The sequence below is a fragment of the Streptomyces sp. NPDC002742 genome (assembly GCF_042888885.1).
Taxonomy (GTDB): domain Bacteria; phylum Actinomycetota; class Actinomycetes; order Streptomycetales; family Streptomycetaceae; genus Streptomyces.
In genome coordinates this window covers 1-57,083 of record NZ_JBIAQF010000037.1, presented here as the reverse complement: position 1 = coordinate 57,083, position 57,083 = coordinate 1, and the positions used below count along the sequence as shown (strand labels likewise).

47 protein-coding genes (1 of these 47 running past the window's edge) are annotated in these 57,083 nt (G+C 71.8%); 22 read left to right on the top strand and 25 right to left on the bottom strand.

Annotation, left to right across the window (positions count from 1 at the left end):
* From cofD to ACFYW8_RS39850, 3 genes are all read left to right on the top strand, one after another.
* Nucleotides 1–962: the 3' portion of a 2-phospho-L-lactate transferase gene (cofD, locus tag ACFYW8_RS39860; protein ID WP_365880651.1), read on the top strand. The gene continues 22 nt to the left of window position 1, outside the view; only the last 962 of its 984 coding nucleotides appear in the window; the start codon falls outside the window, past its left edge; the stop codon is at nucleotides 960–962.
* 17 nt (nucleotides 963–979) lie between these two features.
* Nucleotides 980–2,338, top strand: a complete 1,359-nt coding sequence (locus tag ACFYW8_RS39855; protein ID WP_389090659.1) for a coenzyme F420-0:L-glutamate ligase — start codon at nucleotides 980–982, stop codon at nucleotides 2,336–2,338.
* Between the two features lie 427 nt (nucleotides 2,339–2,765).
* Nucleotides 2,766–3,815, top strand: a complete 1,050-nt coding sequence (locus ACFYW8_RS39850; RefSeq protein WP_389090580.1) for a DNA-3-methyladenine glycosylase family protein — start codon at nucleotides 2,766–2,768, stop codon at nucleotides 3,813–3,815.
* Between the two features lie 263 nt (nucleotides 3,816–4,078).
* Here ACFYW8_RS39850 and ACFYW8_RS39845 read toward each other — a convergent pair whose 3' ends face one another.
* Together ACFYW8_RS39845 and ACFYW8_RS39840 are read right to left on the bottom strand one after the other, a co-directional pair.
* The gene (locus ACFYW8_RS39845; protein ID WP_389090577.1) at nucleotides 4,079–5,161 is read right to left on the bottom strand and encodes a sugar phosphate nucleotidyltransferase; all 1,083 of its coding nucleotides are present in this window, start codon (nucleotides 5,159–5,161) and stop codon (nucleotides 4,079–4,081) included.
* A 187-nt stretch (nucleotides 5,162–5,348) separates the two neighbouring features.
* The gene (locus ACFYW8_RS39840; RefSeq protein WP_389090572.1) at nucleotides 5,349–6,746 is read right to left on the bottom strand and encodes a peptidoglycan recognition protein; all 1,398 of its coding nucleotides are present in this window, start codon (nucleotides 6,744–6,746) and stop codon (nucleotides 5,349–5,351) included.
* A 129-nt stretch (nucleotides 6,747–6,875) separates the two neighbouring features.
* Between ACFYW8_RS39840 and ACFYW8_RS39835 the strand changes: the two genes are divergently transcribed.
* From ACFYW8_RS39835 to ACFYW8_RS39820, 4 genes are all read left to right on the top strand, one after another.
* A complete protein-coding gene (locus ACFYW8_RS39835) occupies nucleotides 6,876–7,631 on the top strand; it encodes a TIGR03089 family protein (RefSeq protein ID WP_389090567.1) in 756 nt (251 codons plus the stop codon).
* A 216-nt stretch (nucleotides 7,632–7,847) separates the two neighbouring features.
* Complete coding sequence (locus tag ACFYW8_RS39830; protein WP_389090563.1) at nucleotides 7,848–9,143, top strand: LCP family protein; 1,296 nt, start codon at nucleotides 7,848–7,850, stop codon at nucleotides 9,141–9,143.
* Between the two features lie 246 nt (nucleotides 9,144–9,389).
* Complete coding sequence (locus ACFYW8_RS39825) at nucleotides 9,390–11,159, top strand: LCP family protein (RefSeq protein ID WP_389090558.1); 1,770 nt, start codon at nucleotides 9,390–9,392, stop codon at nucleotides 11,157–11,159.
* A 122-nt stretch (nucleotides 11,160–11,281) separates the two neighbouring features.
* Entirely contained in the window at nucleotides 11,282–13,030 is a 1,749-nt protein-coding gene (locus tag ACFYW8_RS39820) for an LCP family protein (RefSeq protein ID WP_389090554.1), read from the top strand.
* A 160-nt stretch (nucleotides 13,031–13,190) separates the two neighbouring features.
* Here ACFYW8_RS39820 and ACFYW8_RS39815 read toward each other — a convergent pair whose 3' ends face one another.
* Complete coding sequence (locus ACFYW8_RS39815; protein WP_365880635.1) at nucleotides 13,191–14,222, bottom strand: glycosyltransferase family 2 protein; 1,032 nt, start codon at nucleotides 14,220–14,222, stop codon at nucleotides 13,191–13,193.
* 318 nt (nucleotides 14,223–14,540) lie between these two features.
* On the opposite strand from ACFYW8_RS39815, the gene ACFYW8_RS39810 reads away from it, so the two are divergent.
* Nucleotides 14,541–15,905, top strand: coding sequence for an LCP family protein (locus ACFYW8_RS39810; RefSeq protein ID WP_389090549.1), 1,365 nt, complete (start codon nucleotides 14,541–14,543; stop codon nucleotides 15,903–15,905).
* 109 nt (nucleotides 15,906–16,014) lie between these two features.
* On the opposite strand, the gene ACFYW8_RS39805 is transcribed toward ACFYW8_RS39810, so the two are convergent.
* The gene (locus ACFYW8_RS39805) at nucleotides 16,015–16,563 is read right to left on the bottom strand and encodes an acyl-CoA thioesterase (RefSeq protein WP_389090545.1); all 549 of its coding nucleotides are present in this window, start codon (nucleotides 16,561–16,563) and stop codon (nucleotides 16,015–16,017) included.
* Nucleotides 16,564–16,682: 119 nt separating this feature from the next.
* Between ACFYW8_RS39805 and ACFYW8_RS39800 the strand changes: the two genes are divergently transcribed.
* On the top strand, nucleotides 16,683–18,017 hold the full coding sequence (locus ACFYW8_RS39800) for an LCP family protein (protein ID WP_389090542.1): 1,335 nt from the start codon (nucleotides 16,683–16,685) through the stop codon (nucleotides 18,015–18,017).
* 206 nt (nucleotides 18,018–18,223) lie between these two features.
* Here the strand turns inward: ACFYW8_RS39800 and ACFYW8_RS39795 are convergent, their stop codons facing one another.
* On the bottom strand, nucleotides 18,224–19,381 hold the full coding sequence (locus ACFYW8_RS39795) for an acyl-CoA dehydrogenase (protein WP_389090540.1): 1,158 nt from the start codon (nucleotides 19,379–19,381) through the stop codon (nucleotides 18,224–18,226).
* Nucleotides 19,382–19,571: 190 nt separating this feature from the next.
* Between ACFYW8_RS39795 and ACFYW8_RS39790 the strand changes: the two genes are divergently transcribed.
* A complete protein-coding gene (locus ACFYW8_RS39790) occupies nucleotides 19,572–20,915 on the top strand; it encodes a UDP-glucose/GDP-mannose dehydrogenase family protein (RefSeq protein ID WP_365880625.1) in 1,344 nt (447 codons plus the stop codon).
* 390 nt (nucleotides 20,916–21,305) lie between these two features.
* Here ACFYW8_RS39790 and ACFYW8_RS39785 read toward each other — a convergent pair whose 3' ends face one another.
* Nucleotides 21,306–21,848, bottom strand: coding sequence for a CGNR zinc finger domain-containing protein (locus ACFYW8_RS39785; RefSeq protein WP_389090536.1), 543 nt, complete (start codon nucleotides 21,846–21,848; stop codon nucleotides 21,306–21,308).
* A 111-nt stretch (nucleotides 21,849–21,959) separates the two neighbouring features.
* On the opposite strand from ACFYW8_RS39785, the gene ACFYW8_RS39780 reads away from it, so the two are divergent.
* On the top strand, nucleotides 21,960–22,319 hold the full coding sequence (locus tag ACFYW8_RS39780; RefSeq protein ID WP_365880621.1) for a VOC family protein: 360 nt from the start codon (nucleotides 21,960–21,962) through the stop codon (nucleotides 22,317–22,319).
* A gap of 259 nt (nucleotides 22,320–22,578) precedes the next feature.
* Here the strand turns inward: ACFYW8_RS39780 and ACFYW8_RS39775 are convergent, their stop codons facing one another.
* Genes ACFYW8_RS39775 through ACFYW8_RS39765 form a run of 3 tightly spaced genes read right to left on the bottom strand, consistent with a single transcriptional unit; the run spans nucleotide 22,579 to nucleotide 25,498 of the window.
* Entirely contained in the window at nucleotides 22,579–23,757 is a 1,179-nt protein-coding gene (locus ACFYW8_RS39775) for a dipeptidase (protein ID WP_389090655.1), read from the bottom strand.
* A gap of 59 nt (nucleotides 23,758–23,816) precedes the next feature.
* Nucleotides 23,817–24,341, bottom strand: coding sequence for a 5-(carboxyamino)imidazole ribonucleotide mutase (purE, locus tag ACFYW8_RS39770; protein ID WP_151471261.1), 525 nt, complete (start codon nucleotides 24,339–24,341; stop codon nucleotides 23,817–23,819).
* Nucleotides 24,338–25,498 (bottom strand): 5-(carboxyamino)imidazole ribonucleotide synthase, encoded by a 1,161-nt coding sequence (locus tag ACFYW8_RS39765; RefSeq protein WP_389090530.1) that lies wholly within the window; start codon nucleotides 25,496–25,498, stop codon nucleotides 24,338–24,340. Before ACFYW8_RS39765 ends, purE begins: the two co-directional genes overlap by 4 nt.
* A gap of 208 nt (nucleotides 25,499–25,706) precedes the next feature.
* Between ACFYW8_RS39765 and ACFYW8_RS39760 the strand changes: the two genes are divergently transcribed.
* Nucleotides 25,707–26,255 (top strand): GtrA family protein, encoded by a 549-nt coding sequence (locus ACFYW8_RS39760; protein WP_389090527.1) that lies wholly within the window; start codon nucleotides 25,707–25,709, stop codon nucleotides 26,253–26,255.
* Between the two features lie 36 nt (nucleotides 26,256–26,291).
* On the opposite strand, the gene ACFYW8_RS39755 is transcribed toward ACFYW8_RS39760, so the two are convergent.
* Nucleotides 26,292–27,575 (bottom strand): ATP-binding protein, encoded by a 1,284-nt coding sequence (locus ACFYW8_RS39755; protein ID WP_365880615.1) that lies wholly within the window; start codon nucleotides 27,573–27,575, stop codon nucleotides 26,292–26,294.
* 391 nt (nucleotides 27,576–27,966) lie between these two features.
* Nucleotides 27,967–28,644: a response regulator transcription factor gene (locus ACFYW8_RS39750; RefSeq protein ID WP_018566970.1), complete on the bottom strand. Its 678-nt coding sequence runs from the start codon at nucleotides 28,642–28,644 to the stop codon at nucleotides 27,967–27,969.
* A 526-nt stretch (nucleotides 28,645–29,170) separates the two neighbouring features.
* Between ACFYW8_RS39750 and ACFYW8_RS39745 the strand changes: the two genes are divergently transcribed.
* Nucleotides 29,171–30,667: an oligopeptide:H+ symporter gene (locus ACFYW8_RS39745; RefSeq protein ID WP_389090521.1), complete on the top strand. Its 1,497-nt coding sequence runs from the start codon at nucleotides 29,171–29,173 to the stop codon at nucleotides 30,665–30,667.
* A 142-nt stretch (nucleotides 30,668–30,809) separates the two neighbouring features.
* Here ACFYW8_RS39745 and ACFYW8_RS39740 read toward each other — a convergent pair whose 3' ends face one another.
* The 6 genes from ACFYW8_RS39740 to ACFYW8_RS39715 all read right to left on the bottom strand — a co-directional run bounded on the left by ACFYW8_RS39740 (nucleotide 30,810) and on the right by ACFYW8_RS39715 (nucleotide 36,677).
* Nucleotides 30,810–32,060, bottom strand: coding sequence for a hypothetical protein (locus ACFYW8_RS39740; protein WP_389090649.1), 1,251 nt, complete (start codon nucleotides 32,058–32,060; stop codon nucleotides 30,810–30,812).
* Nucleotides 32,061–32,122: 62 nt separating this feature from the next.
* Nucleotides 32,123–33,220 carry a hypothetical protein gene (locus ACFYW8_RS39735; protein ID WP_389090644.1) on the bottom strand — a complete coding sequence of 366 codons (1,098 nt, stop codon included), beginning with the start codon at nucleotides 33,218–33,220 and terminating at the stop codon, nucleotides 32,123–32,125.
* A 17-nt stretch (nucleotides 33,221–33,237) separates the two neighbouring features.
* Nucleotides 33,238–34,218 (bottom strand): hypothetical protein, encoded by a 981-nt coding sequence (locus tag ACFYW8_RS39730; protein WP_389090518.1) that lies wholly within the window; start codon nucleotides 34,216–34,218, stop codon nucleotides 33,238–33,240.
* Nucleotides 34,219–34,247: 29 nt separating this feature from the next.
* Entirely contained in the window at nucleotides 34,248–34,988 is a 741-nt protein-coding gene (locus ACFYW8_RS39725) for an LPXTG cell wall anchor domain-containing protein (RefSeq protein WP_389090515.1), read from the bottom strand.
* Between the two features lie 439 nt (nucleotides 34,989–35,427).
* Nucleotides 35,428–36,009 (bottom strand): ATP-binding protein, encoded by a 582-nt coding sequence (locus tag ACFYW8_RS39720; protein ID WP_389090512.1) that lies wholly within the window; start codon nucleotides 36,007–36,009, stop codon nucleotides 35,428–35,430.
* Between the two features lie 299 nt (nucleotides 36,010–36,308).
* Nucleotides 36,309–36,677, bottom strand: a complete 369-nt coding sequence (locus ACFYW8_RS39715; RefSeq protein ID WP_389090509.1) for an STAS domain-containing protein — start codon at nucleotides 36,675–36,677, stop codon at nucleotides 36,309–36,311.
* A 238-nt stretch (nucleotides 36,678–36,915) separates the two neighbouring features.
* Between ACFYW8_RS39715 and ACFYW8_RS39710 the strand changes: the two genes are divergently transcribed.
* Nucleotides 36,916–37,845: an RNA polymerase sigma factor SigF gene (locus ACFYW8_RS39710; protein WP_365880603.1), complete on the top strand. Its 930-nt coding sequence runs from the start codon at nucleotides 36,916–36,918 to the stop codon at nucleotides 37,843–37,845.
* Between the two features lie 439 nt (nucleotides 37,846–38,284).
* Nucleotides 38,285–39,865 carry a ricin-type beta-trefoil lectin domain protein gene (locus ACFYW8_RS39705; protein WP_389090505.1) on the top strand — a complete coding sequence of 527 codons (1,581 nt, stop codon included), beginning with the start codon at nucleotides 38,285–38,287 and terminating at the stop codon, nucleotides 39,863–39,865.
* Nucleotides 39,866–40,120: 255 nt separating this feature from the next.
* Here the strand turns inward: ACFYW8_RS39705 and hutI are convergent, their stop codons facing one another.
* The 4 genes from hutI to hutU form a co-directional block, all read right to left on the bottom strand.
* Complete coding sequence (hutI, locus tag ACFYW8_RS39700) at nucleotides 40,121–41,296, bottom strand: imidazolonepropionase (protein WP_389090501.1); 1,176 nt, start codon at nucleotides 41,294–41,296, stop codon at nucleotides 40,121–40,123.
* Nucleotides 41,297–41,367: 71 nt separating this feature from the next.
* The gene (locus ACFYW8_RS39695; protein ID WP_389090498.1) at nucleotides 41,368–42,726 is read right to left on the bottom strand and encodes a formimidoylglutamate deiminase; all 1,359 of its coding nucleotides are present in this window, start codon (nucleotides 42,724–42,726) and stop codon (nucleotides 41,368–41,370) included.
* Complete coding sequence (locus ACFYW8_RS39690) at nucleotides 42,723–43,946, bottom strand: allantoate amidohydrolase (protein ID WP_389090495.1); 1,224 nt, start codon at nucleotides 43,944–43,946, stop codon at nucleotides 42,723–42,725. Before ACFYW8_RS39690 ends, ACFYW8_RS39695 begins: the two co-directional genes overlap by 4 nt.
* On the bottom strand, nucleotides 43,943–45,616 hold the full coding sequence (gene hutU, locus ACFYW8_RS39685) for a urocanate hydratase (protein ID WP_389090492.1): 1,674 nt from the start codon (nucleotides 45,614–45,616) through the stop codon (nucleotides 43,943–43,945). Before hutU ends, ACFYW8_RS39690 begins: the two co-directional genes overlap by 4 nt.
* A gap of 374 nt (nucleotides 45,617–45,990) precedes the next feature.
* Here hutU and ACFYW8_RS39680 point away from each other — a divergent pair, with 374 nt between their 5' ends.
* The 5 genes from ACFYW8_RS39680 to ACFYW8_RS39660 all read left to right on the top strand — a co-directional run bounded on the left by ACFYW8_RS39680 (nucleotide 45,991) and on the right by ACFYW8_RS39660 (nucleotide 49,845).
* Nucleotides 45,991–47,394, top strand: coding sequence for a diaminopimelate decarboxylase (locus ACFYW8_RS39680; RefSeq protein ID WP_389090489.1), 1,404 nt, complete (start codon nucleotides 45,991–45,993; stop codon nucleotides 47,392–47,394).
* A gap of 262 nt (nucleotides 47,395–47,656) precedes the next feature.
* Nucleotides 47,657–48,064, top strand: a complete 408-nt coding sequence (locus ACFYW8_RS39675) for a hypothetical protein (protein WP_365880589.1) — start codon at nucleotides 47,657–47,659, stop codon at nucleotides 48,062–48,064.
* Nucleotides 48,061–48,873 carry a transcriptional regulator gene (locus ACFYW8_RS39670; protein WP_389090484.1) on the top strand — a complete coding sequence of 271 codons (813 nt, stop codon included), beginning with the start codon at nucleotides 48,061–48,063 and terminating at the stop codon, nucleotides 48,871–48,873. The genes ACFYW8_RS39675 and ACFYW8_RS39670 overlap by 4 nt, the downstream gene beginning before the upstream one ends.
* Before the next feature lie 64 nt (nucleotides 48,874–48,937).
* Nucleotides 48,938–49,456, top strand: a complete 519-nt coding sequence (locus ACFYW8_RS39665) for a roadblock/LC7 domain-containing protein (RefSeq protein WP_389090481.1) — start codon at nucleotides 48,938–48,940, stop codon at nucleotides 49,454–49,456.
* A gap of 14 nt (nucleotides 49,457–49,470) precedes the next feature.
* Entirely contained in the window at nucleotides 49,471–49,845 is a 375-nt protein-coding gene (locus tag ACFYW8_RS39660; protein WP_261704015.1) for a hypothetical protein, read from the top strand.
* Nucleotides 49,846–49,856: 11 nt separating this feature from the next.
* On the opposite strand, the gene ACFYW8_RS39655 is transcribed toward ACFYW8_RS39660, so the two are convergent.
* From ACFYW8_RS39655 to ACFYW8_RS39645, 3 genes are all read right to left on the bottom strand, one after another.
* The gene (locus ACFYW8_RS39655; protein WP_389090476.1) at nucleotides 49,857–50,426 is read right to left on the bottom strand and encodes a hypothetical protein; all 570 of its coding nucleotides are present in this window, start codon (nucleotides 50,424–50,426) and stop codon (nucleotides 49,857–49,859) included.
* Between the two features lie 138 nt (nucleotides 50,427–50,564).
* Nucleotides 50,565–51,434, bottom strand: coding sequence for a MurR/RpiR family transcriptional regulator (locus tag ACFYW8_RS39650; protein WP_389090639.1), 870 nt, complete (start codon nucleotides 51,432–51,434; stop codon nucleotides 50,565–50,567).
* A 107-nt stretch (nucleotides 51,435–51,541) separates the two neighbouring features.
* The gene (locus tag ACFYW8_RS39645; protein ID WP_389090473.1) at nucleotides 51,542–53,227 is read right to left on the bottom strand and encodes an aromatic amino acid ammonia-lyase; all 1,686 of its coding nucleotides are present in this window, start codon (nucleotides 53,225–53,227) and stop codon (nucleotides 51,542–51,544) included.
* Between the two features lie 145 nt (nucleotides 53,228–53,372).
* On the opposite strand from ACFYW8_RS39645, the gene ACFYW8_RS39640 reads away from it, so the two are divergent.
* A complete protein-coding gene (locus tag ACFYW8_RS39640; protein WP_365880581.1) occupies nucleotides 53,373–53,810 on the top strand; it encodes a hypothetical protein in 438 nt (145 codons plus the stop codon).
* A 600-nt stretch (nucleotides 53,811–54,410) separates the two neighbouring features.
* Here ACFYW8_RS39640 and ACFYW8_RS39635 read toward each other — a convergent pair.
* On the bottom strand, nucleotides 54,411–55,802 hold the full coding sequence (locus ACFYW8_RS39635; RefSeq protein WP_389090468.1) for a cystathionine beta-synthase: 1,392 nt from the start codon (nucleotides 55,800–55,802) through the stop codon (nucleotides 54,411–54,413).
* A gap of 144 nt (nucleotides 55,803–55,946) precedes the next feature.
* Between ACFYW8_RS39635 and ACFYW8_RS39630 the strand changes: the two genes are divergently transcribed.
* Nucleotides 55,947–56,981: an SGNH/GDSL hydrolase family protein gene (locus ACFYW8_RS39630; RefSeq protein WP_389090465.1), complete on the top strand. Its 1,035-nt coding sequence runs from the start codon at nucleotides 55,947–55,949 to the stop codon at nucleotides 56,979–56,981.
* Nucleotides 56,982–57,083: the final 102 nt, after the last annotated feature.

Genomic DNA, 57,083 nt, shown 5'->3' with positions numbered 1-57,083 from the left:
GCGGTATCGGTGGTGCCCGGTTCCTGCGTGGTCTCCAGCGGGCCGTTCCGGACGCGGACATCACGGTCATCGGCAACACCGGCGACGACATCCACCTCTTCGGGCTGAAGGTCTGCCCGGACCTCGACACGGTGATGTACACGCTCGGCGGCGGCATCAACGAGGAGCAGGGCTGGGGACGGGCCGACGAGACCTTCCATCTGAAGGAGGAGCTCGCGGCGTACGGGGTCGGACCCGAGTGGTTCGGGCTCGGCGACCGTGACTTCGCGACGCACATCGTGCGGACGCAGATGCTGGGCGCGGGCTATCCGCTCAGCGCCGTCACCGCGGCCCTGTGCGACCGGTGGAAGCCGGGCGTGCGTCTCATCCCCATGTCCGACGACCGCGTCGAGACCCATGTCGCCGTCACGCTGCCGGAGGGCGACCCCGCCGGGGCCGCCGGCGAGCGCAAGGCGATCCACTTCCAGGAGTACTGGGTGCGGCTGCGGGCCGCCGTGCCGGCCGAGGCGATCGTGCCGGTCGGCGCCGAGCAGGCGAAGCCCGCGCCCGGAGTGCTGGAGGCCATCGCCGAGGCGGACGTCATCCTCTTCCCGCCGTCCAACCCCGTCGTCTCCGTCGGCACGATCCTCGCCGTACCCGGCATCCGCGAGGCCATCGCCGAGGCGGGCGTGCCCGTCGTCGGTCTCTCCCCCATCGTCGGCGACGCGCCGGTGCGCGGCATGGCCGACAAGGTGCTGGCCGCGGTGGGCGTCGAATCCACCGCCGCCGCGGTGGCCGAGCACTACGGCTCCGGCCTCCTCGACGGGTGGCTCGTCGACACGGTGGACGCCTCCGCCGTGGAGCGTGTCGAGGCGGCCGGCATCCGCTGCCGGGCCGTACCGCTGATGATGTCCGACCTCGACGCGACGGCGCGGATGGCGCGTGAGGCGCTGACGCTGGCGGAGGAGGTGCGGACGTCGTGACCACCGTGGACGGGGCGATGCCCTCCGGCGGACGGCGCCCGGGACGGCACGCCGACGGGCGACACGCCGGGCGGCCCGCCGACGCGGGCTACCGGGTCTGGGCGCTGGGCGGACTTCCCGAGGTGCGCCAGGGGGACGACCTGGCGAAGCTCATCGCGGCCGCCGAGCCCGGACTCGTCGACGGGGACGTGCTCCTCGTCACCTCCAAGATCGTGTCGAAGGCCGAGGGCCGTACGGTCGAGGCCGCCGACCGCGAGGCCGCCATCGACGCCGAGACCGTCCGCGTCGTGGCACGGCGCGGCGCGCTGCGGATCGTCGAGAACCGGCAGGGCCTGGTGATGGCCGCCGCCGGGGTCGACGCCTCCAACACCCCTGCCGGGACAGTGCTGTTGCTGCCCGAGGACCCCGACGCCTCCGCGGCCGCGATCCGCGCGGGACTGCGGGACACCCTGGGGGTCGACGTCGGCGTCGTGATCACTGACACCTTCGGGCGGCCCTGGCGCACCGGACTCACCGATGTCGGCATCGGCGCCGCGGGCGTCCAGGTGCTCGACGACCTGCGCGGCGGCACCGACGCGCACGGCAATCCGCTCAGCGCGACCGTCGTCGCCACGGCCGACGAGCTCGCCGCCGCCGGTGACCTGGTCAAGGGCAAGGCCTCCGGGCTGCCCGTCGCCGTCGTGCGCGGGCTCGCGCACCTGGTGACCGAGGGGGACGGCGCGGGAGCACGGGCGATGGTGCGCGACGCGCGTGACGACATGTTCCGGCTGGGCACCTCGGAGGCGGTACGGGAGGCGGTGACCCAGCGGCGTACCGTACGGGCCTTCACGGACGAACCCGTCGACCCCGGTGCCGTACGCCGTGCGGTCGCCGCGGCGGTGACCGCGCCCGCGCCGCACCACACCACGCCCTGGCGGTTCGTGCTCCTTGAGTCCGAGGAGTCGCGGACCCGGCTGCTCGACGCCATGCGCGACGCGTGGATCGCGGATCTGCGGGGCGACGCGAAGAGCGAGGAATCCATCGCCAAGCGGGTCCGGCGCGGCGACGTGCTGCGCGGGGCGCCGTATCTCGTGGTGCCGTGTCTGGTCATGGACGGATCGCACACGTACGGCGACGCGCGACGGGACGGCGCCGAGCGCGAGATGTTCGTGGTCGCCACCGGGGCGGGCGTGCAGAACTTCCTGGTCGCGCTGGCCGGGGAGCGGCTGGGCTCCGCGTGGGTGTCGTCGACGATGTTCTGCCGTGACGTCGTGCGCGAGGTGCTGGAGCTTCCGGCGGGCTGGGACCCGATGGGGGCCGTGGCCGTCGGCCACGCGGCGGAGGAACCGAGGACCCGGCCGGAGCGGGACGCGTCCGACTTCGTCGAGGTCCGCTGATCGGTGTCCGCTGATCGGTCGGGGCCACTGGCTGGTTCGGCGAGGTGCCCCGACCGGCCGGGGACACCGTTCCAATCGGCCGGCGAAGCCCGCCGACCAGGGGGACACCGCTCCGACTTACTCGGCGAAGCCCGCCGAACAGCGGGACACCGCTCCGACCGGCTCGGCGAGGCGCGCTGACCGGCCGGAGAGTCGCTCCGGCTCGCTCGGCGAGGCGCGCTGAGCGAGCCGGAGGCACCCCTGGCTGGTTCGGCGGAGTGCCGTGACCGGCTGAGAGCGCCGCTCCGGCCGGCTCGGCAAGGTACGGATCGGCCGAGGACGCCGCTCCGACTGATCCGGGGCGGTTCGCCGGGGCGTCCGGCGCCTTTGCCTCGGGGTGAGCGCCTACTCTCGTAGGACGCCCCCGATTTTCTCTAGGACCTCATTCGTGTCTGGACGTTTCGCTCCCCGGCCGACGCGTGCGACCGTGCGCGGCGGGCATGTCGTGGTGCCCGGTGCTCCACCGGCCGGCGTGCCCGGCGGAGCACCGGGCGGCGTGCCCGGCGGAGTGCCCCGCCAGACCGCCGAGCCGGGACGCGCCCGTACATGGACGCCGGACGGGCCGCTCGACCTCGGGCTCGTGCTCGGGCCGCTGCGGCGCGGACCCGGCGATCCGACGTTCCGGACGACACCCGACGGCTCCGTGTGGCGGACCAGCCGCACGCCCGCCGGGCCCGGGACGGTGCGGGTCGCGCTGCGTGGCGGGGCGGTCCGGGGCGAGGCCTGGGGGCCGGGAGCCGGGTGGCTGCTCGACCGGCTCCCCGACCTGCTCGGCGCCGCGGACGATCCCGACGCCTTCGAGCCGCGGCACCGGCTCGTCGCGCTCGCCCGGCACCGGCGGCCCGGCCTGCGGCTGGTGCGGACCGGGCTCGTGATGGAGTCGCTGATCCCGTCCGTCCTGGAGCAGAAGGTCACCACCGACGAGGCGTACCGGGCGTGGCGGTTGCTCGTCCGGAAGTTCGGCGAGCCGGCGCCGGGCCCCGCGCCCGAGCGGATGTACGTCATGCCGGCACCCCGGACCTGGGCCTTGATCCCGTCCTGGGAGTGGCACCGGGCCGGGGTCGACGACAAGCGGGCCTCCACGATCCTGCGGGCCGTACGGGTCGCCGCGCGGCTGGAGGAGGCCGTCGGGCTCGATCCCGTACGGGCGCAGCAGCGGCTGGAGTCGGTGTCCGGGATCGGGCCGTGGACGTCCGCGGAAGTGGTGCAGCGCAGTCATGGCGCGGCGGATTCCGTGACCGTGGGGGATCTGCATCTGCCGGGGATCGTCGGGTACGCGCTGGCGGGGGACCGGGACGCGGACGACTCCGTCATGCTGGAGCTTCTGGAGCCCTATGCCGGGCAGCGGCACAGGGCCGCCCGGCTGATTCTGCTGGCCGGGCGTACGCCGCCGCGGCGTACGCCGAAGATGCCTCGCGGGGACATCGGGCGGCTCTAGGCGGACCGGCTTCCGCCGTCCCCGGCCGTCCGGCATCTACGGGGGCGTCCGTCGCCTCCCGAGGCTGAGCCCCCCGGCCAAGCGGATTCTCGCCCCCTCCGCCCCTACCCGTCCCGTACCCGGGGCTCCGCCCCAGACCCCGCTCCTCAAACGCCGGAGGGGCTGGATCTTGCCCCGGCCGAAAAGGGTCCGGAGGGGGCTGGAAGTGCGTCGGTGGGGCTGGAACCGTGTTTCAGCCCCACCGGGGTCAGTGCACAGGCCTTCTACTGGTCCGAAGAGAAGCGCACCGCGCCGCCCGGGATGCGGGCGTCGCACCAGACGCGGACTCCCTCGCGGAGTTCGTTGTCGGGGCCGATGACCGCGCCGTCGCCGACGACCGTGCCGGTGAGGACGGTGCGTTCGCCGATGCGGGCACCGACGCCGATGAAGGAGTCGGTGATGACGGCACCGGGCTCGACGACGGCGCCGGCCAGGACGGTGCTGCCGGTGATCCGGGCGCCCCCGCCGATGCGGGCGCCCTCTCCGACCACCGTGCCGCCGGTGAGTTTGGCGTCGGGGGCCACCGTGGCCGTGGGCAGGACCAGACGGTCGCCGCAGCGGCCGGGGACGGCCGGGGACGGGGCGCGGCCGAGCACCAGGTCGGCGGAGCCGCGGACGAAGGCCTGCGGGGTGCCCAGGTCCAGCCAGTAGGTGGAGTCCACCATTCCCTGGAGGTGGGCGCCGGTGGCCAGCAGCTCCGGGAAGGTCTCGCGCTCGACCGAGACCGGGCGGCCCTCGGGGATCGTGTCGATGACCGAACGGCGGAAGACGTACGCCCCCGCGTTGATCTGGTCGGTGACGATCTCCTCGGGGGTCTGCGGCTTCTCGAGGAAGGCCGTGACGCGCCCGGTGGCGTCCGTGGGGACCAGACCGAACGCGCGCGGGTCCTCCACCCGGGTGAGGTGGAGGGAGACGTCCGCACCCGTCGTCTCGTGGGTCGCCACCAGCGCCGGGATGTCCAGGCCGGTGAGGATGTCGCCGTTGAAGATCAGGACCGGGTCGTCGGGGCCCGAGCTCAGCCGGGACGCCACGTTGCGGATGGCGCCGCCCGTGCCGAGCGGCTCGTCCTCGGTGACGTACTCGATGTGGAGGCCCAGCGAGGAACCGTCACCGAAGTACGGCTCGAAGACCTCGGCGAGGTAGGAGGTCGCCAGCACGATGTGCTCGACGCCCGCCGCGCGCGCCCGCGCCAGCTGGTGCGTGAGGAAGGGGACCCCGGCCGCCGGGACCATCGGCTTGGGCGTGTGCACCGTGAGGGGGCGCAGCCGGGTGCCTCTGCCGCCGACCAGGAGGATCGCTTCTGTCACCTGTCGTCTCTGCTTCCTGCCGGGACCGGCCGAACTGTCTTTCGGCCGGCCAGTGTATGCAGACCGTTCGATGGCGCCTTCGATGGCCGTGCGGTGTCCTTCGACGGGCCTCTGTCGTGACTTCAGGTGATCCCTGCCGGAACCGGCCCGGCCGAACCATGCCGGCCGGGCCTGTCCCGGGTCCTGTCTACCGGCCCTGGTAGCGGGCCGCCGTCGTCCTGGCCGAGCCGAGCTTGCCGTAGAGGAGCCGTCCGGGGCACTCCGTGGCGAATCCGTCCCGATGGCCGGAGATCACGTTCAGTCGTACGTTCTTTCCCTTTCGGTAGAGATTGCCACCGGCCGACTTCAGGTATGTCTTGCCACGCGGATCGGCACCGTAGAGGCCGAGTTTCCATGCCGTGAGCCGGGCGATGGCCTTGAGCGCGGAGTCGGTCGGCTTCGAGGCGCCGAAAGTGCCGATCACGGCGATCCCCATGCTGTTCGTGTTGAACCCGCGGGTGTGGGCGCCCATGACCGCCTTGGTGACGCCTCCGGCCCGGCCTTCGTAGATGTTTCCGCACTTGTCGACGAGGAAGTTGTAGCCGATGTCACGCCAGCCACTGCTCACCACGTGGTAGCGGTAGATACTGCGGATGATCGAAGGGACCTGCGAACAGCTGTACTTGTTGCCCGACGCCGTGTGGTGCACGAAAGCCGCTTTGACCGTCTTCGTATAGAGGAAGCCGCGCTCGCGCAGGTTCTCGTTCGCGCCCCAGCCACGGCGCGTGACGATGCGGGGACGAGGGCCGATGTACGGCATCGCGCGCCGCTCGGCCATGTCGTCGGGGAAGTACGTGCGTTCCGTCTCCTCCCGGGAGAGCGCGGTGATCTCGGTGGCGCCCGCGCCCATGTCGCCGTCCGGCGCGCCCGCGCGCACGCCCCTGGCACGCACACCCGCGGGCGCGCCCCCGGCCCGCCCGGCCGTCCGGGCGTCCGCGCGTGGGGGATCCCCGCCGGGATCGACCAGTTCGAGGCGCAGGCCGCCGGGCAGCCGGAAGTCCGCCGGGGCGGCCACCCGGGCCTCCCCAGGGCTTTCCCGCACACCCTCCTGCGGGCTGTCCGCGGTCTCTCGCCCCGCCCGCCGCGCGTCGACGCGGACCTCGACGCCGTCCGAGTCACCCACCCACAGGGGGGCGGTGGAGCCGTGCACCCGGCGCGACGCGCCTTCGGGGGTGTCCGGGTCGGCGGCGTGCTCGTCGTTGTGGGTCTCGACGTCCTGCCAGTCGGACCAGTGGCCGGTGCCGGTCTCCCGGGTGCGGACCTGGACACGGCCGTTCAGCTCACGGTTCGGGTCGTCCCAGACGACGCCGAGCAGGGAGAACGGCCGTACGCTCCGGCGGGCGAGGCCCTGTTCCGGTGCGGCTGGGCCGATGGCCCGTTCACCGGTGAGCGGGGCGAGGGGCAGGGACTGGGTGCTGCCGGGGGCGGCGGCCTCGGATGTCACCGCCGACGGCCCGGCCTGTGCCGGGGAGGCGGGCAGGGCGAGCGGAAGGGCGAGAGCGGCCGCGCAGCTGACGCCGACCGAGGAAGCAAGGAATCCACGCATGCTCCTGATCCTGGACATAGTCATACATATCTGTCCATCGCGGAATTGACGGACCGTCGGGACCCGCTCCGCCGAACCGGTGGCGCGCTAGGTCCGTGCAGCGCGGCGCCCCCGCGTACGCTTGCGCGCGTGAAAGCCACCGACCGCACCCCCGCCGACCTGCTGCGATCCGCGCTCTCCGAGGACCCGGCGCGTCCTCTGGTGACCTTCTACGACGACGCGACGGGCGAACGGGTCGAATTGTCCGTGGCCACCTTCGCCAATTGGGTGGCCAAGACCGCCAACCTGCTCCAGGGCGAACTGTCCGCCGAACCGGGCGAGCGGGTCGCGCTGCTGCTGCCGGCGCACTGGCAGACGGCGGTGTGGCTGCTCGCCTGCTCCTCGGTGGGCGTCATCGCGGACGTCGGGGGCGATCCGGCCGCCGCCGACCACGTCGTCGCGGGTCCAGGACGGTTCGAGGACGGGCTCGCCTGTTCCGGTGAGCGGATCGCCCTGTCGCTCGCGCCGCTCGGCCGCCGCTTCCCGACACCGCCCGCCGGCTACGCCGACTACGCCGTGGAGGTGCCGAGCCAGGGCGACCGGTTCGCGCCGTACGCGCCGGTCGATCCGGAGGAGCGGGCGCTGGTCGTCGCCGGGGCCGCGTACACGGGCGCGGAGGTCGTGGAGCAGGCCCGCGCCGATGCCCCCGGGCTGGATCTGACGGGACCCGGTTCACGCATCCTGTCGGCGCTCCCGTACGACACCTGGGAGGGCCTGGCCGCGGGGCTGTACGCGCCGCTCGCCACCGGCGGGTCCGTGGTGCTGTGCCGCAATCTCGACCAGTTGGGCGACGATTCGCTCGCCCGGCGGATCGAGAGCGAGCGGGTGACCGCGACGGCCCGCTAGGCGTCGCGTCGCCCCCCGGCGGATCCCACCCCGGGCCCCAGCCGGACAAAGGCCTGCCGGAGCGCCGCCCGGACAACGACCCGGACAAGACACCGACAGCAGCCTGCGAGGGTCCCCGCCCGTGCCGGGCGCGTCCCTCGTTCGGCCCATCACCGGCCCCCCTCACCAGCCGCATCGGGACATGGTCGTAGGAGCAGCCAGACACGCTCGTACGCCATGAGGGGTGGTGGTCCCGACGTGACCGACACCGCAGGCACTCCCTCCGGACGCCCGGAGGGGCCGGGGCTCGGGGCGTCGCCCACCGGGGCCGGGGCCAAACGCCGGCGGCGGCGCTGGCTGCGTCACACGGCGACCGGGGTGGCCGTGGTGGTCCTCGGCGCCATCGGGGTCGGCTGGGCCGCGTACGAGAAACTGAACGGGAACATCACGGCCGACAACGACGCGGCCGCCGAGCTCGCCCGGTACGAGAGGGAACGGCCCACCGCGCTGGTGCGCGACGCGCAGAACATCCTGCTGATCGGGTCGGACTCGCGGTCGGGGGCGGGGAACAAGAAGTACGGCCGCGACTCCGGGACGGAACGGTCCGACACCACGATCCTGCTGCACCTCTCGGCGAACCGGCACAGCGCGACCGCCGTGTCGCTGCCCCGCGACCTGATGGTGGACGTACCGGGCTGCCGCCGCCCGGACGGCACCCGTACCGAGCCCATGTTCGCGATGTTCAACTACGCCTTCCAGGTGGGCGGTTCGGCCTGCACGATCCGTACCGTCGAAAAGCTCACGAACATCCGTGTCGACCATCACATGGTGGTGGACTTCCATGGCTTCAAGGACATGGTCGACGCGGTGGACGGCGTCGAGGTGTGCCTGAGGAAGCCGATCGACGACAAGGCGGCGAAGCTGCGGCTTCCCGCGGGCAAGGTCGTGCTCAACGGCGAGCAGGCGCTCGGCTACGTCCGCGCCCGCAAGAGCATCGGCAACGGCAGCGACACCGACCGCATGGACCGCCAGCAGCAGTTCCTCGGCGCGCTGGTCACCAAGGTGCGCAGCGACGACGTCCTGCTCAACCCGGCGAAGCTGTATCCGGTGCTGGACGCGGCCACCTCCTCGCTGACCACCGACCCGGGACTCGCGAGCCTGCGCGGCCTGTACGACCTGGTTCGCGGAATGCGCGACATCCCCACTGAGGGCATGCGGTTCCTGACGGTCCCCCGGACCTCCTACGTCCTCAACGCCAACCGTGATCAGCTCGTGGAGCCCGAGGCGGCCCGGCTGTTCGCCCGGCTGCGCGCGGACCGGCCGGTGGCGGTCGCCGAGGAACCGCCCCGGAGGCCCGCCCAAGGCCAATCACCGCATTCCGTAAGTCTGTACGGCAACTCCTTCCGCGATTACGAAGAGGAGTCGTCCGGCGACGGAATGTCGATGGTGGCGGGGGGTGCCGGCCTCACCGGGACACCCGATCCGACGCCGACTTTCCGGGGTAACACGGCGGCTCAGGACGCTTGCGGGTAAAGCGCGCGCCAAGGTGGGGAACAGCTGAGCTAAGAAGTCTCGGAGAATGGGGCGGATTGCCCGGTTGTAGGGACGTTGAATTTGTCACGGCCGTCGCTCGCCGCCGAACTTGACGGATAGTGTGAGCGATCCGGTGCACCCGACCACGAGGTCCTTCCTGGGGGTCGCGCACTGCTTGACCGAGACCCGAGCGCCTTTTGAGGGGGAAAGGGCGCCGCGTGGCCCCGACGGAGGATTCAGACAACCGTGGACGCGCAAGGCCGTGGGCGGGCGGACAACATCGACCCCGCAGACCAGTGGGTGCTCAACCCGAACTCCGGTGAATACGAACTGCGACTGACCCCTTCCGGAGCGCAGCCGGGAGTGCCGCGACCGCGGAGGGGAACACCCTCCGCGGCGGCGCGCACCCGAAGCGCTCCGGGCAGGGATCGCGCGGCACCGGGCAGGGAACGTGACGCGCCGGGACGGGAACGAGACGCGCCCGGCACCGATGTGCCGGGGCCGCGCCGGCGGCGCTCGGAACCGCCGGAACCCCTTCCGGGGCGGCGGCGCGGGCGCAACAGGCCGCCCAAGAAGTCGAAGGCGAAGAAGATACTGCTCTGGACCGGCGGCACGATGGCGCTGGTCCTGGTGGCTGTCTCGGGAGCCGCCTACGCCTACCTCAAGCACCTCGAGGGCAACGTCCAGACGACGGACGTCGGCACATCGGGCAAGAGCGGCTTCAGCAAGGACGAGGCCTTCAACCTCCTCATCATCGGCACCGACAAGCGCACCGGCGCGGGCAACACGGGCTACGGCGACAAGAACAGCGTCGGGCACGCCGACACGAACATCCTGCTGCACGTCTCCAAGGACCGGACGAACGCGACCGCCCTGAGCATTCCGCGCGACCTCATCGTCGACATCCCCGAATGCAAGTCGAAGCAGCCGGACGGCACCGAGAAGATCATCCAGGGCACGGACAACGTCCGCTTCAACACGAGCCTCGGCCAGGACGACCGGAACCCGGGCTGCACGATGGACACCGTCAAGGCGGTCACCGGCATCTCGGTCGACCACTTCATGATGGCCGACTTCAACGCGGTGAAGACGCTGACCAGCGCGGTCGGCGGTGTCGAGGTCTGTCTCGCCAAGAACGTCGACGACTCCAACTCGCACCTCAAGCTCTCCGCGGGCAAGCACGTCATCGAGGGCGAGCAGGCCCTCGCCTTCGTCCGCACGAGGCACAGCTTCGGCAACGCGGGCGACCTCGACCGCATCAAGGTGCAGCAGCAGTTCATCGGCTCCCTGATCCGCAAGATGAGTTCGAGCGACACCCTCACCAGCCCCACCAAGCTGATCAAGCTGGCCGAGGCAGCCACCAAGGCGCTCACCGTCGACACCGGCATCGGCAACGTCAGCACGCTCAAGGACATGGCCCTTGAGCTGAAGAAGGTGCCGCCGAAGAACATCACCTTCACCACGGTTCCGGTCGTCGACAATCCCGCCGAGAAGGTCCACGCCACCGTCGTGGTCAAGCCGGGAGTGGCCCAGGGGGTCTTCGACGCGATCCGGGACGACGTCTCCTTCAGCGCGGTGAAAGCGAAGGAGAAGAAGGAGGCGGCCGCGGTGGCCGCCCGTCTCAAGGGCTCCCGTTCCGCAGCGTCCGACATCCGCGTCGACATCTACAACGGCGGTGCCCAGGCGGGCTCCGCACAGGAAACTCTTAACTGGCTGCAGAACACTGAGGGCGTGCTCAAGTCCAGCCAGTTGGGTAACGCGCCCGAAACGCTCGGCAAAACAACCCTGGAGTACTCTCCCGACCAGGCCGACCAGGCACGCAAGCTGGCGGATCTGATGGGGCTGTCCGGTTCCGCGTTGAAGCCCGGCAAGAGCGAGAAGAACTCGCAGGGGCTGCCCGCGATCGTGCTGACCCTGGGCAAGGACTTCAAGGGCGCCGGAGTGAAACTGACCACTCCGACGAAGGCGCCGGACGTGGAGAAGTCCACGGCGGACAAAACGGTGTGCGCGAAGTGACCTAACGGGTCCGTCAAGCGTCCTACAGGACGCGAGACGCGTCCGGCCGGGGCGTGAAAGCGTCCCGGCCGGGACGTGCGACGGACCCGTTTGTCAGGCGCAGGGTGGGGAGAGGCTGAGAGATGGCGCAAAGCAGTGTGCGCGGGGAGGGAGCACGACCACGTGTCCCGCAGGCGGGCGAACTGGGCTGGGACGACAGCATGTACGACGAGGGCGGCGAGCCCGTTCGTACCGCGGAGGACAACCGCGCCCGGCCCGACGGCAACGGTGTCGGCGTCGGCGTTCGTGCGGCCGACGACACCATGCCGCTCAGTACGCAGGGACAGGGCCGGCACGGTGGGGGCGACGACGGAGGGCCGCACGAGAGCGTGGGCCGTCCCCGTCGCAGACGTCGAATACTGCGCTGGTCGGCGATGGTTCTGGCGGTCCTGATACTCGGCACCGCCGGTGCCGGCTATCTCTACTACCAGCACCTGAACGGCAATCTCAAGAAGGACGACCTGAACATCGGCGACGCGAAGGACCGCGCCGCCAAGTCGAAGCCGAACGCGGCGGGCCAGACCCCGCTGAACATTCTCCTGATCGGTTCCGACGCCCGGAACACCACCGAGAACCAGAAACTCGGTGGCGCGAAGGACACGTTCGGCACACCGGCCCGCGCGGACGTACAGATGCTGCTGCACCTGTCGGCGGACCGCAGCAACATGTCGGTCGTGAGCATGCCGCGCGACACGCTGCTCCAGATACCCAACTGCACCGACCCCAACACCCAGAAGACGTACGCCGCGAGCACGTCGCTCACGATGACGAACGACTCGCTGGGCCGCGGCGGCCCCGGCTGCACGGTCGCCACCTGGGAGAAGCTGACCGACATCCACATCGACCACTTCATCATGGTCGACTTCGCGGGTGTGGTGTCGATGGCCGACGCGATCGGCGGCGTCCCCGTCTGTGTGGACGCCAACATCTACTCGCACACCTCCACCGGTCACGGCTCCGGGCTGAAGCTCCAGGCGGGCACGACGTCCGTCAAGGGCAAGCAGGCCCTGCAGTGGCTGCGGACGCGGTACGGCTTCGAGGACGGCAGCGACATCTACCGGACCAAGGCCCAGCACCAGTACATGAACTCGATGGTGCGCCAGTTGCGCGAGAACGCCACGCTGAGCAGCCCGGGCAAGCTGCGGAGCCTCGCGGAGACGGCCACCAACGCGCTGACCGTGGACAAGGGCCTGGGCACGGTGACCAAGCTCTACGACCTCAGCAACGAGCTGAAGAAGGTCCCGACCAAGCGCATCACCATGACCACCATGCCGTGGGTGTACTCCGCCGACGGCAACCGGGTGCTCCCCAAACCGACGGACGCGGACCAGGTCTGGCGGCTGCTGCGCGAGGACATCGCGCTGGACGGCAAGGACAAGAAGGCCCCCGCCCGGAAGACGTCCTCGGATCCGGCCGCGGCGGACGGCGAGATCGCGGTGCAGGTGCGGAACGGCACGCGCACCAGCGCGCTGGCGCCGGTGTCCGGTCGCGCGAGCGCGGTGACCGAACTGCTCGTCGGCAAGGGCTTCACGCAGTCGAAGGCCGACCCGTCGGCGTCGACCGCCGAGGCGACCACGGTGATCCGCTATCCGAGCGCCGATCTGGAGGGTGACGCCCTGCGGGTCGCCAAGGCGCTCGGGATCTCGACGCACGCGGTGGAGAAGTCGGCGGACGTCTCCGGGGTCACGCTGGTCGTCGGCGCCGACTGGCGGGAAGGCACGGCGTACAAGGCACCCGCGGACGACGACTCGACGCCCGCGTCGGCGAAGCTGGACAAGGGCGCGGACACCGGCGCCTGCATGCACGTCAACCCGGACTACACCTGGTCGTAGGACCGGGCCGGAAACCGCGGTTGGGCCCCTCTCGAAGTCGAGAGGGGCCCAACTCATTTATGAACGTGCCCGGTCGGGGCCGACAGCGGACTCGGCCCGAGCCGAAAGCGGGCCCGGCCGCTGCCGGACGGGTTCAGTCGGCCGCCGCTGCCCGACCGGTTCAGTTGGAGCCGCTGAGAACCGCGGGACGCCGGGACGCGATGACCTTCCTGGCCAGCGCCTTCGGGCTGGTGAGGAAGCCCCAGCCCCACGACATGTGCATCGTCGCGAGGGCGACGGGGATCTGGAGCCGGGCCTTCGCGGGCAGTCCCTTGCCCGCGGGCAGCGAGCCGAGTCCTATCGCCGCGAGATAGCCGGCCGGGACTACGAAGCCCCAGGGCGTCAGCGCCGCGCCGACGACCAGGCCCGCCGCGATCGCGCAGACGGCGGTCGGCGGGGCGAGGTAACGCAGGTTGATGGAACCCTCGTGATAGCGGGCGACGACGTGCCGCCAGCGGCCGTAGTCCTTGTACTGCTTGGCGAGCGCCCTGACGGACGGCCGCGGCCGGTAGGACACCCTCAGCTCGGGCGAGAACCAGATGAGTCCGCCCGCCTCCCGGATCCGGAAGTTCAGCTCCCAGTCCTGGGCGCGGATGAACTCCTCGTTGTAGCCGCCCTGCCGCTCCAGGGCCTCGCGCCGGAACACCCCGAGATACACGGTCTCGGCCGGGCCCGCCTCACCGCCGGTGTGGAAGGCCGCGTTGCCCACGCCGATCTTCGACGTCATGGCGGCGGCGACGGCGTGCTCCCAGTCGTTCTCGCCCTCGGCGTGCATGACGCCGCCGACGTTCTGCGCGCCGGTCTCCTCCAGGAGCCGTACGGCGGTGGCGATGTAGTTCGGGGAGAGGATGCCGTGGCCGTCGACGCGTACGACGACGGGGTGCCGGGACGCCTTGATCGCGGCGTTCAGCGCCGCGGGCGTGCGGCCGGTCGGGTTCGGCACCGTATGGACCCTCGGGTCCTCACGGACGAGTTCGGCGGCGATCTCGTCCGTCCGGTCCGTGGAGGGACCGAGGGCGATCACGACCTCCATCTCACCGTCGTACCGCTGGGCCAGGATCGCTTGTACGGCCCCGCGCAGATGCCGCTCCTCGTTGAGGACGGGCATGATCACAGAAACGGCGGGGGACCGCACGTCAGGCTTCTCGCTCATCAGAGCTCACGTTACCGCGAACGGGGGACACGGTCGCGCGCCGCCCGGCGTAAGGACCGGGCCGCAGATCGTATGGGCCTACCGTGCTCACGGATCCCCATGCCGAGCGGATCGCGGCCCCGGCCGGCCCCGCGGAACGCATCCCTCCCCCGTCCAGCCTCGCGGAGGTGTCCCCTCTTGCCCACGCCGCCCCGCTCCCCCGTCCGCCCTCAGCGCCCCCCGCAGCCGCCTCCCGCACGGCGGTCCGCCCGGCGGTCCGACGGGCGGACCGACGGGCGCCCCGTACGCCCCGTACGGCGCAGGAAGCCGCGCTGGGCCATGCGGGCGGTGACCACCGTCTCCGTGGTGGTCCTGGCCTCGGCGGGCATCGGACACGCGGTGCTGAGCAGCCTGGACGCGGACATCGCCCGGGTCGACCCGTTCAAGGACATGAAGAACCGGCCCGAGGGCGGCCACGGCATGAACCTGCTGCTGGTCGGCACCGACGGCCGCGAGAAGATCACCGAGGCGGAGCGGCGGAAGTACCGGCTGGGCGGCGCGCCCTGCCACTGCACCGACACCGTCATGATCGTGCACATCTCGGAGAACCGGGAGCGCGCCAGCATCGTCAGCCTGCCGCGCGACTCCTACGCCGAGGCACCCGCGCACACCGACGCGGTCACCGGCGAACGGCACGGCGCCCACCCCCTCAAGCTGAACGCGGCGTACGCGGAGGGCGGCCCCACCCTGACCGTGCGGACCGTCGAGAACATGACGCACGTGAAGATCGACCACTATCTGGAGGTCGACTTCACCAGCTTCATGAAGACGGTGGACGTGCTCGGCGGCGTCCGTGTCTGCACCGCGCAACCGCTCAAGGACAGGTACACCGGTCTCGACCTGACGGCCGGCTCGCATCTGCTGGGCGGCGGGCAGGCCCTTCAGTACGTACGGTCCCGGCACACCGACGGCTCCTCCGACCTCGGCCGGATGATGCGCCAGCAGCGCTTCCTGGCGGCGCTCGTCGGACAGGCCACGTCGTCCGGGGTACTGCTGAACCCCATGAAGTTCCGCGACGTGACGCGGGCGGTACTGGGCTCGGTGCGGGCCGACAAGGGCTTCGGCACGGACGAGCTGCTGGACCTGGGCCGCGCGATGCGGAACTTCTCCCCGTCCTCGTCCGAGTTCACGACCGTGCCGATCGGGCAGATGGCCTATGCCGTCAAGGGCATCGGCTCGACACTGAAATGGGACGAGCCGAAGTCGAGGAAGCTCTTCCAGGCGCTGCGCGAGGACGAGCCGCTGTCGGCGCCCCGTGCCCCGCGGCCCCGGGCCGTCCGGGTCGCGGTGGCCCCGCAGCAGATCCGGGTCCAGGTCGAGAACGGGACCGCCACGGCGGGTCTCGGACAGCGGGTCGACGGAGCGCTCGCCGCCACCGGGTTCAGGACGACGGGCCGGCCGGCTACGGCCCCGGACCGCGCGGTCCGGCGCACCGTCGTCGCGTACGACCCGCGCTGGGACCGCTCGGCGAAGTCCCTCGCGGCCGCGCTGCCCGGTTCCGAGCTTCGCGCGGTCCCCGGGCAGGGCCCGCTGCTGAAGGTGATCGCCGGTACGGACTTCAAGCGGGTCACGCGAGTACGGGCGGAGGATCCGTACCAGGGGGAGTCCGGGGTGGTGACGGGGGACCAGGTCGTCTGTCCGTGAACCCGTCGGTGCCCGTTGCCGCGGGAAGCCAGTTGGTCTGCCCGCCCGTGACCCGGCGTGTGGAGACCTGGTCGTGGAGACCCAGCCGTGGAGACCTGGTCGTGGAGACCTAGTCGTCGAGGCCTTCCGCCGCGCGCTTCTCGCGGAGTTCCATGATCGCGCGGCGGCGGGCCAGCCGGTGGGTGCGGCGGATCTGCGCCTCCTGGTAGCGGCGTTCGTCGCGCTCGGTCTCGGCGATGACCGGCGGGACCCGGCGGGGCTTGCCGTCGGCGTCGACGGCGGCGAAGACGAGATAGGCCGAGCCGACCTGCTGGGGCGGCGTCGACTCGTTCCAGCGTTCGGCGAGGACCCGGACACCGACCTCCATCGAGGTACGTCCGGTCCAGTTGACCTGGGCCTTCACATGGACCAGGTCACCCACGCGGACGGGCTCCAGGAAGACCATCTCGTCCATCGAGGCGGTCACGGCGGGCCCGCCGGAGTGCCGCCCGGCCACCGCGCCCGCCGCGTCGTCGACCAGCTTCATGATCACTCCACCGTGCACGGAGCCCAGAAGGTTCGTGTCGTTGTGGGTCATGATGTGGCTGAGGGTGGTCCGGGACGCCGAAGTCGACTTGCCCGGTATGTCCGACTCCGGGTTGGGGGCCTGGTCTGTCATGTCCTCCACCTTATGCCGGGGCGCGCGCCCGTCGCTTTGCATCAGCTCTGCAACAGGCGTGACCCAGATCTCCCGGCTCTCTTGTAAGACCCATAGTGGAGAGCTGCACACTGGTCGGCATGAACGATTGGCCTGGGGGCACCTCCCGTCCGAGCGAGTTCGAGGGCGGGGGCGGGTGGCCCGACGACAACCGCGGCAACGGCGGCAACCGCTACGGACGCGGCAGCGCGGGCGCGCAGCCTGAGAGCGCCCGCGTCATGCGACAGGTCCGCCGCGGACCGGCCGCACCCCCTCCGGGCCAGGACGCGCCGCCGTACGGCGGCGGTGTGCCCCGGCAGCCCTCCTACGTCGACGGCCAGGGCTACGACAGCGGCCAGGGTTACGACAACGGCTACAACACCGGCCAGGTGTACGGGAACCCCGACGGACCCGGTGGTCCGCAGGGCCCGGGCGGCGGCGCGTACCCGCAGCGCCCCGCGCCGAACTGGCGGCGCCGGATCAAGTGGACCGCGATCACGCTGGTCACCGCGCTGGTCGTGGTCTCCGTCGGCACGTACTTCTGGGCGGACTCCAAGCTCCACCGTGACGTGGACCTCTCCAAGGTCATAGACCGGCCGGAGACCGGCCAGGGCACCAACTATCTGATCGTCGGCTCCGACAGCCGCGCCGGCCTGACCTCCGCGGACAAGAAGAAGCTGCACACCGGCTCCGCCGAGGGCAAGCGCACCGACTCGATGATGATCCTGCACACCGGGAGCAACGGCTCGACGCTGCTCTCGCTGCCGCGCGACTCGAACGTCACGATCCCGAAGTTCCAGGGCTCCGAGTCCGGCAAGATCAAGGGCCCGCTGGGCCAGAACAAGCTGAACGCCGCCTACGCGTTCGACGGCCCCACGCTCCTGGTCAGGACCATCGAGTACAACACCGGCCTGCACATCGACCACTACGTGGAGATCGGCTTCGCAGGGTTCGCGGGCATCGTCGACGCGGTCGGCGGGGTCGACATGACCCTCGACCAGGGCTTCAAGGACAAGTACTCCGGCGCCGACTTCAAGGCGGGCAAGCAGACGCTGAACGGCGAGCAGGCCCTCGCCTTCGTCCGTACCCGGCACGCGTTCGCCGCGTCGGACCTGCAGCGCACCAAGAACCAGCAGAAGTTCCTGTCCGCGCTGGCCCACCAGGTCGCTACGCCCTCGACGGTCCTGAACCCCTTCAAGCTCTACCCGACGATGGGCGCGGGCCTCGACTCGCTGGTCGTCGACAAGGACATGAGCCTGTGGGACCTGGCCGACATGTTCTGGGCCATGAAGGGCGTCACCGGCGGCGACGGCAAGTCCATGAACATGCCGATATCCGGTTCCGTCGGCGGCAACCTCGTCTGGGACAAGACGAAGATGAAGACGCTGGTGAACGAGCTCAAGAACGACCAGACGGTCACGGTGTCGGGCAACTGACGCACCTCCACGCGCCGTTGCCGGCGAACCGACCCACCGCTCCGTGCGGTGGCCGGTCGCCGGCCCGGCCGTGAGACCCGGGGCGGGACAGCGAAAGGGGAGAGGCACCGGTCCGGTGCCTCTCCCCTTTCGCTGTCGATCCGCGGCCGATCCCACTGCCGCCCGGCCGGCGATCCGCCAGCGATCCGCCGCCAACGGGCCGCGTGCTACGGCAGGTTGCGCGCCATCACGATCCGCTGCACCTGATTCGTGCCCTCATAGATCTGGGTGATCTTCGCGTCGCGCATCATGCGCTCCACCGGGTAGTCGCGGGTGTAGCCGTAGCCGCCGAGGAGCTGGACGGCGTCCGTGGTGACCTCCATGGCGACGTCCGAGGCGAAGCACTTGGCGGCGGCGCCCTGGAAAGTCAGGTCCTTGTCGCCGCGCTCCGACTTGGCGGCGGCCGCGTACGTCAGCTGGCGGGCGGCCTCGATCTTCATGGCCATGTCGGCGAGCATGAACTGGATGCCCTGGAAGTCGGCGATCGGCTTGCCGAACTGCTTGCGCTCCTGGACATAGCCCTTGGCGTAGTCGAGGGCGCCCTGGGCGACACCGAGGGCCTGGGCCGCGATGGTGACGCGGGTGTGGTCCAGCGTCTTCATGGCGGTCGCGAAGCCGGTGCCCTCCTCGCCGATCATCCGGTCGGCGGGGATACGGACGTTGTCGAGGTAGACCTCGCGGGTCGGGCTGCCCTTGATTCCGAGCTTGCGCTCCGGGGCACCGAAGGAGACGCCCTCGTCGGACTTCTCGACGACGAACGCGCTGATGCCCTTGGAGCGCTTCGTCGGGTCGGTCACCGCCATGACCGTGTAGTACTCGGAGACGCCCGCGTTGGTGATCCAGCGCTTGACGCCGTTCAGGACCCAGAAGTCTCCGTCGCGCACGGCCTTCGTCTTCATGCCGGCCGCGTCCGAACCGGCGTCCGGCTCGGAGAGGCAGTACGAGAACATTCCGTCGCCCTTGGCGAGCGGGCCCAGGTACTTCTTCTTCAGGTCCTCGGAGCCGGAGAGGATCACCGGCAGCGAGCCCAGCTTGTTCACCGCGGGGATCAGGGAGGAGGACACGCAGACGCGGGCCACCTCCTCGATCACGATGACCGTCGCGAGGGCGTCGGCGCCCGCGCCGCCGTACTCCTCGGGCACGTGCACCGCGTGCAGGTCGCTGGCGACCAGGGCGTCCAGCGCCTCCTGCGGGAAGCGGGCCTCCTCGTCAACCGCCGCTGCGTACGGCGCGATCTTCGCCTCGGCCAGCGAACGGATCGCGTCCCGGAGCATGTCGTGCTCCTCGGACGGGCGGTACAGGTCGAAATCAGCCGATCCGGCCAAGGTCTCTCACGCTCCAAGTGATGCTGTGCTGGCTGCGCTAACTACCGTTAAGTAACACAAATTTTAAGGGCCTGCCCGCCAGACGGATACGTGAGCTTGGCGACAGGAGGGAAAACCGCCCGTGAAAGCGCTCCCCCACGCCCCGACTATGCTCGGGCGCGCACCGACGCCGCACACCTCAGGAGCACCCATGGCCCTCAAGATCACCGTGATCGGCACCGGCTACCTCGGCGCCACCCACGCCGCGGCCATGGCCGAGCTCGGCTTCGAGGTTCTCGGGCTCGACGTGGTGCCGGAGAAGATCGAGATGCTCCAGCGGGGCGAGGTCCCGATGTTCGAGCCCGGTCTCGAAGAGCTGCTGCGCAAGCACGTGGCCGGGATCGAGGGCTCCACGGGCCGGCTCCGCTTCACCATGGACTGGGCCGAGGTCGGGGCCTTCGGCGACGTCCACTTCGTCTGCGTGAACACGCCCCAGAAGCACGGCGAGTACGCCTGCGACATGTCGTACGTCGACGCGGCCTTCGAGTCGCTGGCGCCGCATCTGCGCGGTCCCGCGCTCGTCGTCGGCAAGTCCACCGTGCCGGTCGGCTCGGCGGCCCGACTGGCCGCCCGGCTCGTCGAGCTCGCGCCCGCCGGTGCGGACGCCGAGCTGGCCTGGAACCCGGAGTTCCTGCGTGAGGGCTTCGCCGTGAACGACACGCTGCACCCCGACCGGATCGTGGTGGGCGTGCGCAGCGAGCGCGCCGAGAAGCTGCTGCGCGAGGTCTACGTGACGCCGGTCGCCGACGGCTCGCCCTTCGTGGTGACCGACTTCCCGACCGCCGAGCTGGTGAAGACCTCCGCGAACTCCTTCCTCGCCACCAAGATCTCCTTCATCAACGCGATGGCCGAGGTCTGCGAGGCGGCCGACGGTGACGTGGCCAAGCTGGCCGAGGCCATAGGGCACGACGAGCGGATCGGGAAGAAGTTCCTGCGGGCCGGGATCGGCTTCGGCGGCGGCTGTCTGCCCAAGGACATCCGGGCCTTCATGGCGCGCGCCGGCGAGCTGGGCGCCGACCAGGCGCTGACCTTCCTCCGCGAGGTCGACACCATCAACATGCGGCGCCGCGGCCAGATGGTGGAGATGGCCCGTGAGGCGCTCGGCGGCGGTTCGTTCCTCGGCAGGCGGGTCGCCGTGCTCGGCGCGACCTTCAAGCCGGACTCGGACGACGTACGCGACTCGCCGGCACTGAACGTCGCCGGGCAGATCCACCTCCAGGGCGGCCAGGTCACCGTCTACGACCCGAAGGGCATGGCGAACGCCAAGCGGCTCTTCCCGACGCTCGGGTACGCCGACTCCGCCGTGGAGGCCGTCCGGGGCGCCCATGTCGTCCTGCACCTGACGGAGTGGCGCGAGTTCCGCGAGCTGGACCCGGCGACGCTGGGCGAGGCGGTCACGTCCCGGGTGCTGCTGGACGGGCGCAACGCGCTGGACCCGGAGACGTGGCGCCGGGCCGGCTGGACGTACCGGGCGATGGGGCGGCCCACCGCCTGAGACCACCGCCGACGGGCGCCTTCGGGGCGCCCGTCCAGGTCTGACGCGGACGACGCCGGTCCGGCCGAGGCTCAGTCGGCCGGACCGGCGTCGGTTGCATTCTGCACCACTTGGCTGTGCGGTGACCGGAGACCTCCGGACTTCGTCCGGCTCCCCGCCTGCCGCCGGACCCGGGGCCGGACCGGAAGCCGGACCGGAAGCCGGACCGGGGTTGCGTCGGGCTCCCGGGGTCGGGATTCCGGGGTCGGGATTCCTGGGTCGGGATTCCTGGCGCCTTCCGGTGCGGCCTTCGGATCGGCCGGCCGTCAGGTCCACTCCTGGCCTGGCCCTGGTCGGGCCCCTGGTCCGGCCCCCGGTCCGGCGTCCTGCCAGGTTCTCCGCGGCCGATTCCTACTTGGCGCGGTAACGGCGCATCTTGGCACGTGCCCCGCACACCGACATCGAGCACCAGCGACCGCGGCCCGCAGGCGAGCGGTCGTAGTACGCCCAATGACAGGTCGGGGCCTCGCACGCCTTCAGCCGTGGCCAGGTTCCCTCGACCAGCGACTCGGCGACAGCCGCGGCGATCCGGAAGGCCAGGGGGGCCGGGGAGTCCGAAGAAGCCGCGGAGCGGACGCGCCTGGTCCCCTCTGTGGCGGGGACCAGGCGCGCGGCCCCGCCGTCCTCGTCGACCGTCACCCGCAGGGGCGCGCCGGCGAGGAGTTCATCGAGGGGTGCCACCCTCCGGTGCGCCGGATGGCCCGCGTGCGCCAGGCACACCGCCCGCAGCGACTCGCGCAGCTCGCGCGCGCCCTCCGCCTCGCCCGCCGCCAGACCGAAGCGCGCCAGCCCCTCGGGCGTGTCCAGGGAGTCGGCGCCCGACTCGATGTCCAGGGTGTTCACCAGGTCCTGGATCAGGGCCAGACCGCCGGGTGCGGGCGCTCGGTCATTCATGCTTGCGACGTTACCTCTTATGCGGGACCATGCAGTAACCGTTACTCCTTGAAGCGGTTTACGGGTAACTGGTCATTCATCGGTGTTGCTGGAGATCCCACGGAGGAAGTCATGGCTCTCGCCGAACTGGACGTCGTCGTCCTGGACTGTCCCGACCCGCGCGCGCTGGCGGAGTTCTACGCCGGGGTGCTGGGCGGCACCATCACGGACCAGTCCGACTGGGTCGACCTGGAGGTGCCCGGCGGCCGGCAGCTGGCGTTCCAGGCCGCCCCCGGACACGTACCGCCGCGATGGCCCTCGGCCGACGGCTCGCAGCAGTTCCATCTGGACCTGAAGGTCGACGATCTGGACGTTGCGGAGAAGGGGGTGCTGGCGCTCGGCGCGACGCCGCTGGACACCGAGGACAGGTCGCGTACGTTCCGGGTGTACGCCGACCCGGCGGGGCACCCGTTCTGTCTCTGCGCCGGCTGAGCGCACCCGGGCGAGGAGCCGGTCTCCGCCGCCGGACCGCCCCGCTCCCGCGGCGGCGCCGGCGGCGGTCAGCCGTCCAGGTCGGCGATCCTCGCGGAGGACGGCTGCCCGCGCCGCCGGGCGGCGCGGGCCGTGAAGCCCGCGCCGTGAAGTCCGCGCCGCGCAGGGCGCGTCCTCGACGAGGTCCCGCGGGTGGGCGGTCCCGGACAGCGGTGCTCGCGGTACCGCCACCGTGGCCAGGGGCCCAGGGCGCTTCCGGTCAGCAGTCCAAGTGCTCCAGCGTCGCGTTCGAAGGTGCTCGCCGGGACTGGAGGTCGCGGGCGACGTCCTCCGCCGCGCCCAGCACGCGCACGGAGTTCTGCCAGGTCAGCTTGGCCACGTCCGTCGACGACCAGCCGCGGTCGAGGAGTTCGGCGATCAGGTTCGGATAGCCGGACACGTCGTCAAGACCGTCCGGGGTGAACGCCGTGCCGTCGTAGTCGCCGCCGATGCCGAGGTGGTCGATGCCGGCCACCTCGCGCATGTGGTCGAGGTGGTCCGCGACCGTCGACACCGTGGCGATCGGGCGCGGGTTGTCCTCCTCGAAGAGACGGTGGACCTTCATGCCCCCAGCGGTGGTGTCGAGGTGGTGGAAGCCGTTCGCGCGCATGTTCTCGTCGGCCGCGGCCGTCCAGTCGACCGCCGCCTGGAGAACGAACTTCGGCACGAACGTCACCATCGCCACTCCCCCGTTGGCGGGCAGCCGCTCCAGCACGTCGTCCGGGATGTTGCGCGGGTGGTCGCACACCGCGCGCGCCGAGGAGTGGGAGAAGATCACCGGCGCGACGGAGGTGTCGAGCGCGTCGCGCATGGTCGTCGCGGCCACGTGCGAGAGGTCCACGAGCATGCCCTCGCGGTTCATCTCCCGGACGACCTCTCGGCCGAAGGACGACAGGCCGCCCACCACGGGAACGTCCGTGGCCGAGTCCGCCCACGCGATGTTGTCGTTGTGGGTGAGGGTCATGTAGCGGACGCCGAGCGCGTACAGCCCGCGCAGGGCGGCGAGGGAGTTGTCGATCGAGTGCCCGCCCTCCGCGCCCATGAGGGAGGCGATACGGCCCTCGGCGCGCGCCGCCTCCATGTCGGCGGCGGTCAACGCGGCACGCAGGTGCGTCGGGTGACGGTCAATCAACTGCCGTACGCAGTCGATCTGTTCGAGCGTCGCGGTGAGCGCGCCGGGCAGGTCCGAGCGGACGTACACCGACCAGTACTGGGCGCCGACGCCGCCGGCCCGCAGCCGGGCCAGGTCCGTGTGCAGGTGGGCGCTCTGGTCGGCGGCGATGTCACGGGCGTCGAGGTCGTAGCGGACCTGCTCGCGCAGCGCGTAGGGGAGGTCGTTGTGCCCGTCGACGACGGGGAACTCGCCGAGCAGGGCGCGGGCACGGTCGAGCGAGGGCAGCGAGGACCGGGGGGCCTGGGAGGACGACTCGGGGGCCTGGGAGGACGAGGACATCCGCGTCACTTCCCGAAGCCGAAGCCGCCGGCGGCGCCCTCGACCTTGGCGCGCAGCCGCTTGCCCTTCTCGGTGGCCTGGTCGTTCAGCTCCTGCTGGAACTCCCGCATCCGGCCGAGGAGTTCCTCGTCGTGGGCGGCGAGCATCCGGGCGGCCAGCAGACCGGCGTTGCGGGCGCCGCCGACGGAGACGGTCGCGACGGGCACACCGGCCGGCATCTGCACGATGGAGAGCAGCGAGTCCATGCCGTCGAGGTACTTGAGCGGGACGGGTACACCGATGACGGGCAGCGGGGTGACGGACGCCAGCATCCCGGGCAGGTGGGCCGCGCCGCCGGCGCCCGCGATGATCGCCTTGAGCCCGCGCTCCGCGGCCTGCTCTCCGTACGCGATCATCTCGTGCGGCATGCGGTGCGCGGAGACGACATCCACCTCGTAGGGGATCTCGAACTCGTCCAGCGCCTGGGCCGCGGCCTCCATGACCGGCCAGTCGGAGTCCGAACCCATGACGATGCCTACAACGGGGCTCATTCGGTGATCGTGCCTCTCAGGTAGCCGGCTGCGTGCCGGGCGCGATCGAGGACGTCGTCCAGGTCGTCGCCGTAGGTGTTGACGTGGCCGACCTTACGGCCGGGCTTCACGTCCTTGCCGTACATGTGGATCTTCAGTTGCGGGTCGCGGGCCATGCAGTGCAGGTACGCGGAGTACATGTCGGGGTAGTCGCCGCCGAGGACGTTCGCCATGACCGTCCACCTGGCGCGCGGACGCGGGTCGCCGAGCGGGAGGTCGAGGACCGCGCGCACGTGGTTGGCGAACTGGGAGGTGATCGCGCCGTCCTGGGTCCAGTGGCCCGAGTTGTGCGGGCGCATGGCCAGTTCGTTGACGAGGATGCGTCCGTCGTGGGTCTCGAAGAGCTCCACGGCCAGGTGCCCGACGACGCCGAGCTCCTTGGCGATGCGTAGCGCCAGCTCCTGCGCTTCCAGGGCCAGCTCCTCGGCGATGCCGGGCGCCGGGGCGATCACGGTGTCGCAGACGCCGTCGACCTGCTGGGACTCGACGACGGGGTACGCGACGGCCTGGCCGTGCGGGGAGCGGACGACGTTCGCCGCGAGCTCGCGCGCGAAGTCGACCTTCTCCTCTGCGAGGACGGGGACGCCCGCGCGGAACGGGTCGGCGGCCTCCTCCAGGGAGCGGACGAACCAGACGCCCTTGCCGTCGTAGCCGCCGCGGACGGTCTTCAGGATGACCGGGAAGCCGTCGCCCTCCGCCCCCTCGGCGAGGCCCTCCGCCGCGAACGCGGCGACGTCCTCGACGTCGGTCACGATGCGGTGCCGTGGGCACGGCACACCGATCTCGTCGAGCTTCGCGCGCATCACGCCCTTGTCCTGGGCGTGCACGAGCGCGTCGGGGCCGGGCCGGACGGGGATGCCGTCCGCCTCCAGGGCCCGCAGGTGCTCGGTCGGGACGTGCTCGTGATCGAAGGTGATCACGTCACAGCCCCGCGCGAACTCGCGCAGCGTGTCGAGGTCGCGGTAGTCGCCGACGACGACATCGCCGACGACCTGCGCCGCGGACTCCTGAGGAGTGTCACTGAGGAGCTTGAACTTGATGCCGAGCGGGATGCCCGCCTCGTGTGTCATACGAGCGAGCTGACCCCCGCCGACCATGCCGACTACCGGGAACGTCACGCTCCAAGAGTATCGGCCGCGCCACAGTGGCCGGTTTCCGCGGCGATACGCCCGATTTTCCCTGCCGGTGACCGCGTCTTTTCTTACCTGTGAGGCCATCCACAGGCACCGTGCGGGGGCGCTGGTTAGCATGGGCTGGTTGGCGTAATCCACCGTCCTCCACCGACGCAGCAGGCGACACGACCCACCGACAGGGGCTGGCGACACCATGGGCAGTGCTTCATCGGGGCCTCGAGCGGGGTCTCGCAGCGCGGTTCGCCGCCGCTTCGACCTGCTGTTTCGTGAGGTCGCCAAGTTCGGCGCGGTGGGCGGTGCGGGGCTGCTCGTCAACCTGCTCGTGTTCAACCTCGTACGCCATCTCACGGGCCTGCAGGTCGTGCGGGCCAGTGTCGTCGCCACGGTCGTCGCCATCGTCTTCAACTACATCGGGTTCCGCTATTTCACCTACCGGGACCGCGACAAGGGTGGCCGCACCAAGGAGCTGACGCTCTTCCTGCTGTTCAGCGTGGTGGGACTGGTCATCGAGAACGGTGTGCTGTACGCGGCGACGTACGGCTTCGGCTGGGACAGCCCGCTGCAGAGCAACGTCTTCAAGTTCCTCGGCATCGCCGTCGCGACCCTCTTCCGCTTCTGGTCGTACCGCACCTGGGTGTTCCGGACGCTTCCGGCCCGGCAGGCGGTGGCCAGCGCCGAATCGTTCCTGGACGAGGACTCGGACCCCGAGGCGATGAATCGATACGCCCGCGGGCCCGCGTGAACCGAGCGGGCCGACCCCGTCCGACTGTCCGCCGCCCTACCTGACCGTCCGCTCCTCATCGTCCTCCGGGAGCCGTGGCGACCGCTTCAGCGGGGTCCGGGACAGGAACAGGCCGAAGACCGGGGGCTGGGCCTGGAGCATCTCCAGGCGGCCGCCGTCGGCCTCCGCGAGGTCGCGGGCGACGGCTAGACCGATGCCGGTGGAGTTGCGGCCGCTGATGGTGCGCTCGAAGATGCGGGCGCCGAGGTCGGTGGGGACACCGGGGCCCTCGTCGGTGACCTCGACGACTGCCTGGTTGCCGGTGACGCGGGTACGCAGCGCGACCGTGCCGCCGCCGTGCATGAGCGAGTTCTCGATCAGTGCGGCGAGCACCTGGGCGACCGCGCCGGGGGTGCCCACCGCCTGCAGATGGCGTTTGCCGGAGCTGACGATCGCGCGGCCGGCGCTGCGGTAGGCCGGGCGCCATTCCTCCAGCTGCTGCTTGATGACCTCGTCGAGGTCGAAGGAGACGGCGGAGCCGGTACGCGGGTCGCGGGCGTTGGTGAGCAGGCGCTCGACCACGTCCGTGAGGCGTTCCACCTGCGTCAGGGCGATCGTCGCCTCCTCCTTCACCGTGTCGGGGTCGTCGGTGAGGGTGATCTCCTCCAGGCGCATGGAGAGCGCCGTCAGGGGTGTCCGAAGCTGGTGGGAGGCGTCGGCGGCGAGGCGGCGCTCGGCGGTGAGCATCCGGGCGATGCGCTCGGCGCTGCCGTCCAGGACGTCGGCGACCCGGTCCAGCTCGGGAACGCCGTACCGCTTGTGGCGCGGGCGCGGGTCGCCGGATCCCAGCCGTTCCGCCGTCTCGGCGAGGTCGGTGAGCGGGGAGGCCAGGCGGTTGGCCTGGCGCACGGCGAGGAGGACGGCGGCGACGATCGCGAGCAGGGCGACGGCGCCGATGACCAGGAGTGTCCGGCCGACTTCCTTGGTCACCGAGGAGCGGGGCTCCTGGACGGTGACCGTCTCGCCCGACTCGCCCCTGGCGGTGTACTGGATGACGTCGCCGGTGGGCTCGCTGCCGACCTCGATGGGATCGCGGCCCGGAATCCTGATCACGGCGTAGCGGCGGTCGGTGACCTGGTTCTTGAACGTGGTGCCGGTGATTTTCTCGTCGCCGAGGATGCGGCTGTCCACGATGCTGGCAAGACGCAGCGCCTCGGAGTCCACGCGCTCCTGGGCGCTGTTGCTGATCGTGCGGGTCTCGACGATGACGAGGGAGACGCCGAAGACGGCGATCACCACGAGCACGACGGCGAGGGTGGACTGGATCAGACGGCGACGCACGGGGCCCTCCGGGCAGATGGCTGTACCGGGACCAGTGTGCACGTTCGCGGCCCAGGCGCGGCGCCGGTCCGGGGGCCTGTCCTGGGGCGCGGGTTTCCCCTCGCGGCCCTGGGGGGTGTCCCGTGCGCGGGGCCCGGACGGTACCGGGCTTTCGTACCGTGCCCCCCCACACACAGGGCACAGGGCACAGGGCGCAGGGCGGGATCGTCGTCGCCCCGCCGGTCCCTTCGGCGGGGCCTCACGCGGGCAGGGCCCGGAGAACGCCGGACCGGCGGCTGCCCGACGGCCCGTTCCGGCGCCGCGGGAACGCCGCGGAGGCCGGGGCCCTCGGGCGGGCGCCGGCGCCCGAGGGGCCGGAGTCCTGGGCCGGGGCGCCCGGTCCGACGAAGCCTCAGCTCTTCTCGAAGCGGAAGCCGACCCCTCGTACCGTCGCGATGTAGCGGGGGTTCGCCGCGTCGTCGCCGAGCTTCTTGCGCAGCCAGGAGATGTGCATGTCGAGGGTCTTGGTGGAGGACCACCAGGTGGTGTCCCAGACCTCGCGCATGAGCTGGTCGCGGGTGACCACGCGGCCGGCGTCCCGCACCAGGACCCGCAGGAGGTCGAACTCCTTGGCCGTGAGCTGGAGTTCCTCGTCGCCCATCCAGGCGCGGTGCGACTCGACGTCGATGCGCACGCCGTGGGTGGCGGGCGGCTGCTGGGGCTCGGCCGCGCCGCGCCGGAGCAGCGCCCGTACCCGGGCGAGGAGTTCGGCGAGCCGGAACGGCTTGGTGACGTAGTCGTCGGCGCCCGCGTCGAGGCCGACGACGGTGTCCACCTCGTCGGCGCGCGCGGTCAGGATGAGGATGGGCACGGTGTGGCCCTCGGCGCGGAGCCGGCGGGCGACTTCCAGGCCGTCCATGCCGGGCAGTCCGAGGTCCAGGACGACCAGGTCGACGCCGCCCTGCATACCGGCGTCGAGCGCGGTGGGTCCGTCCTCGCGGACTTCGACCTCGTAACCCTCCCGGCGCAGGGCACGGGCCAGCGGCTCCGAGATGGACGCGTCGTCCTCGGCGAGCAGTACACGGGTCATGGGGTGATGGTAGTCCGCCGCACACGACGCCCGGGCAGTGATCCGCCTCCGTGATTCACACCCTCCATCCGGGTGTTTCTTACCTGCGGGTATGGGATGCGATCCTGAAGAACACCTTCGAATGATCGTCTGCGGTTCCATGATCGCCTGTGATCCATGTCTCAAGTCCTTCCATATGCCGCATTGCCATGTCGTATGGTGACCAGACGCCTCAAGCACTACATCGGGACCTTTGGCGTGCACTTGATGCTGAAGGTCTCTTCTGTGTGCGGGCTGGTGTCAGCCAGCCTTGAAGGAAAGACCTGTGGCCGGGCCCGGACGCACTGATGCGTCACGGGCGTGGATCCCGGTGGTCGCCGTCCGCCGCTTCGTAATCCGGAGCGGACTCCCCGTGGGCGTGGGGACGGACGCCGAACCCCGCCGGTGCCGGCCGTCCCTCATGGGCGCGTAACCCTCCCGAGCTCTCGGTTGCACCGGAGCACGGGGGACCACCCAACCGCGCGTCCCAGACCAGCAAGGAACGACCATGGCGTCCAGCCTGACGAAGGACTCGGTGACTCCGGGGATCCCCGGTTCCGAGAAGACCTTCTTCGGCCACCCCCGCGGACTGGCCACTCTCTTCATGACCGAGATGTGGGAGCGTTTCTCCTACTACGGCATGAAGGCACTGCTCCCGCTGTACCTGGTGGCACCGGGCGGTCTGCACCTCAGCGCGGCCACCGCGACCGCGATCTACTCGGTGTACCTCTCCCTGGTGTACCTGCTCGCCCTGCCGGGCGGCTGGTTCGCCGACCGTGTCCTCGGTCCCCGCAAGACGGTCGCCGTCGCGGGCGTGATCATCATGCTGGGCCACCTCACGCTGGCTCTGCCCTCATCGGGCACCTTCTACGGCGGCCTCGGCCTCGTGGCGATCGGTTCCGGTCTGCTGAAGGCCAACATCTCCACGATGGTGGGCCACCTCTACGAGGGCCCGGACGACGCGCGCCGCGACGGCGGCTTCACGCTGTTCTACGTCGGCATCAACCTCGGCGCCTTCGCCGCTCCGCTGATCATCGGCACCGTCGGTGAGAACGTGAACTGGCACCTGGGCTTCGCCCTCGCCGCGCTCGGCATGGCGCTGGGCCTCGTCCAGTACCTGCTCGGCGGCCGTCACCTCAGCGCCCGCTCGCACGAGGTCCCCACGCCTCTGACGGCCGAGGAGAAGAAGGCGACGCTGCGCAAGTCCGCGCTGTGGGCCGCTGTCGCCGTCGTCTTCTACTCGATCGTCGGCTTCTCGGGCCACTACACGCTGAACTGGCTGCTGGTCCCGATCACGATCGCCGGTCTGGTCATCCCCGTCATGGTCATCGGGCGCATCAAGCGGGACAAGTCCCTGAACCGTGCCGACCAGTCGAAGATGTCCGCGTACATCTGGTTCTTCGTCGCGGCGGCCGTCTTCTGGATGATCTACGACCAGGGCGGCTCGACGATGTCGATCTTCGCCGACGAGTCCGCGAAGAACACGATCTTCGGCTGGGAGTTCCCGGTCTCCTGGTACCAGTCCGTGAACCCGGTCATGATCATGGCGCTCGCCCCGGTCTTCGCCTGGGCCTGGCTGTGGCTGAACAAGCGCGGCAAGGAGCCGAGCACGGCGACGAAGTTCGCCTCGGGTCTGATCCTGATCGGCGCGTCGTTCTTCCTCTTCCTGGCCCCGCTGACGATCGCCGAGGGCGGTCACAAGGCGGCCGCGATGTGGCTGGTGGCGATCTACTTCGTGCAGACCGTCGGTGAGCTGACGCTCTCCCCGGTCGGCCTCTCCGTCACCACGAAGATGGCTCCGGCGAAGTACGCCTCCCAGATGATGGGTGTCTGGTTCCTGGCCGTCACCGCGGGTGACGCCACGACCGGTCTGCTCTCCATCGCGAACGTCGACCTCAACAAGACGGGCATCGTCGCCCTGGAGGCCACGCTCGCCGTGATCGCCGGTGTCGCGGTGTGGATGTACCGCAAGAAGGTCAAGACGCTCATGGGCGACGTCCACTGACGTCCGTCCCACGACACGGCGAAGGGCCGCCGCACCGTTCGGTGCGGCGGCCCTTCGCCGTTTCCGCGGCCGGCCGCCGCAACCCCTCCCGTGCGCCGGCCGACGGCCGTGGCGACGACCGGATCGAGGGGCACGGGCAGAATCAGCGCGTCCGGCGCCCCGGCATGAAGGTGAAGACCGCGCCGCCCAGCAGGATGACCGTGCCCGCCACCAGTCCGAGCGCCTTGAGCGCGCTGTGGCTGTCGGAGCCCGTCTCCGCCAGGCCGCCACTGGACGACGTACCGGCGGAACCCGAGCCGGACGAGGTGGACCCGCCGCCCGAGGCGCCGCTCGCCTGCGCCGAGGTGTCCAGGGTCAGGGAGACCTCCGACCTGGTCGGGGTGCAGGTCGTCGTCGTGCCCAGGGCCATCACCGTCAGCACACCCGGGGACAGGGTGGACGAACCGGTCGCGCCCGGCTTGTAGGTGCCCGTCAGGTCGGGGACCTCGATGGGATCGCCGGACTTGATCGCGGCCGCGTTGGTCGGGCCCTCGACATGCACGGTGCCCTTGTCGGCGCCTCCGAGAGCCACCTCCATCGACGGCTTGACGGAGTCGGCGGGGATGTCGGCCGGGCTGTCCATCACGGACTTCTTGAACTGCACGGTGAGGTCGTAACTCCCGCCGTTCTTCCTGGCGTTGATCTGCACGGGTGAGGTGGCGCTCTTGTCTCCGATGGGCGTCTTGCACGCGTAGGGGACCGAGACCTCCTTGCCCGTGAAGTCGGTCTGCCCGCTGCCGGAACCGCCGGTGTCGCTTCCTCCGCCGGTCCCGCTGCCGCTCGGGGTCGGAGTGGGCGTCGGCGTCGGCGTCGGCGTCGGAGTCGGCGTGCCGCCCGTCCCGCCGCCGCTCGTCACCTTGATCGTCGCGGAGGAGTTCACCGTCTCCTTGGGCGTGCACTTGGTGTCGGTGGAGATCGGCTTGCTGACATTGATGTTGTACGCGTCCGGGGTGAGCGTGACATCGCCCGCCGCCGTCAGTTTCAGCTTGCCCGTCATGTCGGACAGCTTCATGTCGCTGTTCTTGGGGATCGCGGGGTTCGACCGCGGCCCCTCCATCGCGATGTCGGCCGTCTGCGCTCCGCCCGCCTTCAGCGTCCCGGTGGGCTTGACGGTGTCCGCGTCGAGATCGAGGACATCGGGGTTCTTCGAGGCGGCCTGGGTGAACTTCCAGGTGATGGTGACCTCGTCGCCCGCCTTCGCCTCGGCGGGCGCCGTGATCTCCACCTTGGTGGTGCCCTCCACCGGGGGCAGCCCGGAGATCGAGGGCGGAACGCATTCCGTCTTGTACGCCACCTCGGCGGCCTGCGCCGGGGCGGCTGCCACCCCGAGCAGGATGCCCGCACCGCCGAGCATCAGCGCGACCCCGGCCGCGCCCGCCCTGCGGCCGGCGGCCGGTACCACTCTCCGTTGCGTGCTCACGTGGGTCCCTTTCTCGTCTGCGTCGTCGGACCGTTCTCTTGCGGTGCGGAGAGCTGACCGTTGGCCGCGGTCCCCGGATCGTTGTCCGGGGTGAACCACGGCAGGGCCGGGGCCGGGGAGGCCGAGGCGTCCGCCGGTGTCCGCGGGGTGGGGCCCGTCCTGGGCAGGCGCAGTGTGAGCTCGGTCAGCCGCAGACCCCGGTGCCGGCCGGTCCGCCCGGCCGGCCCGCGCGGGCGCACCCGGTCCACCACGGCCATGCCGACCCGGAAGACCGCGGCCGGGACGACCACGCAGAGCAGGATCCAGAAGACGGTCACGCCCCAAGGGCGGCCCACCCCCCACGGCTGCTCGGCGAGCACCTTCCCGCCGTACTTCAGCGAGACCGTGTAGTCGCCGTGCGCCCCGGCCGACAGCTCGACCGGAAGCCTGATCAGCGCCTTGCGGCCGGGCGCGACGCTGCCGCGCCACTGCTGTTCCTCCCACTGAGGGGCGAACACCCCGTGGGAGGTGCCGACCTCGAAGACCGGGTTCTTCACCGGGGCGGTGCCGACGTTGCCGACCGTGAGGACGAGGGTGCGCGAGGGAGGCGATCCGAACCAGGTCAGCAGACCGCTCGACCCGTCGAGCCGGGTGTCGGTAAGCGCCGAGAGCCGGCCTCCGCCCTCCTCCTTCGGCAGTGGCGCGACCGAGTGGCCGGCCACCATGAAGATGGCGTCCGCCTCGGCCTTCTCACCGGTGACGGCGGCGACGTGCACCACGCACGGGCACGGCTTGGGCGGCTCGGCGACCGGCAGATTCTTGCTGAAGCCGCCCTTGGCGTCGGTGGTCACGGCCCGTCCGTCGGCGTTGGCACAGGAGTTGGTGCCGCCGATCACTCCGCGCGAGGGCACGGACTGCCCGCAGACCAGCATCATCAGCAGCACCCCGGGGCGCCATCCGCTGCCGGTCACCGTGACCGAACCACCCGCCCCCGCCTCGGACTTGGACAAGGTCACGCTCGGTCTTCCGGCGGCGGAGGCCGGGAACGCCCAGGTCGCCCCCGCCAACGGGACCAGGACGAGCGCCAGCACCGCCCCCAGTGCCGCCGTCCGCATCTTGCCGCCCAGGACGCTCACGACACCGCTCCCGTCAACTCGACTTCCGTACGCGGCTGTTCACTCGCCCCGCCGTCCCCCGTACGGCGCCCGCGACGCCATGGCCCCCACTCCCCGGGCCGCCCCCGACGCCGTACGACGAAGAAGGCGCCCACCGCCGCGAGGAGGCACCCGGCCCCGGCCACCGCCACCCATGGCACGAACCGGACCGACGCGGTCGCCGTCGCGTGCACACCGCCCTCCGCCGTCACCGTCAGCCGCACGTCGGCCGCGTCGAGCGCCGGGGGGCCGGTCCAGGGCTCGTGGAGCGTGACGCGGCGGCCCGGCAGGAGTTCGACGGGCAGCGGGCGCGGGGCGCGGTCGAGCAGGGCGCCGAGGACCCCGTCGACGTGCACGGCGAGCCGCGGAGCGAGGACCGTGGTGCCGCGGTTGACCAGCTCGTAGGAGATCCGTCCGTCGTCCACCCTGACGTGCTCGACGGTCAGCGCCGACAACGTCGGTCCCGAAACCCGGAGTTGGACATTGACCGCGGAGGTGCGGCCGTCGCCGCTCGCGACGATCGCGCCGGGATGGTCACCGGGCGCCGCCCCGGCCGGGACACCGATGGCGAACGGCACATCGGCGCGGGTGTGCGCGGGCACCCGCACGGACAGGTCCCGCACCGCGGCCCTGCGGCCGCGCGCGTGTCCGGCGAAGGCGATCCACGCGCCCGTGTCCGTCGGCCGCTCGCGCACGGTGAAGGCGCCGTCTGCGGTGTTGTCCGCGTCGGCGCCGCGCAGCCTGACGGTGAGGGGCCGCGCGCCCGGGTTGAACACGGACACGGAGTCCTGGAGGACCGTGCCGGGCGCGCCCTCCGCGTAGACGCAGGGCCGTCCGTCGGGCGTGCCTCCCGCGGCCGGCACGACGGACCAGCCCTCGGCGGCCAGGGCCGTCGGTGCGGCGCTCAGCAGCACCAGGGTCAGGCCCAGCACGCGGGCAGCGGGGAGTGCGTACGGCATGCGGCGGCTCCAGGTCGTGGTGCGGGAATTCAGCGGCGTACCGCCTGGTGCCTGCGCGTCAGCCACAGCACGCCCGCCGTGCCCGCGAGCACGACCGTGCCGCCGAGGGTGCCGAGCGCGATCACGGAGTCCTCGGGACCGGTCTGCGGGAGGGAACCACCGGAGTCGGTGCCGCTCTGGGCCCCGCTGGACCCGGAGGAGCCCGAGGAGCCCGAAGTCGACGAGCCCGAACCGCCGGCGGCCGTGACGTCGAGGGTGAGCGAGGGCTTGGGGCTGTTCGAGGGCGTGCACGTGGTCGTGGTGCCGAGCGCCTTGATGGTGAGGACGCCCGCGGTGAAGGTGACCTTGCCGGACTTCTTCGGCGTGTAGGTGCCGCTCAAGTCATTGATCTTGATGGGGGTGTTGGCGGGAATGGCGGCCGCGTTGGCCGGTCCGCTGACCGCCACCGTGCCGCTGTCCACGCCGCCCAGCTTGATGACGGCGCTCGGCGTCATCGCGCCCTTGCCGAGTTCGACCGGGCTGGAGGAGACACCCTTCTGCCAGGACATGGTGAGCTTGTAGGCGCTGCCGCTCTTGACGCCCTTGATGTCGATGGGCGAGACGGCGCTCTTGTCGCCGATCGGCGTCTTGCACTGGTAGTTGACGTCCACCACGTCGGCCTGGGCTGCGGGGGCGGCCATCAGCACCGCCGAGCCGGCCAGGGCCGCGGCGAACGCGAGCGCGGCGGTTCGTTTCTGGTACGTCCGGTACGACACGGGCCTGCCCCTCATTCCTGACGGCGTGCTCGGCATTTCCTGACGGAACATCAGATCGGCCGTCAAGGTACGCCCGGGGACTTGTGGAGGGAAGACAAAGCGCGCGCCGGATCCGTGGGGATCCGGCGCGCACCGGGTGACGCACGAAGAAGGGTTCGAACCGCGGGTAACCAAAGGCGGGTGCCTGGAGGGTCGTTCGCGAACACCGCCGGGGAAGGGCGCCCTGGAGCAAACCGCCGGCCGAACCGGCAGAACCGGCCGGGCGGTTCGCGTGGACGGTCCGGCAGGTCGAACCGGCGGGCGAGACCAAGTGGGCCGAGCGGGCAGGTCCCTCGGCCGGGCAGGGAACTCGGCAGACAGGCCGGCCGGACGGCCGGGCAGGGAACTCGGCAGACAGGCCGGCCGGACGGGATCAGCGGCGCGGACGGGCGGCCGGCGCAAGTGGGGCGAGCGGCTACGCCGGGGCGCCGAGCTCCGCCCACACCGTCTTGCCCGCGACTCCGGGCATCCGCAGGACCCCCCAGTCCAGGCAGAGCCGCTGCACGATGAACATGCCGTGGCCACCGGGGCGACCGGCGCGGTGCGGGGTGCGCGGGGCGGGCTGACCGGCCCCGCGGTCGGAGACCTCGATGCGCAGCACCTTGTTGTCGCAGGAGATCCGGAGTTCGTCCGGGCCCTCGGCGTGCAGACAGGCGTTGGTGACCAGCTCGGAGACGACCAGCAGGACGTCCTCGGCGGCCGCCCGCCGGTCGGCGCTCGCGGCGGGCAGCCAGCCCCAGGCGTACAGCGCCTGCCGGGCGAAGTCGCGGGCGAGCGGCACGACGCCGCTCTCGCCGTCGAGGCTCAGCCTGCGGGCCTGGCGGCCGACGGGCACGGGGGCAGCGCCGACCGGGGAGGCGCCGTCGACGGGCGTCGCGCCGTCCACGGGCGCCGCGCCGTCCACGGGCGCCGCGCTCCGCGCGGACACCGCGGAAGCGCCGCCGTCGCCCGACTCCGGACCGCGGTCGCCCGGCGAGCAAGGCCGGGTGGTGCTCATCAGCGCTTCACCTCACCGATTCACCGGTTCACGATTCAAGACTCTCAAGACTCAGTACGCAGTACTCAGTAAGCAGTGCTCAGTACGGATGGATCAACGGCTTTCGCCACGCGCGGATCACCGAAATCCGCCGCGTCGGCTGCCGGCATGTGCGCCGCCGACGCATCCAGGATGTCTCCTGCCCGACGGAACCGTCCGAACACCCACTTATTCGGCACGGAACCTGTGACGCGGGTAACGCGTCGATCACACAGGGGCATCTGGGACATTGACGGCACCATGACCAGAGGGCAGCCGGATCAGCCGGCCAGGGCCGCCTCGAGCGTGTCGTGCACGGTGAAGACGGCCTCCGCCCCGGTGATCTCGAAGACCCGGGCCACCACCGGCTGCATCGCCGCCAAGTGGACCCCGCCACCCGCGGCCTCGGCCTTCAGCCGGGCGCCGAGCAGCACATTGAGCCCGGTGGAGTCGCAGAACTCCAGACGGGAACAGTCGATGACGAGTCGCGCATACCCCTTTTCGAGGCACTCCTCGAGTGGCTCACGCAACAAATCGGCCGTGTGGTGATCGAGCTCACCCGCGGGGGTCACGACGGCACTTGTGCCCTCTTCCCGCACCTCGACAAGAAGCCGGCCAGACTGTGCGCTGCCGACTGTCCCGCGGTCCATTCCGTCTCTCTTCCGAGCGTCGCGACTGCTGATGTACGCACTCGAACACTACGCCTTCTCTACGACACCCGACACCCGAACAACCCCCCGAAAATGGACCTTTCGCCACAGAGGGCACTTGCGGCGAGTTCGGGAAACCGGGTAGGGCTAGTAGAGACACCTGTCCGACCCGGCCGGCTTTGGAGGCGCCGCACACCGCAGTGCACGTATCGGCATCGGCGGCCATATGCCGAGAACGATGGAGGACACCATGTCACCCCGGCTCGACGCATCCCAGACCCGGACGGCGATGTCGACACCTTCTCCGGAATCCCTGGAGCACGTCGACGGAACCGGAACCGACGGAGTCGACGAACTCACCGGACTCGCCGGACTTCCCGAGATCCCCCCGTACGACGAGGTGGGGCCGGTGGACGCACGGGCTCTGTCCAAGACACTCTTCGCGCGACTGGAGTCCCTCGAAGAGGGCACGCACGACCACGCGTACGTCCGCAACACACTCGTCGAACTCAACCTCGCGCTGGTGAAGTTCGCCGCCTCCCGCTTCCGCTCCCGCAGCGAGCCGATGGAGGACATCATCCAGGTCGGCACCATCGGCCTGATCAAGGCGATCGACCGGTTCGAGCTGAGCCGCGGGGTCGAGTTCCCCACCTTCGCGATGCCGACGATCATCGGCGAGATCAAGCGCTTCTTCCGCGACACCTCCTGGTCGGTGCGGGTGCCGCGCAGGCTGCAGGAGCTCCGGCTCGACCTGGCCAAGGCCGGCGACGAACTGGCCCAGCGCCTCGACCGCGCCCCGACCGTGAACGAGCTCGCGGAACGGCTCGGCATCAGCCGCGACGAGGTCGTCGAGGGCATGGCCGCGTCCAACGCCTACACGGCCAGTTCGCTGGACGCCCAGCCCGAGGAGGACGACTCCGAGGGCGCGCTCGCGGACCGCATCGGCTACGAGGACAACGGACTCGAAGGCATCGAGTACGTGGAGTCCCTCAAGCCGCTCATCGCGGAACTCCCGCAGCGCGACCGGCAGATCCTCTCGCTGCGGTTCGTGGCGAACATGACCCAGTCCGAGATCGGCGACGAACTCGGCATCTCCCAGATGCATGTCTCCCGGCTGCTGTCGCGCACCCTCGTGCGACTCCGGAAGGGCTTGACCGTCGAGGAGTGACAGGGCTCGGCGGCCCTTGAGGCCGCGCATCCGAGCGGTCCGGCGCCGGCAGCGCCGGACCGCTCCGCCGCTGCCCGCCCACCACGGTCTCCGTACGGGCCACCCTGGCCCGGTGTCCTTGCGGGCAGCCCGGGCCCGGCCCGCGTACCGGCCACCCCGGCCCGCGTACCTGCCACCCCGGCCCGTCTCCCGTCGGACAGCACGACCCGGCCCCTGCCAGCCACCCCGGTCCGCGGAGAAGTCCCGCGCCGCACAGGAAATCCCTCTGCCGCCCCGAGCAACCTCTGTGCCACACAGGCAAGTTCGGCGCCGCTCCGCGAGGAAATCCACTCATCAACTCTTTCCCCACAGGACCGTTCCCGCCACTATGGGCATCCCAAACTGGCTGGTACGTCAGGACGGGGCGAGTGGGGCACCAGGTGCGAGGAGGCGGACGAACATGGCGCAGGGCGACCCGGCCGACAGAGAGACCACGGCCGAGGGCAACGGGCTGCCCGCGGGGGCGTCCGACGCGCGGCTGACCGAACTGCTGCGCGGCGGTACCTCGACCGCGTACGCCGCCCTCCAGGAGCTCCGCGGACGCCACCGCGCCTCGGTCCTCGCCTACGCCCGGCTGTGCACCACCGGCGAGTCCGGGGCCGGACAGCTCGCGGCGCAGACGTTCACCCTGGCGGCCCGCGAGACAGCGCGCGGCATCGACCCGAACGTCCCGTGGCGGCACCAACTCCTGCTGCTGGCCGGACGGGTGGCCGCCTCATGGGCCCGGGACCAGCGGGCCGCGGGCCTCGACCCCGGTCTGCTCCTCGTCCTCAGCACAGCGGGCCCCGCCGGTCCCGTCCCGTCCCTGCTCCCCGCGTTCCAGTCCCTTCCGACCCGTGCCCAGGGACTCATCTGGTACGCGGTCGTGGAGCGCGAGCCCGCACAACGGACGGGGGTCCTGCTCGGCCTCAGTCCCGAGGACATCACGTACGGCACGGACCAGGCGCTCCAGTCCCTGGGCCAGGCCTGTCTCAAGTCCCGGCTCGCCGCCTCCGACGATCCGCGCTGCGGAGACTTCCGCCGGCTGATCGAGGAGTCGGTGCGGCCCGACAACCCCCGCTCCAGCACCGACCTGCACGCCCACATGGCGCGCTGCGCGTACTGCTCGACCGCGTACGGGGAACTGACCGCCCTGCGCGACCATCCGCGCTCCGCGCTGGCCGAGGGCCTGCTGCCGTGGGCGGGGACGGCGTACGTCACGGACGACGTGCCCGGGGCAGGTCCCCTCCCGCCCGGACCCATCACCGGCTCAAGGGCGTCGGTGCTGCCCTGGCCGCCGTCCCGCCGGTTCGTCCTGACCTCCGCGGCAGCGCTCGGCGTGGCCCTGGCGCCGGTCCTGTTCCTGATGCTCTCCACGGGCGGCACACCCTCCGCGGACGCGGCGGGCTCGGTCTCCACGCCGTCGGGCCCGCCTCCGGTGACCGTCACGGCCACGGTCCCGGTCACCCCGTCGGCCCCCACGCCGTCGGCCTCGCCCTCGCCCTCGGCGACCTCCGCGTCGCCCTCCCCGGCCCATAGTTCGGCGCCGCCGAAGTCACCGAGCCCGAAGCCGACCCCGACCGTCGCGTTCCGCCCGCCGGGCAGCGCCTACGCCCAGGTGGTGAACGTGGCCTCGGGCCTGTGCCTGGACATCCGCGACGGCGATCTGACGAAAGGCACGGACGTCGTCACGGCGCCGTGCGACTCCTCCTCCACCCAGCGCTGGCGCGTCGACGCCGGCAGCGGTTCCCTCCGGTCCGCCGCCGACGACAGCTTCTGCTTGGACAGCCGTGGCTCCGTCGAGAAGGGCGTGGGCATCTGGGAGTGCTCCTCGCTCGACGGCGACCACGCCGACAACCTGCGGTTCACCGTCGACGGGGACGGCGTCATCCGCCCGGCCGTGGCCATCGAGACGGCGGTCACACCGGACGGCGACGGCGGACTGTCCCTGGTGCCGCTGAACGGGGGTACCGGCCAGCGCTGGCGCGCGGGCACCAGCTGACGGACCCTCCGGATCCCGTCCGGATCCCGCCGGCCAACCCCCTCGGACAGCCCGAGCCCGCACTCGGACCCGCGCTGGGCGCACCCTCGAACCCACTGGGCCCGCACCCTCGAACCAGCAGACCCGCACCCTCAGACCCACTGGACCCGCGCCCTCGCCCGTTCGGCCCGCCGCCCGTCAGGCCCCCTGGACCCGCACCCTCTGACCGGCAGACCCGCCGCCCGTCAGGCCGCGGGTCCACGGACCGCCGGATCCTCAGACCTCGCGGACGCCGCGCCGCCAGACGCCGGTGACCAGCGGGACGCCCGGACGGTAGGCCAGGTGGACATGGCTGGGAGCGTCCAGCAGGGCCAGGTCCGCGTAGGCGCCCGGCGCCAGACGGCCGACGTCGTCCCGGCGCAGGGCCTTCGCGCCGCCCGCGGTCGCCGACCACACGGCCTCGTCGGGGGTCATCCGCATGTCCCGCACCGCGAGCGCGACGCAGAAGGGCACGGACGACGTGAAGGACGAGCCGGGATTGCAGTCGGTGGACAGCGCGACCGTGACGCCCGCGTCGATGAGCCGACGGGCGTTCGGCCACTCGGCGCGGGTGGAGAACTCGGCGCCGGGGAGCAGGGTCGCCACGGTGTCGCCGCTCGCGAGGGCGTCGACGTCCGCGTCCGTCAGGTGCGTGCAGTGGTCGGCGCTCGCCGCGTCCAGCTCGACGGCGAGCTGGACTCCGGGGCCGTACGAGAGCTGGTTGGCGTGCACCCGAGGGTGCAGTCCCTTCGCCTTGCCGGCCGTGAGGATCGCCCGCGCCTGGTCGCCGTCGAAGGCGCCCTTCTCGCAGAAGACGTCCACCCAACGGGCGTACGGGGCGCAGGCGTCGAGCATCTCGCCGGTGACCAGCGCGACATAGCCGGCCGGGTCGTCGGCGTAGTCCGGCGGGACGATGTGCGCGCCGAGGTAGGTGACCTCGTCGGTGTGCGAGGCGGCGATGCGCAGCGCGCGGGCCTCGTCCTCGACGGTCAGGCCGTAGCCCGACTTGGTCTCGAAGGTCGTGGTGCCCTGGCGGAGGGCTTCGCGCAGGTAGCGCGTGAGGTTGTGCTCCAGTTCCTCGTCGGAGGCGGCGCGGGTGGCGGCGACGGTGGTGCGGATGCCGCCCGCGCTGTACGCGCGGCCCGACATCCGGGCGTTGAACTCCTGGGTGCGGTCACCGGCGAAGACGAGGTGCGAGTGGGAGTCGACGAAGCCCGGGATCACCGCGCGGCCACCGGCGTCGACCCGGTTGTCAGTGGCGGGTGCTTTGCTTGATTCACCGGTCCACGCGACGCGGTCGCCGTCGATGACGAGCGCCGCGTCCTGGATCAGACCGAGCGGGGATCCGTCACCTTGGGAGGGATCGTTGGTGACCAGACTGGCGATGTTGGTGATGACGGTCGTGCTGCTCATGGCGTCCTCAGGGGTGGCGGGACTGCTGGTGGGCGGCGTCGGGCGCGCGAGGTCGCGCCCGTGTCCGGGGGTCAGGAGCGCAGGGCTTGGACGGCGTCCGCGAGAGCTGCCGGCACATCCGGTACGAGGGTGTGCGCGCCGTCGCGTACGACGTGCCTGCCCGCCACGACCGTGTGCCGGACATCGGCGGCCGTGGCCGCGAATACGGCCGTCTCGGCGCCGAGGCGTGGCACCGGCCCCGCTGTTCTGACCGAGTCGAGGGCGATCGTCGTGAAGTCGGCGAGCGCGCCCGTCTCGATGCTGCCCGCGTCGTCCCAGCCGAGGGCGGCGTGGCCGTCGGCGGAGGCGGCGCGCAGCAGGGCGGCGGCCGTCCAGTGACCGCGGGTGCGGGTGCGCAGCCGCTCGTTCAGCTCCATCGCGCGGGCCTCTTCGAGGAGGTCGATGACGGCGTGGCTGTCGGAGCCGAGCGAGAGGGGTGAGCCCGCGCGCTGGAGGGCGACGGCGGGGCCGATGCCGTCGGCGAGGTCGCGTTCGGTGGTCGGGCACATGCAGGTGCCGGTGCCGGAGCCGCCGAGCAGGGCGATGTCCTCGTCCGTGAGGTGCGTGTTGTGGACGCCGGTGGTGCGCGGGCCGAGGACCCCGTGGTCGGCGAGCAGCCGGGTGGGCGTGCAGCCGTGGGCGGCGAGGCAGGCCTCGTTCTCCGCCGTCTGCTCGGACAGGTGCACATGGAGCGGGGCGCGCCGCTCCTCGGCCCAGCGCGCGACCGTGGCGAGCTGTCCGGCGGGCACGGCCCGTACGGAGTGGATCGCCGCACCGATCCGTGCGTGATCCCGGTCCTTGAGAAGTGAAGAGCGTTCCGCCCAGGCGTCGGCGGTGCCGTCGGAGAAGCGCCGCTGGTGCGGGTTGGGCGGCTGCCCGAAGCCGGAGGAGAGGTAGGCCGTGTCGAGCAGGGTGATGCGGATCCCGGCGTCGTCGGCGGCGGCGATGAGTGCCTCGCCCATGGCGTTGGGGTCGGCGTAGGGGGTGCCGTCGTGGGCGTGGTGCACGTAGTGGAACTCGCCCACGGCGGTGACTCCGGCCATCGCCATCTCCGCGTACACCGCGCGGGCCAGCGCGTGGTAGGTCTCCGGGGTCAGCCGGTCCGCGAAGGAGTACATGAGCTCGCGCCAGGTCCAGAAGGTGCCGGAGCCGACCTGGACGGTGCCGCGCAGGGCGCGGTGGAAGGCGTGCGAGTGGGCGTTGGCGAGGCCCGGGAGGGTGAGTCCGCGGAGGATCTCGGCGCCCGGCGGCGGGGTGTCGACGCCCGTGCGGACGTCGGTGACGCGGCCCCGCGCCCCGGCTTCGGAGCCGCCGGTCGACACGGTCACGGCGACGCCCGGCTCGACGTTCGTGTCGAGCCAGGCGTGTTCCAGCCAGTACGTCTGCGTCACCTGCAGGCCAGCCCTTCGAGTACGTCGGCGAGTGCGGTCACCCCGGCCACGCAGTCGTCCTCGGCGGCGTACTCGGCCGGGGAGTGCGAGACGCCCGTGGGGTTGCGTACGAACAGCATGGCGGTCGGGACGGTGCCGGAGAGGATTCCGGCGTCGTGTCCGGCACCCGTCCCCAGAACGGGGACGCTCAGTACGGCGTCCCGCTCCTTGCCCAGGATGCGGGCGAGTTCGTCACGCAGGGCGTGCTCGAACTCGACGACGGGGGTGAACGACTCGCGGACCACGTCGAGTTCGACGCCCTGCGCGTCCGCGTACTCGCGGGCCGCCTTCTCGACGCCGGTGACGACCGTGTCGAGGGTCGCCTGGTCGGCGGCGCGGGAGTCGAGCCAGCCGCGCACGAGGGAGGGGATGGCGTTCACGCCGTTCGGCTCGACCGCGATCTTGCCGAACGTGGCGACGGCGCCCGCGAGCCGGGCCTCGCGGCGGGCGGCGAGGACGGTCTCTGCGTACGGCAGCATCGGGTCGTGGCGGTCCACGAGCCGGGTCGTGCCGGCGTGGTTGGCCTCGCCCCGGAAGTCGAAGCGCCAGCGGCCGTGCGGCCAGATGGCGCTGGCGATGCCGACCTGGTCGCCGCCGATGTCGAGGGCGCGGCCCTGCTCGACGTGCAGTTCGACGAAGGCGCCGATCCGGCCGAGCCGCTCGGGGTCGGGGCCGATGGTGCCGGCGTCGTACCCGGCGCGCTCCATGGCCTGCGGCAGGGTGATGCCGTCGGCGTCGGTCAGGAGGTGCGCCTGCTCGACGGTGAGCCGGCCGGCGGCCAGCCGGGAGCCGACGCAGGCGAGGCCGAACCGTGCGCCCTCCTCGTCACCGAAGTTGACGATGGCGAGGGGCTTGGTGAACTCCACGCCGCGGGAGCGGAGTTCGTCGAGCGCGGCGAAGGAGGAGACGACACCGAGGGGACCGTCGAAGGCTCCGCCGTCGGGCACGGAGTCCAGGTGGGACCCGGTGACCACGGCGTCCCCCGCCATGGGGTCGCCGAGCCAGGCCCACTGGTTGCCGTTGCGGTCGAGCTCGTAGGTGAGCCCGCGGGACTCTGCCTGCTGCCGGAACCAGGCCCGGCATTCGGTGTCGGCCCCGGTCCAGGCGAACCGGCGGTAGCCGCCGGAGGCGGAGCTGCGGCCGATCGGCAGCAGCTCCGCCCACATGCTGTGGAACGTCACGCGGTGCCGCCCTCGTCGCCTTCGCGCATCGGGATGCGCACACCGCGCTCGTCCGCGACGGACTCGGCGATGTCGTAGCCGGCGTCGACGTGACGGATGACGCCCATGCCGGGGTCGTTCGTCAGGACGCGGCGGATCTTCTCGCCGGCGAGCTTGGTGCCGTCGGCGACGGAGACCTGGCCCGCGTGGATGGAGCGGCCCATGCCGACGCCGCCGCCGTGGTGGATGGAGACCCAGGAGGCGCCGGAGGCGACGTTCACCATGGCGTTGAGCAGCGGCCAGTCGGCGATCGCGTCGGAGCCGTCGAGCATGGCCTCGGTCTCGCGGTACGGGGAGGCGACGGAGCCGCAGTCGAGGTGGTCGCGGCCGATGGCGAGGGGCGCGGCGAGTTCGCCGGAGGCCACCATGTCGTTGAAGCGCTCGCCGGCCTTGTCCCGCTCGCCGTAGCCGAGCCAGCAGATACGGGCGGGCAGGCCCTGGAAGTGGACGCGCTCGCCGGCCAGCTTGATCCAGCGGTGCAGGGACTCGTTCTCGGGGAAGAGGTCGAGGATCGCCTTGTCGGTCTTGTGGATGTCGGAGGCCTCGCCGGACAGGGCCGCCCAGCGGAAGGGGCCCTTGCCCTCGGAGAAGAGCGGGCGGATGTAGGCGGGGACGAAGCCGGGGAAGGCGAAGGCGCGGTCGTAACCGGCGAGCTGGGCCTCGCCGCGGATGGAGTTGCCGTAGTCGAAGACCTCGGCACCGGCGTCCATGAAGCCGACCATGGCCTCGACGTGCTTCGCCATGGACTCGCGGGCGCGGGTGGTGAAGCCCGCCGGGTCCTTGGCGGCCGCGTCGGCCATGTCGTCGAAGTCCACGCCGACGGGGAGGTAGGCGAGCGGGTCGTGGGCCGAGGTCTGGTCGGTCACGATGTCGATGGGGGCGCCCTCGGCGAGCATGCGGGGAAGCAGCTCCGCCGCGTTGCCGAGCAGGCCGATGGAGAGCGGCTTGCGCTGGTCGCGGGCCTCGACGGCGAGCTGGAGCGCGTGCTCCAGGGAGTCGGCGCGCACGTCCAGGTAGCGGTGCTCGATGCGGCGCTCGATGGCGCGCGGGTCCACGTCGATGCAGATCGCGACGCCGTCGTTCATCGTCACGGCGAGCGGCTGGGCGCCGCCCATGCCGCCGAGGCCGGCGGTCAGCGTGATGGTGCCGGCGAGGGTGCCGCCGAACTTCTTCGCGGCGACGGCGGAGAAGGTCTCGTAGGTGCCCTGGAGGATGCCCTGGGTGCCGATGTAGATCCAGGAGCCGGCGGTCATCTGGCCGTACATGGTGAGGCCGAGCTGCTCCAGGCGCCGGAACTCCTCCCAGTTGGCCCAGTCGCCGACCAGGTTGGAGTTGGCGATGAGGACGCGCGGGGCCCACTCGTGGGTCTGCATGACGCCGACGGGGCGGCCGGACTGGACGAGCATCGTCTCGTCCTGCTTGAGCGTGCGCAGCGTGCGGACCATGGCGTCGAAGGAACGCCAGTCGCGGGCGGCCTTGCCGGTGCCGCCGTAGACGACGAGCTTGTCGGGGTGCTCGGCGACCTCGGGGTCGAGGTTGTTCTGCAGCATCCGCAGGGCGGCTTCCTGCTGCCATCCCAGGGCGCTCAGTTCCGTACCGCGCGGCGCTCGGACGGGGCGGGGTCCTGACATGGTCTGCCTCCTAGCGAACTGTTGCTATAGATATTCACATCTTCGCTCTTTGAATAGAGCTAGTCAAGAGGCGCACGGCCCCGCACGCGCTTCTCACTGATGTTTGGCTGGGACGCATGGGCGCAGACATGGACAGGGCAGGAGATCCGGCGGGAGACGGGACGAGTGGGGCCGCGATTCCGTCCGTTCCGTCGCCAGGGGCTTCGAGGACACCTTCGGGCGGCACGACGGTGAACGCGGTCGGGGGAACGGGCGACGGCGGAACGGCGGACGGTGGCCGGCCACCAGGCCGGCCACCAGGCCGGGACCGGGACCGGACAGCGGGCCAGGACCGGGACCGGACCGCGGACGAGGGCGAGGGCGAGGGCAGCGGCATGGGCAGACATGGGAGCGCGCCGGACCCCGAACCGGGGTCCGAACCCGAGCCGGACTTCGAGCGGGTCTCCCGGCGGGACCACGCCGTGCGTGCCGCCGTGGAACAGGGCCTCCTCACCCCGGACCACCCCATCGTCGCGCTCCTGGACGTCCCCGGCATCCGGGCCTCGGCCGCCGCGCTGCGCGCCGCCTTCGACGCGGTGACCGCTCCCGGCACTCCCGTGCTGCACGCCTTCGCGGTGAAGGCGACGCCCCTCGTGCCCGTACTGCGGCTGCTGCGCGAACAGGGCATCGGTGCGGAGGTGGCGAGCCCCGGAGAGCTCGCGCTCGCCCGCGCGGCCGGAATCCCGCCCACCCGGACCGTGCTCGACTCACCGGCCAAGACACTCGCCGAACTGCGCGAGGCGCTGGCACTGGGCGTCGCGGTGAACGCGGACAGCCCGCAGGAGCTGGGCCGCATCGAGGCGATCGTCCGCTCGGCGGCCACCGGCTCCCCCGTCGGACTCCGGGTGAACCCGCAGATCGGCGGGGGTTCGATCGAGGCGCTGTCCACGGCTACGGCGACCTCCAAGTTCGGGGTGGCGCTGCGGGACGAGGGGGCCCGCGCGTGGATCGTGCGGGCGTACGCCGACCGCCCCTGGCTGACCCGGCTGCACGCACACTCGGGCTCACAGGGCATGCCGCTCTCCCTGATGGCGCGGGGCGTGGCGGAGACGTACGCGCTGGCGGAGGAGATCAACCGGCACGTCGGGCGGCGGCAGGTCGACACGATCGACATCGGCGGCGGGCTGCCGGTCGACTTCGGCTCCGACGCGACGGCACCGACGTACGAGCGGTACGCGCGGCTGCTCGCCGAGATGGTGCCGGGACTGTTCGACGGACGGTACGGGCTGGTCACGGAGTTCGGACGGTCACTGCTCGCCAAGCACGGGACGGTACTGGCGCGGGTCGAGTACACGAAGTCCGCCGGGGGCCGGGCGGTCGCGGTCACCCATGCCGGGGTGCAGGTGGCGACCCGTACGGTGTACGCGCCGACGGCCTGGCCGCTGCGGATCGCCGCGTACGACGCGAAGGGCCGGCCGAGGACCGGGCCGGACGTCGTCCAGGACGTCGCGGGCCCCGCCTGCTTCGCGGGCGATCTGCTGGCGGAGGGCCGCGCGCTGCCGCTGCTCGAACAGGGCGACCACGTGGCCGCCCTGGACACCGGAGCGTACTTTTTCGCCCACCACTACGCGTACAACTCCCTTGCCCGTCCCGGCGTCTACGGCTTCGCACCGGCCGGCGACGACGGCAGGGGAGGCGCGGGCGGCGTGCGTTTCGCGGTCGTACGGGAGCCGCAGACCCTGGACGAGATCGTCGCGGAGTCGGGCGGCGCGCACGGCCCGTCGCTCATCGCGCTGTAGCCGCCGCCGTCCCCGTCAGGCTTCGGGGCGCACGCGACACTGCGTGCGCCTCATCGCACCCGCGAGCGCCTCTGTCACACCCCCCAGGGCAGCACAAACCGGCCACGGGCGCTGTCGATGCGCCGGAGAATGTGGTCAGTTGACCCACCTTAGTCATCGTGGGCATGTTCCACAGGAAAATGCCCGATCACTCCCTTCCCGTGCACACAGTGCGTAACTTCGGCGTCACTCGGCCGAACCCTTTGGCGGGAGGGGAGACACGGTGCCCGGAATCGACGAGTGCCTGCTGGAAGCCATGACACTGCCCGGTGCGCGGGGTGCCTCGGTGGTCGACTGGACCAGCGGCCTGGCCCTGGGCACGGTGGGCGACGCGCCGGGCGACGACCACGAGACGACCGCGGCGGAGGCCGCCGAGCTGGCCCGGCTCGCCGCGGAGAACCGCTCGTTCGCCCCCAAGGGCGGCTCCGACTGGTCCGAGTGGTCCGACCAGGAGACCCCGATCGAAGACCTGATCATCAGCAACCGCGACAGCTACCACGTCCTGCGTTTCGTCCGCACCACCTTCGACAGCAGCGTGTTCCTGCACCTGTGGCTGGGCCGCTCGGACGGCAATCTCGCCCTGGCACGTATCCGGCTCGGCGAGATGGCCGGACGGCTGGTGCTCGTATGACCACCGTCAGGACACCTCCTCCGCCCCGGCTCCCGGTGCGGGACAGGGCGCCGGGCGCCGCGGCCGGCGCCTCGCCGATGCTCGGCCGACTCGCCGAGGAGCGGGCCACCGGCGTCCTCATCCGCGAGCGCGGCACCCTCTATCTCGCCGACGGCGAGGTCGTGCACGCCGAGAGCCCGGCCACTCCCGGGCTCGACGTGCTGTTCTCCGTCCGTGGCGTGCTGGACGCCGAAGTGTGGCAAGAAGCGGTCGCCGCGGCCGGGGCGCGCCGCCGGGTCGGCCGGTTCCTCATCGACAGCGGGTGGATCGCGGAGGGCGCGCTGGAACTGTGCCACCTCGGCTCCCTGTACGACGCGGCGTACTTCGTACTCGGCCCGAGCAGCACCCCGAGCCGCTTCCGCTACGGCGCCGCGCACTGGTTCGGCCCGCTCCGCCCCGTCCCCGTGGCCGCGCTGGAGCGCGAGACGGTGCGCCGGCGCGAACTGCTGCACCGCATATGGCCCGACCCGGCGACCGACACCGCGCCGATCCGGCGCGCCCTGCTCGCCGCGGGGCCGACGGTGCCGCTGCGCCAGGAGGCCGTCCTCGGCCGGGTGGACGGCGTCCGCACGGCGGCGGACGTGTCCCTCGCGCTGGGGCGGCCCGCCTTCCACACGCTCGTCGACCTGCGCCGACTCGCCGCCGCCGGACTCGTGACGGCCGCTCCGGCACCGCAGCCGCTCCCCCCGCCCAGCGTGCTCACCCAGACCTCCACCGATCCCGACGTCGCGTTGCTGCGACGACTCAGAGACGCGCTGGAGGCCTTGTGAGTCCCAACCCGCGGGAGGCCTTGTGATCCGCGCGCTACGACAGCGTGCCGAGAGGAGACTGCTGATGGCGGCGGAACCCGAAGTCCTCGACGAACTCCATCGGTTGAGGGCCCGCGTGCCCCAGCTGACCGGAGCGCTCGCGGCCAGCGCCGACGGTCTCGTCCTCGCCCACGACACGCCCGGTGTGGAGCCGGACGGCCTGGCCGCGCTCACCGCAGCCGCGCTCGGGGTCGCCATTCGGATGGCCGAGGCCACCGGGCACGGCGACCTGCGTGAGCTGCTGGTCCGCGGCGTGCACGGCTATGTGGCGACCTACGCGGCAGGCGGCTCGGCCGTCCTGACGCTGCTGGCACAGGACCGGGTCAACGTCGGCCGGCTGCACCTGGAGGGGCGGCGTTCCGGCACCCGGATCGGGGAGCTCGTCGACGCCGCCACCGCGCGCGGCGAGCTGGCCGCCGACCCGCCCAAGACGTCCGCGAAGCCCTCGCCGGGCACGTCGCGCACTCGCACGGCGCGCGGCACGACCGCCGCGCGCCCCACTTCTACCCCAGCCACCAACCACCCGAGAACATCAGAGAGTTGAAGGAGCACAGCATCATGACGAACACCGAGACCGCGCTCAAAGAGGCACTGGCGTCCATCGAGGGCGCGACCGGAGCCGCCCTCGTCGACTACACCAGCGGAATGGCGCTGGGCACGATCGGTGGCAGCAAGAGCTTCGACCTCACCGTCGCGGCCGCCGGCAACACGGACGTCGTCCGCGCCAAACTCCGCACCATGGAGCACCTGGGCCTGAAGGGCGATATCGAGGACATCCTGATCACGCTCTCCGACCAGTACCACCTGATCAGGCTGATGAAGGGCCGCGGCGGGAACGGTCTGTTCCTGTACCTGGTGCTCGACCAGAAGCGGGCCAACCTGGCGATGGCCCGGCACCAGCTCAAGCGGATCGAGACCGACCTGGAGGTTTAGTTCCGTTCCGCTCAGCGACGTCGCGCCCCGCCGGGCGCGGCGTCGCCCGCCGCCACTCCGGTGGCCCGGACGGCCCGGACCGGCTTGCCCACGGGGGCACCGGCGCGCGGCCCGAGCCAGTCCACCCGCACCCAGATCAGCGCCTGCTCGGCCCGCTCCAGACGCCCGAGCCGGCCGGCCTTCAGCCACAGTCCGACGCCCGCGCCGGCGAGGAGCATGCCGCCCGCGGCGGGCACGGCGAGCGAGCTGCCCAGCGCGGCCGCGAAGGCGAGGAGCAGCCACCAGCGGTGGCCCCGGCGCCAGTTGCGCACGGTCACGGCACGGTCCTGGAGCACGTCGTGCTTACCGGCCCGGGCGGCGGAGCGGACCAGGGCGGCGTACCGCTTCCCTCGCCAGTACGGCACCACGGCCGCCGCGACGAGAAACAGCGCGGCCCCCGCCATGACGCCGATCCTGCGCCCCGTCAGTCCGGGGAACACCACCCCGATTGCGGCGGCCACCACCCCGCACCACCACAACGGTGCGGCTCCCGCCCGCACCACGACGGCCATCCGGGCCAATCCCTGTCCTCCGCGCGCCATCATCTGCCTCCCGTCTCAGCGCCTGCCCGCCCACGGGTACGTCGCCGACCGCCGCCGCGCCCGTGTGTCTCTGGGCGCGCAGGCTAGCCACGGAAGGTGAGACGAGTCTGAGAAACGCCCGAATTGATGCTGCGGCGCCTACTCGACGAACAGTCCCCGCACCGCTGCCCGCGCGTCGAACTGCTCCAACCGCGCCTGCGCGTCCGGCAGGTCGTCGCACATGGCCTCCAGCAGAACGCGGCCCAGCAGCATCGGCGCGCACGCCGTGTCGAAGGCGAGACCGGTGCCGACGGCGGCGGGGAGCAGCAGGTCGGACACCTTCGCCACCGGCGCGAACGCGGAGTCCGCGACCGTGACGACGGTCAGCCCGGCCTCCTTCGCGTGGCCGAGGGCGTCGACGACCTCCCGCGGGTGCCGGGGCAGCGCGAAGCACAGCAGGGCCGTCGCCCCGGCCCGGACGGCGGCGTCGATGCGGTCCTGGAGCATCGTGCCGCCCTCGTGCAGCAGCCGTACGTCGGGGTGCACCTTGGCGGCGAAGTAGGCGAAGCCGTAGGCCTGGGAGGCGGCGGCGCGCAGCCCGAGGACGGGCAGCGGACGGGACGCGGCCAGCAGGCGCCCCGCCCTCGCGACCGGGCGCGGATCGGCGAGCACCGCGGCGAGGTGGCGCAGGTTCTCGATCTCGGCCTCGACGGCCTGCTGGTACTCGTTGTAGGAGGTGGTGTCGGTGACCGGTTCGGCGGGCGCGACCTCGCGCAGGTGCTTGCGCAGCGCGGGGTAGCCGTCGAAGCCCAGGGCGACCGCGAAGCGGGTGACCGAGGGCTGGCTGACGCCGGCGAGTTCGGCGAGTTCGACGCTGGACAGGAACGGAACGTCGGCCGCGCGCCGCACCATGCTGTGGGCGATGCGCCGCTGGGTCGGCGTGAGCCGGCGCCCCTCGAAGAGGGCCTGGAGCCGCCCGGCGGGACTGTCGCTCACACCCGCGTCGCTCTCCACGCCGCCGTTCTCCATCACCTCGCCGTTCTCCGTCACCTCGCCGCTCCCTGTCACCTCGCCGTCCCCGTTCCTGTCGCCGTGCCCGTTCCGGTGGCTGCCCCCGGCCCTGTCGCTGCCCGTGCTCATGACGTGCTTCCCCTCCAGATGTCCGTGAACCGGTCGAGCAGTGCGGCGGCCGCCGTCACATCGTCCGTGAGCGGCCGGTCGGCCTGCTCCGCGTCGAGCACCGCCTCGGCAAGTTCCAGTGCGCGCCCGGCCGGCAGCTCCGGGTCGGGCCGCAGATCGCGCTGGCGCAGCGCGCGTACCGCGGCGACCAGTTCGCAGCCGACGACGAGACGGTACGCACCGCACGCCCGCAGCGTCTGGCGTGCGGCGAGCGAGGCGAAGCTCGCCTGTTCCTCGACGCCCCGGGAGAGTACAGCGTGGCCGAGCGAGGCGGGCGCGGAGAAGGCCCGCAGGTCACCGAGTGCGGCACCGGCGGCGTACTCCAGGATCATCACGCCGGAGGACGCCGGTTCGTGGTCGGCGAGGAAGGGGCGCAGCCGGGTGTAGGCGGGTTCGTTGAGGGTGGACAGGCGGGAGGTGGACAGCCGCGCCACCTGGGTGACGGCGAGCCTGAAGTGGTCCAGCGCGAGGCCGAGTTGGGCTTGGTAGAAGCCGCCGTGGTGATAGGCGGCCATGTCCTCGGGCGAGATGAGGGGGTTTTCCGCGGCGGCGTTGATCTCCACCGCGAGGACCGCCTCCAGCGCGTCCGCCGCGTCGTGCGCCGGGCCGTGGATCTGCGGGAGGCAGCGGAAGCCGTACGGGTCCTGGATCCGCCCGAGCGGTGCTGTGGGCCGGTCCGCGGCGCCGATCAACTCCCGCATCCGGCGCGCCACTTCGACGGACCCTCGGTGCGGCCGGGCGGCGTGCACGGGCGCCGCGTACGCCTCGTGGGACCCGTCGACCGCCAGCAGCGACAGGGCCGCGACGACCTGCGTGGCACCGATCAGCCCGCGCAGTTCGTGCAGCGCGAGCGCGGCCTGCCCGAGGGTGAGCGCGTTGCTGCTGATGAACGCGAGCGCGTCGTTGTTGTCGAGCGCCTGCGGCTCGGGCGCCGCACCCCGGCGGGTCCGCGTACCACCCGGTCCCCCACCGCCCGGCGCCACCGAGCCGTCCGCACCCCGCCGGGACCACTCCCCCGCCCGTGGGCCCCGGGCGCTCGGGGCCCCGACGGCCGCCCTGTCCGCTTCCACCCCGCCGGACCGCGCGAGCGAACCGTCCGGCCCCCTCCACGGGTGCTCCCCCGCGAGGGCCAGGCCCACCTGGGCCAGGGCGGCGATGTCCCCGGTGCCGACCGAGCCGAACTCGTTGACGACCGGGTGGGCGCCGCTCTCCAGCGCCTCGCACAGCGCCGTCACGACGGTGGGCCGCAGTCCCGCGCCGCCCGCCAGGAGCTGGTTCGCGCGGACGGCGAGCATCGCGCGGACCTGCCGGGCGGGCAGTTCCTCGCCTATGGCGCCGGCATGGCTGCGCAGCAGGCGCAGGCCGTGGTCGGCGGCGGCCTCGGTCGGCACGTCCTCGTTCCGGTTCGCGCCGACTCCGGTGGAGCGGCCGTAGACGCGGCCGGTGGCGGCGATCCGCCGGGCGGCGCACCAGGACTCCTCGACCCGCTTCATGGCATCCGTGCCGGGGACCGGCCGGGCGGCCCCGTCGGCGAGCCGTACGACGTCGTCGACGCCGGTGCCGCGACCGTCCAGGACCACGAGCGCGACGTCCGCCGGAGGCGTCACCGCACACGACGTGCCCAGGATCCGGGACGACACCACGCGCACACCCTTCTATTCAGATACCGAGAACTCTGCATGACGATATGCAGACCGGGCAAGGGGCACCGGCCGGGGGTTCGGCCCAGCCGCGACAGGGGGGCTATCCCCAGTGCCATGCGGCCCTCGGCTGCCTAACGTGAAGTGCATGACCGGTATGGAAGCCCGCCATGACGACGCGGAACTGAAGAAGGAACTCAACGCCACCCTGCACGCGCGCAGGGAACTCGGCGACGAGTACGAGTCCGCGCTGGTCGACTCGTTCCTGGAGAAGGTCGAGCAGCGCCTCGACGGCGCCGTGGACCGCCGGGTGCGGCGCCAGCTCGCCGAACAGCAGATGGTGGTGGCGCGCGGCGCGCGTTCGCCCCAGTCGTCCGACTCCTGGGGCGAGCGTTTCGGCTTCGGGATCGTCTCGCTCGTCCTCGCGGTCCCGCTGTCCGCGATCGGTGGCGGAGTCGCGCACCTGCCCGGCCTGCTCGTCGCCTGGGCCGGCATCGTCGGAGTGAACGTGGTCCAGGCGGCGCGCATCTCGCCGGGCTTCTTCGGCCGCCGGGGGCGCCGGTCGGAGTCGGACTGGGAGGACTAGGCACCGCCGCGAAACCCCGCCCGTCGCCCGGCGCGGACACCCGTACCGGGAACGGGCGTCCGCGCGGCCCGTACGGCGCACGAAAGGGCCCGGCACTCGAGACGAGTGCCGGGCCCTTCGACGTGTTGCGCGGGGACCGCCGCACCCCCGATACCGGGGGGCGGGACGACGGCGGTCCCCGCGAGCGACGCGGGCCGGGTCAGGACCGGGCTTGCGCGTCCAGGCGTCCATGGAGGTCCGGGAGCCGCTCCGGAGGTCCTTGGCGCCGTTCTGTCGTCGGCCGGGGCGGGGAGCCGCTCCCGCCCTGCCGACACCCACTAATGTGCCGGACCCGTGTTAAGCGGGTGCTGCGCGGACGTGACGCGCTCGTACCACTTCCGCGAAGTTCACCTCGGCCTGGGCCTGAAGATCCACACGGATCCGACACTTCGAACAAATTTCCTGCGTCGACCTCTGACGACCGAACGTTGTGCGCCCGGCACGACCCCTGACCGCCACCCGTGCGCCCCGGACCACCGCCCGGCGCGCACCCCGACCGCCGCCCGGGGCCTCCGCGCTTTCCCGCGGGCCCCGGCAGTCACGCGGCGGTCACGCGGGCGGTCACGCCCTGATGCCGCCCTTGGCCAGGAAGGACAGCAGGTCCTGCCGGCTGACGACCCCGGTGGGCTTGCCCTCGACGAGCACGATCGCGGCGTCGGCGCGACCCAGCACGGACATCAGGTCGGCGACCGGCTCGCCGGAACCGACCTGCGGCAGCGGCGACGACATGTGCTTCTCCAGCGGGTCCTCCAGCGAGGCCCGCTTGGTGAACAGCGCGTCGAGGAGCTCACGCTCCACGACCGACCCGATGACCTCGGCGGCCATCACGTCCGGGTGACCGGCGCCGGGCTTGACGATCGGCATCTGCGAGACGCCGTACTCGCGCAGCACCTCGATCGCCTCACCGACGGTCTCCTCCGGGTGCATGTGGACGAGCGAGGGGATCGCACCCGCCTTGTCGTTCAGCACGTCGGCGACCCGGGCGCTCGGGCCGGTGTCCTCCAGGAAGCCGTAGTCGGCCATCCACTCGTCGTTGAAGATCTTGCTGAGGTATCCGCGCCCGCTGTCGGGGAGCAGCACGACCACGACGTCGTCGGGGCCGAGGCGCTCGGCGACCCGCAGTGCGGCGACCACGGCCATGCCGCAGGAGCCGCCGACGAGCAGCCCCTCCTCCTTGGCCAGCCGGCGGGTCATCTGGAAGGAGTCCTTGTCGGACACGGCGACGATCTCGTCCGCGACCGTACGGTCGTACGCGGTCGGCCAGAAGTCCTCACCGACGCCCTCGACGAGGTAGGGCCGGCCCGAACCGCCGGAGTACACGGACCCCTCCGGGTCGGCGCCGACGACCTGCACCTTTCCGTCGCTGGCGTCCTTCAGGTACCGGCCGGTACCTGAGATGGTGCCGCCGGTCCCCACACCCGCGACGAAGTGGGTGATCTTCCCCTCCGTCTGCTCCCACAGCTCGGGGCCGGTCGAGTGATAGTGCGAGAGGGGGTTGTTCGGGTTGGAGTACTGGTCCGGCTTCCAGGCTCCCGGGGTCTCCCGGACCAGCCGGTCGGAGACGTTGTAGTACGAGTCCGGGTGCTCGGGGTCGACGGCGGTGGGGCAGACCACAACCTCGGCCCCGTACGCGCGCATCACGTTGATCTTGTCGGTGGAGACCTTGTCGGGGCACACGAAGATGCACTTGTACCCCTTCTGCTGCGCCACGATGGCGAGCCCGACACCGGTGTTCCCGCTGGTCGGCTCGACGATCGTGCCGCCGGGCTTGAGGTCGCCGCTCTCCTCCGCGGCCTCGATCATGCGCATGGCGATGCGGTCCTTCACGGAACCGCCGGGGTTGAAGTACTCAACCTTCGCCAGGACGGTCGCCTGGATGCCCGCGGTCACGTTGTTGAGTCTCACCAGCGGGGTGTTGCCGACGAGACTGATCATCGAGTCGTGGAATTGCACCGTTGTCTCCGGAGCTGCGTTTTCAACAGGAATGGTCCCGTCAGCCTACGGCCCTGAACAGTCGTTCACGCGCCGTTGAGATTGGCCCACCCGCTGTTCGGGGCAAGCAGTGGTTGTACGGCTACAAGGAGGTGGCGGCGACGGATGTCGAGCTTGTCGAGGGCGAGGGTGGCCCGGCGGATCGCTGCGGGCGCGGCGTACGGCGGGGGCGGTGTCGGACTGGTGGGTGCGGCGGCCGTCGGCCTCGTGCTGGCCGAGGTGCAGCTGGCGAAACGGCACGTGGGCAACGGGCACGCTCCCTACGCCCCGCGCGCGGACGGTCTCTACGGGTACGACTACGCCGGTGCCTCCCCTGACGAACCCCCGCTGCGCCTGACGATGCTCGGCGACTCGACGGCCGCGGGACAGGGGGTGCGCCGGGCCCGCCAGACGCCGGGCGCGCTGCTGTCCTCCGGGCTCGCGGCGGTGGCCGAGCGGCCGGTGGAGCTGTGCAACGTGGCGCTGCCCGGCGCCCAGTCGGACGACCTGGACCGCCAGGTCGCGCTCGCCCTCACGGACACCTCGCGGCTGCCCGACGTCTGCGTGATCATGATCGGGGCGAACGACGTGACGCACCGGATGCCGCCGACGCGCTCCGTACGCCACCTGTCCGCGGCGGTACGCAGGCTGCGCACGGCCGGTGCGGAGGTGGTCGTAGGCACCTGTCCCGACCTGGGCACGGTCGAGCAGGTCCAGCAGCCGCTGCGCTGGCTGGCGCGGCGCGCGTCCCGCCAGCTGGCCGCCGCCCAGACGATCGGGACGGTCGAGCAGGGCGGCCGCACCGTGTCGCTCGGCGACCTGCTGGGCCCGGAGTTCGAGGCGAACCCGCGCGAGCTGTTCGGCCCGGACCACTACCACCCCTCGGCGGAGGGGTACGCCACCGCGGCCATGGCGCTCCTGCCCACGGTCTGCGCGGCACTCGGCCTCTGGCCGGCCGAGGAGGAGCGTCCGGACGTCTCGCGGAACGAGGGATTCCTGCCGGTCGCCCGTGCGGCCGCGGAGGCCGCCTCCGAGCCCGGCACCGAGGTCGCCGCCGCCATTCCCACCGGCCCCCGGGGGCCCTGGGCCCTCCTCAAACGCCGCCGCCGCCAACGCCTCCCCGCAACAGACCCGGCCCCGACCCCGACCCCGTCCCCCTGACTCTTTGGGGGGGTGCCTCTATGTCCTTCGTCAAGGCCGTGCTGGTCATGCAGGGGTGGTTTCGGGGAGGCGGGGTTCGTAGAAGGTGCCGTCTCGGAGCAT

Bases quoted from the DNA above. Each gene is read 5' to 3' on its own strand.
- ACFYW8_RS39715 (WP_389090509.1), bottom strand. From the start codon at position 36,677: ATGGACCGCGGGACAGTCGGCAGCGCACAGTCTGGCCGGCTTCTTGTC.
- ACFYW8_RS39750 (WP_018566970.1), bottom strand. From the start codon at position 28,644: ATGACCCGTGTACTGCTCGCCGAGGACGACGCGTCCATCTCGGAGCCG.
- ACFYW8_RS39830 (WP_389090563.1), top strand. From the start codon at position 7,848: ATGAGGGGTGGTGGTCCCGACGTGACCGACACCGCAGGCACTCCCTCC.
- ACFYW8_RS39630 (WP_389090465.1), top strand. From the start codon at position 55,947: ATGTCGAGCTTGTCGAGGGCGAGGGTGGCCCGGCGGATCGCTGCGGGC.
- ACFYW8_RS39800 (WP_389090542.1), top strand. From the start codon at position 16,683: ATGAACGATTGGCCTGGGGGCACCTCCCGTCCGAGCGAGTTCGAGGGC.
- ACFYW8_RS39745 (WP_389090521.1), top strand. From the start codon at position 29,171: ATGGCGTCCAGCCTGACGAAGGACTCGGTGACTCCGGGGATCCCCGGT.
- ACFYW8_RS39660 (WP_261704015.1), top strand. From the start codon at position 49,471: ATGACGAACACCGAGACCGCGCTCAAAGAGGCACTGGCGTCCATCGAG.
- ACFYW8_RS39730 (WP_389090518.1), bottom strand. From the start codon at position 34,218: ATGCCGTACGCACTCCCCGCTGCCCGCGTGCTGGGCCTGACCCTGGTG.
- purE (WP_151471261.1), bottom strand. From the start codon at position 24,341: ATGAGCCCCGTTGTAGGCATCGTCATGGGTTCGGACTCCGACTGGCCG.
- ACFYW8_RS39805 (WP_389090545.1), bottom strand. From the start codon at position 16,563: ATGACAGACCAGGCCCCCAACCCGGAGTCGGACATACCGGGCAAGTCG.
- hutI (WP_389090501.1), bottom strand. From the start codon at position 41,296: ATGAGCAGCACGACCGTCATCACCAACATCGCCAGTCTGGTCACCAAC.
- ACFYW8_RS39740 (WP_389090649.1), bottom strand. From the start codon at position 32,060: ATGCTCGGCGGTGCGGGCATCCTGCTCGGGGTGGCAGCCGCCCCGGCG.
- ACFYW8_RS39815 (WP_365880635.1), bottom strand. From the start codon at position 14,222: ATGAGCGAGAAGCCTGACGTGCGGTCCCCCGCCGTTTCTGTGATCATG.
- ACFYW8_RS39785 (WP_389090536.1), bottom strand. From the start codon at position 21,848: ATGAATGACCGAGCGCCCGCACCCGGCGGTCTGGCCCTGATCCAGGAC.
- ACFYW8_RS39720 (WP_389090512.1), bottom strand. From the start codon at position 36,009: ATGAGCACCACCCGGCCTTGCTCGCCGGGCGACCGCGGTCCGGAGTCG.
- ACFYW8_RS39725 (WP_389090515.1), bottom strand. From the start codon at position 34,988: ATGAGGGGCAGGCCCGTGTCGTACCGGACGTACCAGAAACGAACCGCC.
- ACFYW8_RS39710 (WP_365880603.1), top strand. From the start codon at position 36,916: ATGGAGGACACCATGTCACCCCGGCTCGACGCATCCCAGACCCGGACG.
- hutU (WP_389090492.1), bottom strand. From the start codon at position 45,616: ATGTCAGGACCCCGCCCCGTCCGAGCGCCGCGCGGTACGGAACTGAGC.
- ACFYW8_RS39820 (WP_389090554.1), top strand. From the start codon at position 11,282: ATGGCGCAAAGCAGTGTGCGCGGGGAGGGAGCACGACCACGTGTCCCG.
- ACFYW8_RS39705 (WP_389090505.1), top strand. From the start codon at position 38,285: ATGGCGCAGGGCGACCCGGCCGACAGAGAGACCACGGCCGAGGGCAAC.
- ACFYW8_RS39640 (WP_365880581.1), top strand. From the start codon at position 53,373: ATGACCGGTATGGAAGCCCGCCATGACGACGCGGAACTGAAGAAGGAA.
- ACFYW8_RS39655 (WP_389090476.1), bottom strand. From the start codon at position 50,426: ATGGCGCGCGGAGGACAGGGATTGGCCCGGATGGCCGTCGTGGTGCGG.
- ACFYW8_RS39780 (WP_365880621.1), top strand. From the start codon at position 21,960: ATGGCTCTCGCCGAACTGGACGTCGTCGTCCTGGACTGTCCCGACCCG.
- ACFYW8_RS39855 (WP_389090659.1), top strand. From the start codon at position 980: ATGCCCTCCGGCGGACGGCGCCCGGGACGGCACGCCGACGGGCGACAC.
- ACFYW8_RS39665 (WP_389090481.1), top strand. From the start codon at position 48,938: ATGGCGGCGGAACCCGAAGTCCTCGACGAACTCCATCGGTTGAGGGCC.
- ACFYW8_RS39650 (WP_389090639.1), bottom strand. From the start codon at position 51,434: ATGGAGAACGGCGGCGTGGAGAGCGACGCGGGTGTGAGCGACAGTCCC.
- ACFYW8_RS39840 (WP_389090572.1), bottom strand. From the start codon at position 6,746: ATGCGTGGATTCCTTGCTTCCTCGGTCGGCGTCAGCTGCGCGGCCGCT.
- ACFYW8_RS39670 (WP_389090484.1), top strand. From the start codon at position 48,061: ATGACCACCGTCAGGACACCTCCTCCGCCCCGGCTCCCGGTGCGGGAC.
- ACFYW8_RS39810 (WP_389090549.1), top strand. From the start codon at position 14,541: ATGCGGGCGGTGACCACCGTCTCCGTGGTGGTCCTGGCCTCGGCGGGC.
- ACFYW8_RS39790 (WP_365880625.1), top strand. From the start codon at position 19,572: ATGGCCCTCAAGATCACCGTGATCGGCACCGGCTACCTCGGCGCCACC.
- ACFYW8_RS39680 (WP_389090489.1), top strand. From the start codon at position 45,991: ATGGGCAGACATGGGAGCGCGCCGGACCCCGAACCGGGGTCCGAACCC.
- ACFYW8_RS39760 (WP_389090527.1), top strand. From the start codon at position 25,707: ATGGGCAGTGCTTCATCGGGGCCTCGAGCGGGGTCTCGCAGCGCGGTT.
- ACFYW8_RS39735 (WP_389090644.1), bottom strand. From the start codon at position 33,220: ATGCGGACGGCGGCACTGGGGGCGGTGCTGGCGCTCGTCCTGGTCCCG.